59 protein-coding genes (2 of these 59 running past the window's edge) are annotated in these 57,671 nt (G+C 36.1%); 49 read left to right on the plus strand and 10 right to left on the minus strand.

Going from position 1 to position 57,671, the window contains the following annotated elements:
* Positions 1-20 carry the 3' end of a 5'-methylthioadenosine/S-adenosylhomocysteine nucleosidase gene (mtnN, locus tag ACY9Z2_RS04290; RefSeq protein ID WP_463608383.1) on the plus strand. The gene continues 673 nt to the left of window position 1, outside the view, so 20 of the gene's 693 nt are visible here — the last part of the coding sequence; the start codon falls outside the window, past its left edge; the stop codon is at positions 18-20.
* A 38-nt stretch (positions 21-58) separates the two neighbouring features.
* Here mtnN and sigK read toward each other — a convergent pair whose 3' ends face one another.
* From sigK to ACY9Z2_RS04330, 8 genes are all read right to left on the minus strand, one after another.
* Positions 59-775 carry an RNA polymerase sporulation sigma factor SigK gene (sigK, locus tag ACY9Z2_RS04295; protein ID WP_463608384.1) on the minus strand — a complete coding sequence of 239 codons (717 nt, stop codon included), beginning with the start codon at positions 773-775 and terminating at the stop codon, positions 59-61.
* A 979-nt stretch (positions 776-1,754) separates the two neighbouring features.
* Positions 1,755-2,141, minus strand: coding sequence for a monovalent cation/H(+) antiporter subunit G (mnhG, locus tag ACY9Z2_RS04300; protein WP_463608385.1), 387 nt, complete (start codon positions 2,139-2,141; stop codon positions 1,755-1,757).
* Positions 2,122-2,433, minus strand: a complete 312-nt coding sequence (locus ACY9Z2_RS04305) for a monovalent cation/H+ antiporter complex subunit F (protein WP_463608386.1) — start codon at positions 2,431-2,433, stop codon at positions 2,122-2,124. The genes mnhG and ACY9Z2_RS04305 overlap by 20 nt, the downstream gene beginning before the upstream one ends.
* Positions 2,430-2,906, minus strand: a complete 477-nt coding sequence (locus tag ACY9Z2_RS04310) for a Na+/H+ antiporter subunit E (RefSeq protein WP_463608387.1) — start codon at positions 2,904-2,906, stop codon at positions 2,430-2,432. Before ACY9Z2_RS04310 ends, ACY9Z2_RS04305 begins: the two co-directional genes overlap by 4 nt.
* A gap of 7 nt (positions 2,907-2,913) precedes the next feature.
* Positions 2,914-4,395: a Na+/H+ antiporter subunit D gene (locus tag ACY9Z2_RS04315; protein WP_463608388.1), complete on the minus strand. Its 1,482-nt coding sequence runs from the start codon at positions 4,393-4,395 to the stop codon at positions 2,914-2,916.
* The gene (locus tag ACY9Z2_RS04320) at positions 4,388-4,726 is read right to left on the minus strand and encodes a Na(+)/H(+) antiporter subunit C (protein WP_463608389.1); all 339 of its coding nucleotides are present in this window, start codon (positions 4,724-4,726) and stop codon (positions 4,388-4,390) included. Before ACY9Z2_RS04320 ends, ACY9Z2_RS04315 begins: the two co-directional genes overlap by 8 nt.
* Positions 4,727-7,063: a Na+/H+ antiporter subunit A gene (locus tag ACY9Z2_RS04325; protein ID WP_463608390.1), complete on the minus strand. Its 2,337-nt coding sequence runs from the start codon at positions 7,061-7,063 to the stop codon at positions 4,727-4,729.
* A gap of 202 nt (positions 7,064-7,265) precedes the next feature.
* Positions 7,266-7,406, minus strand: a complete 141-nt coding sequence (locus tag ACY9Z2_RS04330) for a sporulation histidine kinase inhibitor Sda (RefSeq protein WP_463608391.1) — start codon at positions 7,404-7,406, stop codon at positions 7,266-7,268.
* Positions 7,407-7,918: 512 nt separating this feature from the next.
* Between ACY9Z2_RS04330 and ACY9Z2_RS04335 the strand changes: the two genes are divergently transcribed.
* From ACY9Z2_RS04335 to ACY9Z2_RS04385, 11 genes are all read left to right on the plus strand, one after another.
* The gene (locus tag ACY9Z2_RS04335) at positions 7,919-8,437 is read left to right on the plus strand and encodes a YqeG family HAD IIIA-type phosphatase (RefSeq protein WP_463608392.1); all 519 of its coding nucleotides are present in this window, start codon (positions 7,919-7,921) and stop codon (positions 8,435-8,437) included.
* Positions 8,437-9,537, plus strand: a complete 1,101-nt coding sequence (gene yqeH / locus ACY9Z2_RS04340; RefSeq protein WP_463608393.1) for a ribosome biogenesis GTPase YqeH — start codon at positions 8,437-8,439, stop codon at positions 9,535-9,537. Before ACY9Z2_RS04335 ends, yqeH begins: the two co-directional genes overlap by 1 nt.
* A gap of 11 nt (positions 9,538-9,548) precedes the next feature.
* Positions 9,549-10,385, plus strand: coding sequence for a shikimate dehydrogenase (aroE, locus tag ACY9Z2_RS04345; protein WP_463608394.1), 837 nt, complete (start codon positions 9,549-9,551; stop codon positions 10,383-10,385).
* A gap of 6 nt (positions 10,386-10,391) precedes the next feature.
* Positions 10,392-10,682, plus strand: a complete 291-nt coding sequence (yhbY, locus tag ACY9Z2_RS04350; protein WP_463608395.1) for a ribosome assembly RNA-binding protein YhbY — start codon at positions 10,392-10,394, stop codon at positions 10,680-10,682.
* 11 nt (positions 10,683-10,693) lie between these two features.
* Entirely contained in the window at positions 10,694-11,272 is a 579-nt protein-coding gene (locus tag ACY9Z2_RS04355) for a nicotinate-nucleotide adenylyltransferase (RefSeq protein WP_463608396.1), read from the plus strand.
* The gene (yqeK, locus tag ACY9Z2_RS04360; protein WP_463608397.1) at positions 11,250-11,825 is read left to right on the plus strand and encodes a bis(5'-nucleosyl)-tetraphosphatase (symmetrical) YqeK; all 576 of its coding nucleotides are present in this window, start codon (positions 11,250-11,252) and stop codon (positions 11,823-11,825) included. Before ACY9Z2_RS04355 ends, yqeK begins: the two co-directional genes overlap by 23 nt.
* On the plus strand, positions 11,826-12,182 hold the full coding sequence (gene rsfS, locus ACY9Z2_RS04365) for a ribosome silencing factor (RefSeq protein ID WP_463608398.1): 357 nt from the start codon (positions 11,826-11,828) through the stop codon (positions 12,180-12,182).
* Positions 12,183-12,185: 3 nt separating this feature from the next.
* The gene (locus tag ACY9Z2_RS04370) at positions 12,186-12,941 is read left to right on the plus strand and encodes a class I SAM-dependent DNA methyltransferase (protein WP_463608399.1); all 756 of its coding nucleotides are present in this window, start codon (positions 12,186-12,188) and stop codon (positions 12,939-12,941) included.
* A gap of 123 nt (positions 12,942-13,064) precedes the next feature.
* A complete protein-coding gene (locus ACY9Z2_RS04375; protein ID WP_463608400.1) occupies positions 13,065-13,658 on the plus strand; it encodes a helix-hairpin-helix domain-containing protein in 594 nt (197 codons plus the stop codon).
* 1,002 nt (positions 13,659-14,660) lie between these two features.
* On the plus strand, positions 14,661-15,221 hold the full coding sequence (locus ACY9Z2_RS04380; protein WP_463608401.1) for a ComE operon protein 2: 561 nt from the start codon (positions 14,661-14,663) through the stop codon (positions 15,219-15,221).
* Positions 15,222-15,242: 21 nt separating this feature from the next.
* Positions 15,243-17,525 carry a DNA internalization-related competence protein ComEC/Rec2 gene (locus tag ACY9Z2_RS04385; protein ID WP_463608402.1) on the plus strand — a complete coding sequence of 761 codons (2,283 nt, stop codon included), beginning with the start codon at positions 15,243-15,245 and terminating at the stop codon, positions 17,523-17,525.
* A 209-nt stretch (positions 17,526-17,734) separates the two neighbouring features.
* Here the strand turns inward: ACY9Z2_RS04385 and ACY9Z2_RS04390 are convergent, their stop codons facing one another.
* Positions 17,735-17,869, minus strand: coding sequence for a YqzM family protein (locus ACY9Z2_RS04390; RefSeq protein WP_463608403.1), 135 nt, complete (start codon positions 17,867-17,869; stop codon positions 17,735-17,737).
* Between the two features lie 277 nt (positions 17,870-18,146).
* On the opposite strand from ACY9Z2_RS04390, the gene holA reads away from it, so the two are divergent.
* Entirely contained in the window at positions 18,147-19,169 is a 1,023-nt protein-coding gene (holA, locus tag ACY9Z2_RS04395) for a DNA polymerase III subunit delta (RefSeq protein ID WP_463608404.1), read from the plus strand.
* Between the two features lie 131 nt (positions 19,170-19,300).
* Here holA and rpsT read toward each other — a convergent pair whose 3' ends face one another.
* Positions 19,301-19,567 carry a 30S ribosomal protein S20 gene (gene rpsT, locus ACY9Z2_RS04400; protein WP_463608405.1) on the minus strand — a complete coding sequence of 89 codons (267 nt, stop codon included), beginning with the start codon at positions 19,565-19,567 and terminating at the stop codon, positions 19,301-19,303.
* Between the two features lie 172 nt (positions 19,568-19,739).
* Here rpsT and gpr point away from each other — a divergent pair, with 172 nt between their 5' ends.
* From gpr to ACY9Z2_RS04580, 36 genes are all read left to right on the plus strand, one after another.
* Positions 19,740-20,837, plus strand: coding sequence for a GPR endopeptidase (gpr, locus tag ACY9Z2_RS04405; RefSeq protein WP_463608406.1), 1,098 nt, complete (start codon positions 19,740-19,742; stop codon positions 20,835-20,837).
* Positions 20,838-20,934: 97 nt separating this feature from the next.
* Positions 20,935-22,116, plus strand: coding sequence for a stage II sporulation protein P (spoIIP, locus tag ACY9Z2_RS04410; RefSeq protein ID WP_463608407.1), 1,182 nt, complete (start codon positions 20,935-20,937; stop codon positions 22,114-22,116).
* Between the two features lie 3 nt (positions 22,117-22,119).
* Entirely contained in the window at positions 22,120-22,434 is a 315-nt protein-coding gene (locus tag ACY9Z2_RS04415; RefSeq protein ID WP_463608408.1) for a hypothetical protein, read from the plus strand.
* A 350-nt stretch (positions 22,435-22,784) separates the two neighbouring features.
* Positions 22,785-24,593 carry a translation elongation factor 4 gene (lepA, locus tag ACY9Z2_RS04420; RefSeq protein ID WP_463608409.1) on the plus strand — a complete coding sequence of 603 codons (1,809 nt, stop codon included), beginning with the start codon at positions 22,785-22,787 and terminating at the stop codon, positions 24,591-24,593.
* 606 nt (positions 24,594-25,199) lie between these two features.
* Positions 25,200-26,357 (plus strand): radical SAM family heme chaperone HemW, encoded by a 1,158-nt coding sequence (gene hemW, locus ACY9Z2_RS04425; protein ID WP_463608518.1) that lies wholly within the window; start codon positions 25,200-25,202, stop codon positions 26,355-26,357.
* A gap of 76 nt (positions 26,358-26,433) precedes the next feature.
* Positions 26,434-27,465, plus strand: coding sequence for a heat-inducible transcriptional repressor HrcA (gene hrcA / locus ACY9Z2_RS04430; protein ID WP_463608410.1), 1,032 nt, complete (start codon positions 26,434-26,436; stop codon positions 27,463-27,465).
* Positions 27,466-27,679: 214 nt separating this feature from the next.
* Positions 27,680-28,252 carry a nucleotide exchange factor GrpE gene (grpE, locus tag ACY9Z2_RS04435; protein WP_463608411.1) on the plus strand — a complete coding sequence of 191 codons (573 nt, stop codon included), beginning with the start codon at positions 27,680-27,682 and terminating at the stop codon, positions 28,250-28,252.
* A gap of 34 nt (positions 28,253-28,286) precedes the next feature.
* Positions 28,287-30,128, plus strand: coding sequence for a molecular chaperone DnaK (gene dnaK / locus ACY9Z2_RS04440; RefSeq protein ID WP_463608412.1), 1,842 nt, complete (start codon positions 28,287-28,289; stop codon positions 30,126-30,128).
* Between the two features lie 113 nt (positions 30,129-30,241).
* A complete protein-coding gene (gene dnaJ / locus ACY9Z2_RS04445) occupies positions 30,242-31,369 on the plus strand; it encodes a molecular chaperone DnaJ (RefSeq protein WP_463608413.1) in 1,128 nt (375 codons plus the stop codon).
* Positions 31,370-31,503: 134 nt separating this feature from the next.
* Complete coding sequence (gene prmA, locus ACY9Z2_RS04450; protein ID WP_463608414.1) at positions 31,504-32,439, plus strand: 50S ribosomal protein L11 methyltransferase; 936 nt, start codon at positions 31,504-31,506, stop codon at positions 32,437-32,439.
* A 17-nt stretch (positions 32,440-32,456) separates the two neighbouring features.
* Positions 32,457-33,212: a 16S rRNA (uracil(1498)-N(3))-methyltransferase gene (locus tag ACY9Z2_RS04455; RefSeq protein WP_463608415.1), complete on the plus strand. Its 756-nt coding sequence runs from the start codon at positions 32,457-32,459 to the stop codon at positions 33,210-33,212.
* Positions 33,213-33,214: 2 nt separating this feature from the next.
* Positions 33,215-34,570: a tRNA (N(6)-L-threonylcarbamoyladenosine(37)-C(2))-methylthiotransferase MtaB gene (gene mtaB, locus ACY9Z2_RS04460; RefSeq protein ID WP_463608416.1), complete on the plus strand. Its 1,356-nt coding sequence runs from the start codon at positions 33,215-33,217 to the stop codon at positions 34,568-34,570.
* A 540-nt stretch (positions 34,571-35,110) separates the two neighbouring features.
* Positions 35,111-35,782 (plus strand): deoxyribose-phosphate aldolase, encoded by a 672-nt coding sequence (deoC, locus tag ACY9Z2_RS04465; RefSeq protein WP_463608417.1) that lies wholly within the window; start codon positions 35,111-35,113, stop codon positions 35,780-35,782.
* 210 nt (positions 35,783-35,992) lie between these two features.
* Positions 35,993-36,169, plus strand: a complete 177-nt coding sequence (gene rpsU / locus ACY9Z2_RS04470; protein WP_463608418.1) for a 30S ribosomal protein S21 — start codon at positions 35,993-35,995, stop codon at positions 36,167-36,169.
* 15 nt (positions 36,170-36,184) lie between these two features.
* A complete protein-coding gene (locus ACY9Z2_RS04475) occupies positions 36,185-36,634 on the plus strand; it encodes a GatB/YqeY domain-containing protein (protein ID WP_463608419.1) in 450 nt (149 codons plus the stop codon).
* Between the two features lie 202 nt (positions 36,635-36,836).
* Positions 36,837-38,180, plus strand: coding sequence for an NfeD family protein (locus tag ACY9Z2_RS04480; RefSeq protein WP_463608420.1), 1,344 nt, complete (start codon positions 36,837-36,839; stop codon positions 38,178-38,180).
* Positions 38,181-38,195: 15 nt separating this feature from the next.
* Complete coding sequence (gene floA, locus ACY9Z2_RS04485; protein WP_463608421.1) at positions 38,196-39,188, plus strand: flotillin-like protein FloA; 993 nt, start codon at positions 38,196-38,198, stop codon at positions 39,186-39,188.
* Positions 39,189-39,217: 29 nt separating this feature from the next.
* Positions 39,218-39,634, plus strand: coding sequence for a YqfB family membrane protein (locus ACY9Z2_RS04490; RefSeq protein ID WP_463608422.1), 417 nt, complete (start codon positions 39,218-39,220; stop codon positions 39,632-39,634).
* Between the two features lie 126 nt (positions 39,635-39,760).
* Positions 39,761-40,042 carry a sporulation protein YqfC gene (gene yqfC, locus ACY9Z2_RS04495; RefSeq protein WP_463608423.1) on the plus strand — a complete coding sequence of 94 codons (282 nt, stop codon included), beginning with the start codon at positions 39,761-39,763 and terminating at the stop codon, positions 40,040-40,042.
* Positions 40,043-40,056: 14 nt separating this feature from the next.
* Positions 40,057-41,253 (plus strand): sporulation protein YqfD, encoded by a 1,197-nt coding sequence (gene yqfD / locus ACY9Z2_RS04500; RefSeq protein ID WP_463608424.1) that lies wholly within the window; start codon positions 40,057-40,059, stop codon positions 41,251-41,253.
* A 2-nt stretch (positions 41,254-41,255) separates the two neighbouring features.
* A complete protein-coding gene (locus ACY9Z2_RS04505) occupies positions 41,256-42,233 on the plus strand; it encodes a PhoH family protein (RefSeq protein WP_463608425.1) in 978 nt (325 codons plus the stop codon).
* 35 nt (positions 42,234-42,268) lie between these two features.
* Positions 42,269-44,407 carry an HD family phosphohydrolase gene (locus tag ACY9Z2_RS04510; RefSeq protein WP_463608426.1) on the plus strand — a complete coding sequence of 713 codons (2,139 nt, stop codon included), beginning with the start codon at positions 42,269-42,271 and terminating at the stop codon, positions 44,405-44,407.
* Positions 44,408-44,409: 2 nt separating this feature from the next.
* Positions 44,410-44,874 (plus strand): rRNA maturation RNase YbeY, encoded by a 465-nt coding sequence (gene ybeY, locus ACY9Z2_RS04515; protein ID WP_463608427.1) that lies wholly within the window; start codon positions 44,410-44,412, stop codon positions 44,872-44,874.
* Entirely contained in the window at positions 44,852-45,235 is a 384-nt protein-coding gene (locus tag ACY9Z2_RS04520; RefSeq protein ID WP_463608428.1) for a diacylglycerol kinase family protein, read from the plus strand. The genes ybeY and ACY9Z2_RS04520 overlap by 23 nt, the downstream gene beginning before the upstream one ends.
* An 845-nt stretch (positions 45,236-46,080) precedes the next feature.
* On the plus strand, positions 46,081-46,983 hold the full coding sequence (era, locus tag ACY9Z2_RS04525; protein ID WP_463608429.1) for a GTPase Era: 903 nt from the start codon (positions 46,081-46,083) through the stop codon (positions 46,981-46,983).
* Between the two features lie 95 nt (positions 46,984-47,078).
* Positions 47,079-47,231, plus strand: coding sequence for a YqzL family protein (locus tag ACY9Z2_RS04530; RefSeq protein ID WP_463608430.1), 153 nt, complete (start codon positions 47,079-47,081; stop codon positions 47,229-47,231).
* A gap of 32 nt (positions 47,232-47,263) precedes the next feature.
* Complete coding sequence (recO, locus tag ACY9Z2_RS04535; protein ID WP_463608431.1) at positions 47,264-48,007, plus strand: DNA repair protein RecO; 744 nt, start codon at positions 47,264-47,266, stop codon at positions 48,005-48,007.
* A 284-nt stretch (positions 48,008-48,291) separates the two neighbouring features.
* Positions 48,292-49,170 (plus strand): glycine--tRNA ligase subunit alpha, encoded by an 879-nt coding sequence (gene glyQ, locus ACY9Z2_RS04540; RefSeq protein WP_463608432.1) that lies wholly within the window; start codon positions 48,292-48,294, stop codon positions 49,168-49,170.
* The gene (gene glyS / locus ACY9Z2_RS04545) at positions 49,170-51,257 is read left to right on the plus strand and encodes a glycine--tRNA ligase subunit beta (RefSeq protein ID WP_463608433.1); all 2,088 of its coding nucleotides are present in this window, start codon (positions 49,170-49,172) and stop codon (positions 51,255-51,257) included. Before glyQ ends, glyS begins: the two co-directional genes overlap by 1 nt.
* 79 nt (positions 51,258-51,336) lie before the next feature.
* Positions 51,337-51,966 (plus strand): transcriptional regulator CcpN, encoded by a 630-nt coding sequence (gene ccpN / locus ACY9Z2_RS04550; protein WP_463608434.1) that lies wholly within the window; start codon positions 51,337-51,339, stop codon positions 51,964-51,966.
* Positions 51,967-51,982: 16 nt separating this feature from the next.
* Positions 51,983-52,786, plus strand: coding sequence for a pyruvate, water dikinase regulatory protein (locus ACY9Z2_RS04555; RefSeq protein ID WP_463608435.1), 804 nt, complete (start codon positions 51,983-51,985; stop codon positions 52,784-52,786).
* A gap of 459 nt (positions 52,787-53,245) precedes the next feature.
* Positions 53,246-55,057: a DNA primase gene (dnaG, locus tag ACY9Z2_RS04560; protein WP_463608436.1), complete on the plus strand. Its 1,812-nt coding sequence runs from the start codon at positions 53,246-53,248 to the stop codon at positions 55,055-55,057.
* Positions 55,058-55,087: 30 nt separating this feature from the next.
* The gene (rpoD, locus tag ACY9Z2_RS04565; protein WP_463608437.1) at positions 55,088-56,209 is read left to right on the plus strand and encodes an RNA polymerase sigma factor RpoD; all 1,122 of its coding nucleotides are present in this window, start codon (positions 55,088-55,090) and stop codon (positions 56,207-56,209) included.
* Positions 56,210-56,305: 96 nt separating this feature from the next.
* Positions 56,306-56,857, plus strand: coding sequence for a hypothetical protein (locus ACY9Z2_RS04570; protein WP_463608438.1), 552 nt, complete (start codon positions 56,306-56,308; stop codon positions 56,855-56,857).
* 101 nt (positions 56,858-56,958) lie between these two features.
* On the plus strand, positions 56,959-57,333 hold the full coding sequence (cccA, locus tag ACY9Z2_RS04575) for a cytochrome c550 (RefSeq protein ID WP_463608439.1): 375 nt from the start codon (positions 56,959-56,961) through the stop codon (positions 57,331-57,333).
* Positions 57,334-57,518: 185 nt separating this feature from the next.
* Positions 57,519-57,671, plus strand: the beginning of a protein-coding gene (locus ACY9Z2_RS04580) for a tRNA (adenine(22)-N(1))-methyltransferase (RefSeq protein WP_463608440.1). Its footprint extends 561 nt past the window's final position; 153 of the gene's 714 nt are visible here — the first part of the coding sequence; it begins with the start codon at positions 57,519-57,521; the stop codon falls past the right edge of the window.

Below are 57,671 nucleotides of genomic sequence, written 5' to 3' on the forward strand. Positions count from 1 at the left end.
TGGTTAAAGAATTATCATAACTATAAAACCCCCTCCAAAAGAGGGGGTTTTATCCATATTAGCTACGTTTTCTATTTGGGCGTTCTTGCTTATAGTACTCATGGAATACCTTCATTAGAGCACGCTTTTCGATACGTGAAACATAGCTCCTTGATATATTTAATTTTTTTGCAATTTCGCGTTGTGTCATTTCTTGACTATTATTGAGACCATATCGAAGAATAATTACTTCTCTTTCCCTTTCATCTAAAATAGTGAAGTATTTCTTCATTTTACTTAGTTCCATATGTAATTGAATGTACTCAATTACATCCTCTGATTCTGCTTCTAGAATGTCAATTAAGCTAATCTCATTGCCTTCTTTATCTTGGCCGATCGGATCATGTAACGAAACATCCTTTTTAACTTTTTTTAATGCACGTAAATGCATTAATATTTCGTTTTCGATACAACGAGCAGCATACGTTGCTAGTTTTGTACCCTTATCTGGTGAAAAACTTTCAATTCCTTTTATCAAACCAATCGTACCAATGGAAATTAGGTCTTCCATGTCTTCCCCGGTATTTTCGAATTTTTTTACGATATGAGCAACCAGTCTTAAATTATGCTCAATTAACTTATTCCTAGCATGTTCGTCACCATCTTGCATTTGCTTGATAAATTTCGCTTCGTCTTCTGGGGGGAGAGGTTGAGGAAATGCGTGATTTTTTACATAGGACACAAAGAAAAGCGTTTCTTTAATCAGTAAAGCAAGAACGCTTAAGATACTTGACAAATTATACACCTCCTGACGTTTCCGCTAGGCATCGGCCCATAATTCATCTATATGACAGAAGAGGTGCTTTTGTGTATGTCCTACCTAACTTGGATAAAATAAATAGCCTCTTTACTTATTTTTGTTTATTCCGTAGCATCGAATATGAAGTGAATTGCGAACTAGTGAAAATTTGTAACAACAATGTTGATTTCCGCTACGGACAAGTCTAGTGAAGTAACAGTTTGGAGGGTACTGGAAAGATTGCATGGAGGATGTTAGCTTGCGGACACACGATCCCTTATTTGGGTAAAATAAGGGTAAATGCGGTTGTTATCGGACTCAGGATTCCTTATTTGGGTAAAAACAGTTGAAAATCATGTTAGCTGAATAAGGCATCGTGTGTCCGTTAACCCTCAAAATAAGGGTAAAAAAGGTAAATAGGGCATCCTCAGTCCGATACCAGGCAGTGTCCTTGGCGTACTATTCATTCAGAATGTTTAGTTTACAGTTGAAGTAAACTGTAAACTAGTGAAAATTCATAATTATGGTATCAGCAACGTTTATTTCCGCTACGGACAGTCGCGCACCTTAGGGCAACGCTTCAGCCTCCTCGGAAGAAAACCACTTCCTTGAAAAAGAAGAACACTTTTTTGCGTGCAATGTTTCTCAAGGGAGCATTCCTTGTCCTGCGGGAAAGCGAAGTGGTGTTGCCCACAGGATGTGGGTAGTTCGACGTTGCCACAGGACGTGGCGATCTTAGTCGAACTTCCTCTATGTCTCTTGCGTTAGATGATGATGGCCGACTAAAACCGTCCTATGCGGACAACGTCGGCATACACCTTGCCGGGGCAAGGAGGCTCAGCGCAAGCCCGCGGAAAGCGTAGTGTATTTCTGGAGTGATTATTATGCACCAAAATGAAATTAGTTCACAGCTTACCTAAAATGTGGCAAAAAACTTTAAAAAACAGTTAAAATAAAAAAGCGACTTTTAGTAAAGTCACTTTTCTTCAGCATTTCTTTCTTTATACTTTTTAATCGCTTTTTCGTAGTCGTCATCTTTGTTAAACATTACTGGTTTAACACCATTACGATGGGCGGCTCTAGATATCATGTGCCCAGAAACAGGGGCGGTTAGTAAAGTGAACAAGATGGCCAATAACAGTTTTCCACTTAATATAGAATGATCAGCATATAAATAGATAAATCCACCAATTAAAATTCCAGCTATTCCAAGAGTGGAAGCCTTTGTTGCTGCATGTAATCTTGTGTAGATGTCCGGAAAACGCACAACACCAATTGCACTAGAAAGGAGAAAAAATGCCCCCGCTAAGATAAAAAAGCTTATTGCGATGTTTGGAATAAATTCAGTCCAAATTTCGATCAATGATAACACCCTTTTCTAAGAATTTGGCAATTGCTAGCGTTCCTAAAAATAATAAAATTCCGATCAACAGTATTACATCATTAAAATAGATAGAATTTAATTTAATAGCAAGCAGAGCGGCTAGACCCATGATGCACATACCAATTGCGTCAAGCGCAACAGCACGATCTGCATTAGAGGGACCAACTACCGTTCGATATAAAAGCAATACTAGGGCAATGGAAATACCAATGATCGAAATAACAATTGAAATCTCCAATATACTTTTTGAAAGAACTATAAGATCATTCATCTTGTAACCTCCATTATTGCCTTTTCAAATGAATTTTTGATTTCTGCTATTGATTCTTCGATATCATCCACATCCATTGCATGAATGTAAAGAAGTGTATTATCCTCAGAAACTGCAACAGTAAGTGTTCCAGGAGTTAATGTAATAAGGTTAGCAAGCATGGTAAGTTCCCAATTACTTTTTAACTGTGTCGGCATTGCAAAAATAGCTGGTTCAAACTCCAATTTTGGCTTGTAAACTAGTTTAACAATATCCAAATTTGCAGTAATTAATTCTTTGATAAACAACAATATAAGCTTTACTGCTTTAAACACACGATTTAAATAAAAAGAATCGGGTATGAATCGGTTTAACAATAATAGCAGCAGTATTCCAATAATATATCCGCCAAAAAAGCTTGCGAACGTATAGGACTCCTGCAAAAACATCCACATTATAGCGATGATTAAATTAATTACAATTTGAAATGTCATTCGTTCATTACTCCTTTAAAACCGAATCGATATATAATTCTGGGTTTAATAAATAGGACGAAATACTTTCTATAGTAGGATAAATAAATTCTGCTCCTACACCTAGAATAACAGAAAAGGCTAATAAAAAGACAATTGGACCAATTCTTCCTTTGATTGATTTTCGCTCCACTTCAAATGCAGGATTTTTTTCTCCCCAGAAACCTTTAATAAATATTTTCATAACTGAGTAAAGAATTAATAGACTAGATGCCAGTGCGATAATGACAATTGCAATTTCATCATCTGCTAATGCACCTTTCAATAACAAGAGTTTACCAATAAATCCACTAAATGGAGGGATACCGGCCAAAATAAACGCTGAAACAAATAATAGCCATCCTAAGATAGGGTAATAGTGAATCAGCCCTCCCATTTTCCGTAAGTCAGATGTACCAGCAACATACACAATTGCCCCAACAATTAAAAATAAAGCACATTTAATGAGCATGTCATGGATTAAATAATAGACAGAACCACTCATTGCATCTTGATTAAAAACGCCAATGCCCATAATGATAAACCCAATTGCAGGAATAATATTGTACGCGATAATTAATTTTACATTATTTGTCGAGAGAGCGCCTATAACACCAAATATCATGGATATACCTGCTACCCAGATAAACATTTGATGCGTCAAGTCTAGCTTGTAAATAAAGATAAGCGAAAAGACGCGTAGGATCGAATAAATACCTACTTTTGTAAGTAATGCACCAAACAATGCTGATATTACAGGATTTGGTACTATATATGACTTTGGCATCCAGTAATACAGTGGAAATAAAGCTGCTTTTGTAGCAAAAACGAAAAAGAACAATATTCCAATAGCAGTCAGAATACCTTTTTGATCAACCTCTTGGACACGTTCTGCAATATGTGCCATGTTTACCGTTCCCACTACAGCATATAAAAAGGAAACGGTCGTAACAAAAAGAATGGATGAAAAGAGATTTATTAAAACATATTTAATCGATTCTCGCAGTTGAACCTTTCCACCCCCTAAAACAATTAGTGCATAGGAGGCCATTAAAAATACTTCAAAGAAAACGAATAAGTTGAAAATATCTCCAGTCAAAAAGGCACCAGATATACCCGTTACCATCAAGAACATAAACGTGTAAAAATAGTGTTGTTCTTGTTTTAACGACATAGAATGTGCAGCGTAAAAAGCACATGCAGTCGTAATAATATTCGTTGTTAATACAAGAATAATCGCTAACGGGTCTGCAACAAGAATAATGCCGTATGGTGCCGGCCAATTACCTGTTTCAAGTATAATTGTTCCATTAGTAATTACTTGCCATGCAATGTAAGTCACTACTAGAAGATTAGTAACAGCAAATAATTTTGTCAGTGTGCGGGTTAACTTTACCTTCTTAGGAAAGAAGGCAAGGATAATCCCCGCAAGTAGTGGCATGATTATAGGCAGTACTGCTAAATTACTCATTTTCGTTACCCCTTAATTGTTCCATGTTATCTGTTTTGTTTTCATTTGCTGTCCGATAAGCCAAAGCTAGTAATAGACTTGTAACTCCAAAACTTATAACAATCGAAGTTAGTATTAACGCTTGTGGCAACGGATCAGTGTAATCGCTAACTCCTTCTGATAGGATAGGAGGTTTTCCGGTCTTTAACTTACCCATTGTTAAAATAAATAGATGCGCACCATGCGATAAAAGTGCAGTCCCAATAATGATTCGTAATAATTGTTTTTGAAGGAGGTTGTAAATGCCGGTTGCAAATAATAATCCTGCTAAAATACAAATAATAATCTCCATTTATTCTGCCTCCTTTTTCACCTTGATTTTAATAAGGCTGAAAATGGCAAGAGCTGCTATCCCAAGTACTGTAATTTCAAATAATGTATCAAGTCCACGCATATCAACCAAGATTACGTTAACGACATTATGTCCGCCACCTAAAGAGTAAGATGTTTTTAGGAAGTAATCAGCTATTGTATCAAACCAATGGCTACTGTGAGCTGAAATTCCAATAAGCGTCATCATTGCGCCAAATCCCACCGATATTACGATATTAACAAACTTGGTCGAAACTGGTTCCTTCCTTGTTTCTAACTTTGGTAGATGGTAGAAGCAGAGTAAGAATAATGCTACTGTTACAGTTTCAATAACAAGTTGAGTTAATGCTAAGTCAGGTGCACGATAAATAACAAATAGTAACGATACACCATATCCAACTACACCAAGAATAAGAATTGCGGCAACATTGTGTTTGGCAAAAATAGTTCCAAATGCGGCAAGAACCATTACCACAACAACAGAAACTTCAATGATCGTAATATCTGCTGAATTGTCTGGTTGGATTGTAAGACCATCAGTTATACCCATGAAAATAAAGGTAACAACGAAAGTAGTCCCCAAAATAATGGCTACATATAGTCTTAATGATCCAGTCATATAAAAATTTGTAACATAATGTGAGTAGTTATCAATACGTTCAACAAGCCCGTCATAAGCTTTGTTTAAGCTTAATTTTCCAGGAATAGCGCGATACACATTGTCCCATTTTTTACGAGTAAGGAATAGGATTGTTCCAACAACAATAACTATTATAGACATAATTAGTGGAGTCTGAATTTCACCATGCCAAAAGGCAACATGATAATGTATTGCTTCACCACTAATCGCCTCCGCAGCATGAGCCAAAAACGTACCATTGAATAGGTTAGGAAATAGTCCAATGATAATGACTAATCCAACCAATACGATTGGTGAAAGTAACATTCCAATTGGTGCTTCATGTGGTTTCTTAGGCAATTGCTTTTCTTTTTTCTGTCCTGAAAATACCCCAAAAAAGAAGTACATGGAATAGACAAATGTAAAAATGCTACCTAAAACAGCTAATACTGGTACGATGTCAATTAAAAAGCTAGCAATTGCACCGACATCATCATTTAAATGTAAACTAGCATCAAAGAATAATTCTTTACTATAGAATCCATTTAAAAATGGCAATGGAACTCCCGCCATCGAAAATGTGCCAAATAAAGCAAGCGTAGCTGTGATCGGCATAAATGTAAGCAGACCACCTAATTTCCGAATATCTCGTGTGCCTGTTTCATGGTCGACAATGCCTGCCACCATAAAAAGGCTACCCTTAAATGTTGCATGATTTAAAATATGAAATACTGCTGCAAAAACAGCTATCTTAGTGCCGAAACCAAGCATAGCCATAATCATACCTAACTGGCTAATAGTTGAAAAAGCTAGTATTGCTTTTAAATCTGTTTGTCTAACCGCCATGTAAGATCCCCAACAAAGCGTTGCAATCCCGACCAATGTAACGATTATAAAGAACCATTCATAGCTAGATACGATTGGTGAAAATCTCGCTACTAGATAGAGGCCTGCTTTAACCATTGTTGCCGAATGAAGATAAGCACTCACAGGTGTAGGTGCTTCCATTGCATCTGGTAACCATATGTGGAAAGGGAACTGTGCAGATTTAGTAAATGCTCCAAGTAACAGAAACCCTAGAATTAAAGGTAGATACGGACTGTTTAAAATAATTTCCTTCTGGTCGATCATTGCTTGAATACTAGTAGTGTCTGTAATAACCGAGAGTAGAATAAATCCACCAAACATACTTAATCCGCCAAAAATGGTGATTAGCATTGATTTTAATGCACCATATCTAGAACGTTCATTAAAGTGCCAGTAACCAATTAAAAGAAATGATGAGATAGAAGTTAACTCCCAGAATGTATACAAAACAAAAACATTATCTGATAAGACAACGCCAAGCATTCCAGCCATGAATAGGATTAAATAGACATAAAAATGCCCCAGTCGTTCCGTTTTATCTAAATAGTAAATAGAATACAAAACAACTAGTGCTCCAATTCCACTTATCAGTAGAACGAATAAAAGACTTAAGCCATCAAGGTAAAAGTCAAAATTGATTGATAAGGAAGGTATCCACTGATAGGTCTGTCTAACTGGCGTAAAACCAGACCCTATAAATTGGATGAAATAAAGAAATATGATTAATGGAACAAATAAAACGAATACACCGGTATGTATTTTATGTTTCAATTTACCTAAAAGCGGAATGAAACAGGCAAATAGAAGTGGAAGTAGTACAGCAAAAATCATCTAATGGGATTCCTCCTTAAATAGAAATAACTATAATTTTCACATTAGTATAAAGGCATCATAGCAAATATGTAAAAGAAGATTATAGTGCTCAAAAATAGCTTATCACAAGTTTCTTCTGGGAAAAATAAAAAACCCTTATCATTCATAAAAATGACAAGAGTAGCATCGATTATCGGAAGTATGATTTAATTAATTTGTTCTAACCTGGCTGTTTCATACGATGAGCTAATCTTCTTTTGTGAATTTCCTTCTCTATTAAATAAATAAAGTCAGGGCTAAGCTTTAATTCATGTGCTTTATGGTAAGATTCTAATAACAATTCGTCAGATAAATGATTCATGAATAGAGCCCTCCTTAAAAGATTTCGGTCGTTCATCGTTAATGTAAATTAAATTTACCACGAAAACCCTATCAGGACAAGGTCTGAGTTATCTACATGAGCCTGTAGATAACTTGTGCATAAATCGAAAAAATATGTCGTAATGCCTGTTTTATAAGTGTTTATAATGTTAACAAAGTTATCCACAATGAGAAAATTAGGGGAAATTGTCGAACGGTTTTTGGCATATTTCGGAGCAATATTGCTTGGTACATAGGTTTACAGTAGATAGACAAATTTCGATACTACTTTATCTATATGGTAAATTGGTATACGATTATTATATAATAACTATCTTAGACATTAAGTCGAAATTGGCTTTATTAAAAATTGTCTAGCTACGGCCTTTAGTCTTTGCAATTAGTTAGTCATGATAAACATAGGGCAAGCCTCCAATTGTTCATCTGCCTAACTAGTTGTACGCTACTAAGCCGTCGCCTTTACTTTTCTATACTATTAATGAGGTGTGAACGTTGATAAAGAATTTTTTACCAAATGAACATGTTAAGAGTGTATTCGATATCGATCCAGCAACACTTAAGCAAAAAGGTATAAATGGAATTATTACAGATCTTGATAATACATTAGTTGCGTGGGATGTGAAAGATGCTACGCCTGAGGTCATCCAATGGTTTAAACAAATGAAAGATCACGATATAAAAATAATGATAATTTCAAATAATAAACAAGAGCGTGTAAAGATTTTTTCTGAACCACTTGACGCCCCTTTTGTGTTTAGTGCTAGAAAACCATTAAGTAGAGCTTTTAAAACTGCTGCTAAAAAAATGGGATTAAAAAAAGATGAAATTGTTGTAATTGGTGACCAACTCTTAACAGATGTGTTGGGTGGTAACTTTGCGGGATTTTACACGATTTTAGTTGTGCCCATTGTACAAACAGATGGAAGAATTACACAATTTAACCGTAAAATTGAACGACGAATACTAAACTACATGCGAAAAAAAGGTAAGATTACTTGGGAGGATCAATAATGGAACAATTATACTGTCAAGGCTGTGGTGCTGATATTCAAACAACAAACCCAAACGATGTAGGTTATACACCCAAATCCAGCCTCGGTAATGATAATTTGTTATGTAAACGTTGTTTTAGACTTAAGCATTATAATGAAATTCAGGATGTAGCTGTAACAGATGACGACTTTCTAAAGATGGTAAGTGAAATACGTAATGTGAACGGTTTGGTTGTCCATTTGATTGATATATTTGATGTCAGTGGTAGCATGATTCAAAGTCTTGCTCGTATAGTCGGGAATAAACCAATCATCTTAGTAGGGAATAAGGTGGACCTCTTACCTAAATCAACAAATAGAAAAAAACTTATTAATTGGCTAAAAAAATCCGCGAAAGATGCAGGGTTAAAAGTGAAGGATGTATTTCTTATCTCTTCCATTAAAGGCCATGGATTAAGTGAACTAACTGAAGCAATTGAAGGGTTCAGAAATAACGAAGACGTATATGTAGTTGGCACGACGAATGTTGGGAAATCAACGTTTATTAATCGTCTAATCCAGCAAACAACTGGTGACAAACATGTCATTACAACTTCCTATTTTCCAGGAACAACGCTTGGATTTATTGAAATTCCATTGGATGATCAATCTGTGTTAATTGACACACCTGGTATTGTCAATAAACAGCAGATGGCCCATTATGTTTCTAAAGACGATTTGAAGATTATAACGCCCTCAAAGGAAATTAAACCACGAGTGTTTCAGTTAAATAGTGGTCAAACGTTATTTTTTGGAGGACTAGCCCGGATTGATTTTGTTAAAGGTGAGAGACAACCATTTGTTTGTTATTTTTCCAATCAATTATCTATCCATCGAACCAAACTTGAAAATGCTGATAAGCTTTATGAAGATCATTTGGGTGAATTATTGTCACCGCCCGATGAAAAAACAATGGAAAAAATGCCAACTTTTGAGAAGAGTACTTTTCGAACAAAACAGGAAAAGGTGGATGTTGTGATTCCGGGGCTAGGATGGATTACAATTGCTTCACCAGATACAACAGTTGTGGTACATAGTCCTAAGTCAGTTGCAGTTTCCATTAGGAACTCATTGATTTAAGGGGGATATGTATGGAGTTCAATTTTGGATTAATTGGCTATCCTATCAGCCATTCACTGTCACCGTGGATTCACCAAACATTTTTAAAGCGTTCTAATTTGAAGGGAACTTATGGATTGTATGAGATTGATCCAGATAAATCATTTGAAGAACAGGTGGAGCAAGTAAGAAAGAAAAAGCTTATGGGATTTAATATTACTGCTCCATATAAAAAAAAGATAATTCCATATTTAGATGAGATGGATCAACAAGCAATTTCCATTGGTGCAGTTAATACAATCGTTTATAAAGAGGGAAAATGGATTGGCTATAATACAGACGGTGTTGGGTATTTACGTTCTTTGATACAGATGTATCCTGAATTAGAACAAGAAAAACAAAAAAGCATACTTGTAATAGGTGCTGGTGGAGCTGCAAGAGCAATTGTCTATACACTTTATCATTATGGTTACAATAATGTAGATATCGCAAACCGCACAAAAACAGCTGCACAATCGTTAAAAATGAAGTATGGACTAGACTACACAAACATTCTGTCGCTTGACGAAGCGGAAAAGAAATTAAATCATTACGATATTGTCATTCAAACTACATCTATTGGTATGAAATCAAATGAAAAAATTATTAATGTAAGGAATTGTTTTTCAAAAAACAATATTGTTAGTGACATTGTTTATCAGCCGGTGAGTACGGCGTTTTTGGATGATGCAAAAGAAGCTGGCGCAAGAATCCACTATGGACACTTGATGCTGCTTTATCAGGCACAATATGCATTTGAACTATGGACAGGTGAATTAGTTACGATTAATGCAATGGAACAAGAATTACTACAAAAATTGAAAGGGTGAAGATTTATGTTATCAGGCAAGCAAAAACGTTTTTTACGTTCAAAAGCTAATCAGATTAAACCAATATTCCAAGTAGGAAAAATAGGTGTGAATGACAATATGGTTGAACAAATCTCGGAAGCACTTGAGAAACGTGAACTTATTAAGGTTAGTATTTTACAGAACTGCATGGAAGATAAAGATGTAGTTGCAACAGAGCTAGTAGAAGGTACTAATTCCGAGTTGGTACAAATCATTGGAAATAATATTGTTTTATATAAAGAATCAACTGAGAATAAACAAATTCAATTGCCATAAAGGAGTAAATCATGAGACGTGTAGGCATATTGGGAGGAACATTTGACCCGCCACATATTGGCCATTTAATTATTGCTGAAGAAGTACGGATATCCTTGAACTTAGAAGAAATCTGGTTTATCCCTTCACAGGAGCCTCCGCATAAAAATAGAGCTTTCACTCATGCTAGTGATCGTGTTGAAATGGTTCAACGAGCAATTTCATGCAATCCTTACTTTAAATTGAATACAATAGAAGTAGATCGTTTAGGTAAATCCTATACCTTTGATACACTAAAGATATTAAAGAATGAATATCCTAACGATAGTTTCTATTTTATTATTGGAGCCGATATGGTTGAGTACCTTCCGAAGTGGTACAAGATTGATGAACTAGTTGATATGGTATCTTTTGTTGGTGTCAAACGAATAGGATCCAAATTAGATTCAATTTATCCAGTAAATTATGTAGATATTCCATACATTGAAATTTCGTCTACTTTATTGCGAGAAAGGTTGGTAGATGATAAATCCACAAAATACTTTATACCAGAAGCAGTTAGGGATTTTATAAAGGAGAAGAGGTTGTATGAAAAGAGAAGAAGCTATTGAAATAATAAAACCTGCTTTAACTGAAGCGCGATTTGAGCATACGATACGTGTTGCAGAAACGGCTGTTGTACTAGCAGATAAATATGACGTATCAAAGGAAAAAGTTGAGTTGGCTGCATTATTTCACGATTACGCTAAGTTTCGACCTCTTGAAGAAATGAAACAATTTATAATAAATAGCAATTTACCTAACGATTTATTAGATTATCATCATGAAGTATGGCACGGACCAGTTGCTTCTGTAGTTGTAGCTGAACAATTTGGGATAACGGACCAAGAAGTGTGTGAAGCAATTCGGTATCATACTACGGGTAAATCAGGTTTAGGAAAATTAGCAAAGGTACTTTTTTTAGCGGATTATATCGAACCGGGGAGAGCTTTTCCAGGTATTGAAAAAGTTCGGGATATGGCTCAGGAAAATTTAACTCATGCATGTTGGATGGTATCACGAAATACAATTGAATTTCTGATTTCACGAAACGCAACAATTTATCCAGATTCATTTCATGCGTATAATTATTTCTTAACACAATTAAATGGAGGTTTTAACTAAATGAATAGCAAAGACGTTGTGCAACTAGTAGCAGAAGCAAGTGATGATAAAAGAGCTGAAGATATTATAGCTTTAGATATGCGAGAAGTATCGCTTGTAGCTGACTACTTTTTAATTTGCCACGGAACAAACGAGCGTCAGGTTCAAGCAATCGCTCGATCTATAAAAGATTCGGCAGAGGAGAATGGACTTTCCGTGAAACGACTTGAAGGTTACGAGCAAGCAAGATGGATATTGGTCGATATTGGCGATGTTGTTTGCCATGTGTTTCATAAAGATGAACGTACGTATTACAATCTGGAACGCTTATGGGGAGATGCTACAAGAGTTCCACTGAGTGTAGAACAAGAAGGTTAATGTATGGCATATCAACAAATGGCAACGTTGTACGATAAGCTCATGAATGAAGCACCGTACGATCAATGGGCAAAATTAGCAAATGAAATTTTCCGAGATTCGACTATTCCAATCAATGAAGTTGTCGATCTTGGGTGTGGTACAGGTCAGATAACAACCAGACTAGCAAAGCTCGGATTCCAAATGACTGGTGTAGATTATTCAGTTGATATGTTAAGTTTTGCTGAACAACGAGCTAATGAAGAAAAAGTTAATGCCCATTGGATTCATCAAGATCTACGTTCGTTACATGGTTTGCGTAATATTGACGCAGTAGTTAGTTTCTGTGATGTTATAAACTATATTACAACAGAGAAAGAACTAAAAGCTGTGTTTACCAACATATCTACCATGTTAAAAGAGAATGGAATTTTTATATTTGATGTTCACTCTATGTATCACGTAGAACATAATCTAGTCAATCAAACTTTCGCAACTGTTGACGATGATCTATCTTCTATTTGGTTTTGCTCACCAGGTGAGGACTCAGGTGAAATGTATCATGACTTAACTTTTTTCGTTTCATCAGATACTGGTTATTCACGATTTGATGAGTATCATCACCAGCGAACCTTTCCATTAGAAACCTACCAGGGTCTATTGAAAGAAAATAATTTATACATTCGAAATGTATTTGGAGATTTTTCAAATAAAGAGTGCAGCTTAGAAGAAAATTCAGAACGTATTTTCTTTGTTGCAGAAAAAAGATCGGGGAAATAATTTTTTCCCGATCTTTATTTTTTTAGAAGGATTTCGTCAAAACGCGTCGAATATTTGTATAATAATTACTAACCATTTTTTCCCTCTCCAGAAACCACGATTTTACCTTCACAAACAAAGGAAGTGACCCCGTTGCTAAGTTTTATCAAAAATAATCTATTTTTTATCGTACTTGGAGTTGCAGTAGTTCTGTTTCTGTTTATTTTTAATGAAAAATCTGACCAAGCAAAAGGTATTGAGGTCAAACCTATTGAAACCCCAATTAAGGATAATAGCTCCCAAGCTGAAGAAACAACCATTGCATATGTTGATATTAAAGGTGAAGTAAACAATCCGGGTGTATACGAAGTTTCGAGTAAAGCTCGAGTAGAAGAAGTTATTCAGATTGCTGGCGGATTTACAAAACAAGCCGATCAAACCGTAATAAATATGGCTCAAAAAGTCCACGATGAAATGGTTGTGGTCGTACCTAAAATAGGCGAGTCACCAATAATTTCTGGTGTCGATACGGCAACAAACCCACAAAAGATCAATCTGAATCATGCCTCCCAAGAGGAAATTGAGCAATTGAATGGTATTGGACCAGCGAAAGCGCAAGCGATTATCCAGTACCGGGAAGAAAAGGGTTATTTTCAATCGATAGAAGATGTGTTAAATGTCCCAGGGATTGGTGAGAAAACTCTTGAGAATTTGAAAGACTTTATTCAAGTACCATAGTTCTTGAAGAGTGCCAAAACCAAGTTTTCCCCATTGACGTGTGTAATTTTTTGCATGTAAACTTAATGAAAGGTTGAGTTTATAAATTTATCGTTTTGACGCAATTTCCGTAAACTACGAACTGAGTAGAGGGCTAGCGACTATCGGACTGAGGATGCCCTATTTACCTTTTTTGCCTTTATTTTGAGGGTTAACGGACACACGATGCCTTATTCAGCTAAAAAACATGATTTTCAACTGTTTTTACCCAAATAAGGAATCCTGAGTCCGATAACAACCCCATTTACCCTAATTTTAGGCAAATAAGGCATCTAGTGTCCGCTTATTTAAATATTTTAGTAGTAATCTTAATTTTTTCTCAGTTATACGTAAACTGCGAACTAATTAAGTGCTAGGTTGATTCCCGCTCCGGACAGTCGCTTTCCGCGGGCAACGCTTCAGCCTCCTCGGAAGAAAACCACTTCCTTGAAAAAGAAGAACACTTTTTCTTCGTGCGATGCTTATTCGAGGAAGCTTTCCTTGTCCTGCGGGGTCTTCAGCCGTTGCTCGTCGTGTTACAAGGAGATTCATTGATGCTTCACTCCTCGCAGAAAAATATTGTTTTTCCCGCAGGAGTCAACTGTCCTACGCTCCAATCAACAACTATGTTAGCGAAGGAAAAACACGGAGACTCCTCGAAAAAGAAAAGCACTTTTTCTTCGTGCGATGCCTATTCGGGGCAGATTTCCTTGTCCTGTGGGAGCAGAAGCCTAGATGAGACCCCGCAGAGCGTAAGCTAAGGAAGGCCGACTAAAACCGTCCTTTGCGGACAACGTCGGCATACCCCTTGCCGGGGCAAGGAGGCTCATCAGCTACCCACGGAAAGCGCAGTGTTTTTCCGTAGCGTTCGACGCTAAATCTAAGTTTTCACTAGTTCGCAGTTTACTTCAATTTAGATTATCAAAAAGCATAATGTATAAAAAATTAAAATGTAATAATTCAAAGAATAGTAGGTGTATTAATATGGAACGAATTTCATGGGATCAGTATTTTATGGCACAAAGCCATTTATTAGCATTAAGAAGCACGTGTGAACGATTGACGGTTGGTGCAACAATTGTGCGGGATAAACGCATTATTGCTGGGGGCTACAACGGTAGTGTATCAGGTGACGATCATTGTATTGACCAAGGATGTTATGTTATCGATGGACATTGTGTTCGTACTGTACATGCCGAGGCAAATGCATTGTTACAATGTGCTAAGTTTGGTGTTCCAACAGAAGGTGCAGAAATGTACGTTACACATTTTCCTTGCTTACATTGTTGTAAAACAATTGTACAAAGTGGTATTAAGACGGTTTACTACGCTTCAGATTACAAAAATGATCCGTACGCAATTGAACTATTTAAAAATTCAGGTGTAACGACCAAAAAAGTGGAACTTGCATCGAAAGCTGTCGACGTAAATCCTACAGAAAAAGCAGCATACGTGGAATTATTATTAGCTAAACTTGCTGACACGTTGAATGATGAACAAACGATAGAGGAATATAGAAATGAAGCAAAACGACTATTTTCATAGCCTCCATGTTAAGGTGTTGATATGAAAGGTTATTGGCATTTTTTTGCACTTTCTACATTGTTAGCTGTTTTAACAGTTATATTTGATCATATAGTTTTTTTATTATTATTACTAAGTTGGCTTTTTTATCTATTTAAACAGGAAAAAATGGGGATAATACCAGTTATTTTATCGCTTTTCTGTTATCTTGGATTTTCTTTGTATATACCAACTGTGAATGATACTGATTCAATGGAGGATGAACAGGCTATAAAAGGGGGGATAATAGGTACCATTTATAGTCCTGTAAAGTACTCTGAGAAAAAGCTTGAGTTTATTCTGCAGGAACAAACCTCCAATAAAAAGATAATCGTATATGCATTTAAGGAAAAAAATGAAGATTGGGGAAAACAAGTAGGGTTCCTAAAACATGGAGCAAAATGCGAACTGGAAGGTTTACTTGAATTACCTGATCGCAGTCGAAACCCTGGTCAATTTGATTATCGGGCATATTTACTGTCAAAAGGAATTGGTAATCAACTTACTTTGGCCTCATTAGAAAACATCTCCTGTGAAGGTTCATCTTACCTCAATTATATCTTTCAATTGCGACATTCTCTCATTAATTATGTCATTTCAAAAACGGATTCCTATACGGCGAGCTGGCTAAATGCACTTGTTTTAGGAGACGATTCCACCTTAGACGAGGAAACGCTTGAACTATTTCAACGTTGGAATTTGTCTCACATTTTAGCAATTTCAGGTCTACATGTAGCATTAATTATTTCAATTATTTACTTTGTCCTAATTAAATTGAACATACTATCACGAGAAAAAGCGCAATGGTTAATGGTTATTATATTGCCATTTTATGCCTTTATTGCGGGGGGAGAGCCATCTGTATGGCGTTCTTGTTTAATGGTACTGATTTTTATTATCTTGCATAAGATTAAAGTTATTTATAGCTTGACCGATGTCTTGAGTATTATTTTTCTCTTATTAATTTTGTTTGATAAATATATTGTTTACCACGTAGGTTTTCAGTTATCTTTTTTAGTTACGCTCGGGTTACTGCTTTCCGGAAAATGGATTGGGTCAACGAAGTCCCCTTTATTCATCAGTTTACAAATTAGCTTTGTTTCACAAATGATGATTATTCCACTGCAATTAGCTTATTTCCATACGTTATTACCATTATCGATCATAGTTAATGTACTTGTTGTACCGTACTTTTCTTTCTTTGTGATTCCATTTATGTTCTTTATCCTGCTACTATGTCCACTACCTTCATCAATTCTAATGATATTCAATATAATTTTTGAAACAATCAATCGGTTTTTTATTAATTTGATCCACTTTATTGATGACATTGCGTATTTTCCTTACATATTAGGAGCGATGCCTTTTTATAGTGTGATTATTTATTATGTATTGTTTTTATTGTTAATGAATTCGATTCAACTTGGTAAAAATAAACGGTCTTTAAAATTGGGTTGTCTTATTGTTGGTTTGATTACACTCGTTGCGATTCGACCATACCTTTCACCTTATGGAACTGTAACAATGTTAGACATTGGCCAAGGTGACAGCTTTGTGATTGAACTTCCGTATCGAAAAGGGGTTTATTTGATTGATGCGGGCGCGAAAATGTCGTTTGAAGATAAACAAGCAACCGACATAATGTATGAACAAGTAATAAAGCCGTATTTATATTCAAATGGTATTTCAAAAATAGATGCAATATTTCTTTCGCATGAGGATGCGGATCACGTTGGTAGTGTACCCTATTTAGTTAATGAAATAAAAGTAGATCGTATTTATATAAGCGAGTTTTATCAATTTCCTGAAGATACAAGAAAGCGATTTGAGAAGAAGCATATCAAGGTTCAACGACTAATAGCTGGTACTGAATTCAATTTACATCAGTATCCTATTCAGATAATCTCTCCGCATACAAACAGGAATGAAACCAATGCGAATTCATTAGTTCTCCATATGAAAATGGGAGGAGAAAATTGGTTGTTTACAGGGGATATCGATAAACAAACGGAGGAAGAAATTATAAGAAATTATCCCAATTTACCAATTGATGTATTAAAAGTAGCCCATCATGGGAGTGACACATCCACAGAGGATAGATTTATCCAACAGTATCAGCCTAAATTTGCCTTAATATCAGTGGGTAAAAATAATAGTTATGGTCATCCTACAAAGGCTGTACTTCATACATTGAACGAAGCAATGATTCTCCGAACGGATCAAGATGGTGCAGTACAGTTCAAATTTACAAAAAATGAAGGAACCTTTTCAAAATTTTTACCATAAAGTACATTAGATTGAAAAAAGAGACTGTCCGCGTTCAGTCTCTTTTTTTACCCCTATTATTATCTTCATTAATGGTCAGTATCCCCCGGAATTGGGGTAAACGATAATATTTTTAGGTGGAGGAGAACCTGAACAAACCATTTGGTATAAATGTTCATTAGGTACAAAAACCTCCAACAAGAAGTTTCGCTTTATGTAGCATACATCAATTACTGAGCTAAAAAGTTTACAAGTACTCCAATAAAGAAAATTACGACAAAGAAAACAAATGAGTAGACGAATCCTAGGCCAGAATCGACAACATCGTTATTTTTCGACTGAACGTCTTTTTCAAATTCATTCACAGCTATCCCTCCTATATCATTTATAGTATAAAATAAATGCTTAAAAAAATCCATATTAATTTCATTACTCCATTTTTAGAAAGAGTTAACAACTATACTTTTTACTTTACTGGTTAATCTAAAATTAAGCAAATATCGTTTGGTGTTTAGATTCCCGGGGCTAATTACCAAACGTTTATATAAATGAGGGAATCTAGATTAGATTCCCTCTAAAATTCCTTGCTATTCCATCTTTTTCACTTTAGGATTATGTATATACATAATTGGAGTGAGAAACATGTCGTTAATAACTATGAAACAAAACATTAAGAAAGGTATCCTTTCGCCAATATATTTTTTATATGGAACAGAACCTTATTTTATTCAAGACATAAAAAAACAGATAATCGATTCTGTATTGCCTAGTAACGATATGGATAATTTATCAACTTTTGATTTAGATGAAACGCCAATACAAGAGGTTATTGCTGATGCAGAGACTTATCCATTGTTTGGAGAAAATAAAGTCGTTATCGCTAGTAATCCTTCATTTCTAAAAGCGAAACCAAATAAAGTCCCGTTTGACCATAATTTAGAAGTGTTCCAGTCGTACATAGAGAATCCAGTTGATTATTCGACTATTATTATAATTGCGGAATACGAGAAGGTTGATGAACGGAAAAAGATAACGAAATTACTCAAAAAACATGCTACTGTTGCTCAGTGTGAACCAATCAAAGAGCACGAACTGCATAAGTGGATAAAAACTATTGCTGATGAATTACGGATCAGCATCGAGCCTGATGCCTATGAAGTCATTGAAGGGGAACTTGAGGCAAATCTTCATTTGTTACAAAACGAGATGACGAAATTTGCTTTATATGTAGGTGAAGGAGGACGACTTACAAAAGCAGACGCGGAATTACTGACCTCTCATTCACTGAATAATTCATCATTAAGATTAGTGGATGCAGTTATTGAAAGGGATTTGAAAAAGGCAATTGCCATCTACCGTGATCTTTTAAAAATGAAAGAAGAACCTATTGCAATGGTAGCACTGCTCGCATACCAATTTCGCACTATTTTCCGGGTAAAGCTTTTAAAACAAAAAGGTTACAGTCAGGGCCAAATGCAAAAGCAACTGGGGATACATCCATATGTCATAAAAATAGCGTTATCAAGAGAAAGTAAATTTACGACTGGTCAATTATCTTCATACATCAATAAATTAACAGAAGCTGACACAAATATGAAACAAGGGAAGATGGAAAAGGAACTTGCCTTTGACTTACTTCTATATGATTTAACAAAAATAAAATAGTTTAGAAAATCTCGGCATTCGCCTTATAGCGAGTGCCGAGATTTCTTATAAGGTCTATGTATGCTTTTTGACCTCATAAACTAAAAAACGATCCTGAAATGGGATCGTTTTGTGTTGGTCATATAAGAAATTTAGGCGCTTAGTTGGTTAACTTTCTTAGCTAAGCGTGCTTTTTGGCGATTCCCATTATTTTGATGGACAATCCCTTTTTGAACTGCTTTGTCGATTTTCTTAGTAGCCTGTTGAAGTGCAGTTTTTGCATTTTCTGCATCGTTTGCTTCAACTAATTTTTCAACGCGTTTGATTTGGGAACGCATATCAGATTTATAAGCTTGATTCATAGCGTGTTTCTTTTGGTTGACACCTACACGTTTAATTGCAGATTTAATATTAGCCATTATTTCACCTCCTAATAACAACGATTCATATAGAACCATTGATATTTTATCAGAGCTAGCCCCCGTTTTCAATAGCTATCTTCGCTCAGCGCATAATTTGTATGATTTTTACTATTCATGTGAAGTCTATAAATAAGGAACTATTACAACATAAATATGGAGGTAACTAGTTATGACCAAATCAAATGAAAAATTCCAAGTGCGAACCGATTTAGCAATTGAAGCAAAAGATATGTATGTGGAACAAGAAAATACACAAGTCGATGAGATGAAAGGAATCAAAATAACCGAACGAACGGAAAACGATATTAAAATTTCTTATGTGGAAATAGATGAAACTGGAGCAAAGATAATTGATAAGAGACCAGGCACATATGTCACATTATATGCTGATGGTGTGAAAAGACAAGATACGACTAGACAGGAAAACGCAGCAACATTGCTTGCAAAAGAATTAGAACAACTCCTAGAGAAAAACAATCTTTCACCAAATGCAAGAGGCTTAATTGTTGGATTAGGTAACTGGAATGTAACACCAGATGCTCTTGGACCAATGACAGTAGAAAAAGTACTTGTTACGAGTCATTTGTTTAATCTAGAACATGAATCTGTTTCAGAAGGATATCGTTCTGTAGCAGCAGTTACACCAGGGGTCATGGGGATAACAGGTATGGAAACGAGTGATATTATATTTGGTATTGTGGAAAAATTTAAGCCGGATTTTGTAATAGCCATTGATGCGCTTGCTTCTAGGTCAATTGAGCGTGTGAATGAGACAATACAGCTTTCGGATGCTGGTATTAATCCTGGATCAGGTGTAGGAAACAAACGAAAAGAAATTAGCCAGGATACATTGGGCGTTCCGGTGTTTGCTATCGGTGTTCCAACAGTGGTAGATGCTGCAACAATAACTAGTGATACGATTGATTTCTTATTAAAGCATTTTGGGAGAGAATGGCATGAAAAGGATAACCCGTCGAAATCATTAGCTCCTGCCAGTATGACATTTGGTGAAAAAAAATTTACCGAAGAAGACTTACCGGATGATGAAAAAAGAAAGACCTTTTTAGGAATAGTCGGAAATCTATCAGAAGAGGAAAAACGATCGCTAATAAAAGAGGTTTTAACACCAATTGGGCATAACTTAATGGTTACACCGAAAGAAGTAGATGGATTCATGAAGGATATGGCTACGTTGGTTGCAACTGGTATCAACGCTGCCCTCCACGAGACTGTTGATGTAACGAACTTTTCTGCTTATACACGTTAAAACTGTTACTTTGTAAGAATTAAGAGATTAAGGTTCTACTTTCTGAAGACAAGTCATAGATTTACTATATGTCACTGTCTTCAGAAAGGATGGAACAATGAAACTCTCTGATAACTCAAACAACTCAAGAAAACGTTTATTCGTTCCTTTTTATAAAAAAGGCGGAGTATACATTCTCTGTATTTTATTATTATTTGTTTCAATAGGGGTTTTAACATCCATTGCCCCAGCATATCGCTTTTCGTCACAGACACTTACGGAATGGACTAGCAAGGTGGATGACACAACATTCTTATATTTACTAGGAATGGAAAATAGAGCATTTAAGGGAGCCTTTCCAAACGATAAATCAATGCCAAATCTATCAAGTACTCTATTTGAGTTAACGACCAGTGTAAAACCACATGATGTGAGAAGTTTATTAGGTCAAGAAGTACCAGGCTTTTCAGCATATAATAATCGTATTTTAGTGGCTGGAGAGGGCACAAATTATACCAATCTCCCGATTGAGTCACCTCCTCCACTTGATGATATTTTAAAAGAGAGAGAAGCGGAAGTGCAAGAACCTGCGCCTTCCGAAGATAAATCGACTGATAATCAACAGCCTGAACAGATTGAAGAAAATGTTGTTTTTATTTATAACACACATAATAGAGAATCTTTTCTACCACATCTACCGAAAGTAGATAATCCAGACTTTTCTTTCCATGATGAGGTTAATGTAACAAAGGTAAGCGATCGACTTGCACAATCATTAGAGGAAAATGGTATTGGAGCAAGAGTTAGCCAAACTGATTTTACGAAATTATTACAAAAGAGGGAAATGGAAAGATGGCAGGCATACGATGTATCAAGAGATTTTGTACAGGAGGCATTTGCTTCTTATGAAAATTTAAAATACGTGTTTGATATACACCGGGATGCTCAACCGAGAGAGGTCACAACTACTGAAATTAACGGGAAATCTTATGCTAGAATCGCGATTGTTATAGGTGGAGAAAACGAGAATGCTCAAGAAAATATGAATTTTGCTGTTAAACTAGAAAAAATGATTGAAGAACAATACCCAGGTTTAAGTAGAGGAATAATTATAAATGAAGGACCAGGCTACAATGGAGTGTATAATCAAGATTTATCTGCTAATTCATTAATATTTGAGTTTGGTGGATACGGTAATAATTTAGAAGAATTATACCGATCTGCAGATGCTCTAGCTGATGTGTTCAGTGACTTTTATTTCGATGCTGAAAAAGTTTCGACAGAGGTAAAGGAGGAATAATTCATGAAATCGATTATCGTGCTGTTACTGTTAGTTTTGTTTTTTATGTCAGGTATGTTGTTCGGTGTCGAACGTGAACAGGCGGATTATTCTCCTCCGAAAGTTGAAACATTAAATGTGAACGAATCAGAACAAAAAGAAGTTGAAGTAGTTACAGTTCCGGTAGAAGGTGAAACGATCAGTCCCGATAATAGCGAATACAAGCAGGCTCCAATTCATTTCACACAGAAAATGGCTTCATTCATTGAAGGTATAGTAAAAGGATTTTATGAGATAATCGTTCAAATACTTTATCAAATTGTTCAATTGTTCTACTAGGCCCATTTTATAAAATTTGTTGCTTTAGCGATAAGCGATATCAATGCAACGTTGATTTCCGATCCGAAAAGCGAAGTATATTCGGGCTGTGATGGTAGAAAGTCTACTTAATGCGTTAATCAGTCTTACTGAATTCTATGGATTATGTGTCAAATTAACCACTTAAGTAAACAGTCTATTTAAAAATAGGATGTACGAAATAAATCCTCTTCTTTTCGACCAAAAGGAAGAGGGTTTATTTAATGATTGAATGTCTTACTATCAATTGCTATAATCAATCCTAGTATATGACGTAAAAAAGAACACTTTAACTTTATGAGTGGTACTAAATGTAGGAGTGAACATCATTAATGGTGAAAAAACAACGTAACGTTCGAAACTTTTCGATCATTGCCCATATTGACCATGGTAAATCAACATTGGCAGATCGAATTTTAGAAAATACAAAAGCATTAACCCAGCGAGAAATGAAAGAGCAGTTTCTAGATGCAATGGATCTAGAACGTGAACGTGGTATTACAATAAAACTTAATGCAGTTCAATTGAGTTATACAAGTAATGCTGGAGAAGAATTTATTTTTCATTTAATTGATACACCAGGGCATGTAGATTTTACATATGAGGTTTCACGAAGTCTAGCAGCTTGTGAAGGTGCTATATTAGTTGTAGATGCAGCACAAGGTATTGAAGCACAAACACTAGCAAATGTATATTTAGCACTAGATAACGAACTAGAAATTATACCTGTTATAAATAAAATCGATTTACCAAACGCAGACACGGATCGCGTAACCCAGGAGTTAGTAGATGTGATTGGTATTGATCCTGACGATGTTATATTAGCGTCGGCAAAAGAAGGTGTTGGAATCGATGAAATTTTGGAAAGAATCGTTGAAGCTATACCTGCCCCTGCGGGTGACGCTGAAAATCCGCTAAAGGCATTGATTTTTGATTCATTGTATGATGCGTACCGCGGAGTAGTTGCCTATGTATGTGTGAAAGAAGGTTCTGTCAAAGTCGGGGATAAGATAAAGATGATGGCGACTGGTAAGGAATTTGAAGTAAATGAGGTAGGTGTTTTTTCTCCTAAGCCATTACAAAAAGATGAGTTAACTGTTGGAGATGTAGGATATTTAACTGCCTCTATTAAAAATGTAGGGGACACGCGCGTAGGGGATACCATTACACTTGCAAAAAACCAAGCAGATAGTCCGTTGCCTGGTTATCGGAAATTAAATCCGATGGTATTCTGCGGTCTATATCCTATCGATTCAAATCAGTACAACGATTTACGTGAGGCATTAGAAAGATTAGAATTAAATGATTCCTCTTTACAGTACGATGCTGAAACATCCCAAGCATTAGGATTTGGTTTCCGCTGCGGATTTCTTGGACTATTGCATATGGAAATTATCCAAGAGCGGATTGAACGAGAATTTAATATCGGGTTAATCACTACTGCTCCTAGTGTTATCTATGAGGTTGAAAAAACAGATGGAGAGCTAGTCGAAGTGGATAACCCATCAGAGCTTCCAGATCCGCAATCAATTCAAGAAGTTCGTGAGCCGTATGTGAAGGCGACAATTATGGTTCCGAATGATTATGTTGGGACGGTAATGGAACTTTCGCAGAAAAAACGTGGCCAATTTGTTGATATGGAGTATCTGGATGATGTACGGGTTAATGTTGTCTATCATATCCCATTATCGGAGATAGTTTATGATTTCTTTGATCAATTAAAATCGCAAACAAAAGGGTATGCATCCTTTGACTACGAATTGATCGGTTATCGAACATCAAAGCTTGTAAAAATGGATATTCTGTTAAATGGCGAAACGATAGATGCACTGTCGTTTATTGTTCATAAAGATTTTTCTTACGATCGTGGAAAACAAATTGTAGATACATTAAAAGATCTAATTCCGAGACAACAATTTGAAGTTCCGGTACAAGCAGCAATTGGAAATAAAATTGTAGCTCGATCGACGATTAAAGCAATGCGGAAAAATGTACTTTCCAAATGTTACGGTGGAGATATTTCACGTAAACGTAAATTGTTAGAAAAACAAAAAGAAGGTAAGAAACGGATGAAAATGGTAGGGTCAGTCGAAGTGCCACAAGAAGCATTTATGGCAGTATTAAAAATTAACGATGATTGATTTTTTACTAATAAAGGGTAAACTTTCTCGGGTAAATTACAACGAAAAAGTTTGTCCCTTTTCTTTTTACAGTAAGCAGAGTGTATTTACGGAACTGCTATTGAACACTAGTTATTTCACTAATTCCTTTTTACACCAACTGCAAACTAAACATTCTGGTAAGGGCATTGCTTGGTATCGGACACAGAATTCCTTATTTCCCTTTTTTAGCTTTATTTTGAGGATTAACGGACACATGATGCCTTATTTAGCTAAAAAACGTGATTTTCAACTGTTTTTACCTAAATAAGGCATCCTGAGTCCGATAACAACCGCTTTTACCCTTATTTTTCACAAATAAGGAATCGTGTGTCCGCTAGCTAATATCCTGCAGGTATTCATGCCTGTATACTCGAAAATGTTACTTCACCGGCCATGTCGGAGCGGAAAATCAACAATGTAGTTATTATTAACATGAATTTTCACTAGTTCGCAATAAACATCAAATAATGAGCGACAATATTTGTAAAAGTAGCTTTTCAGCATGACTATGGTATACCGTATATGAAATACTTCGTTACCCGTGAGAAGACGTTTTTCATAAATAAACCGATTGAGGTGAAGAAATTGGTACAATCAGTATACATTCACATCCCTTTTTGTCAGCAAATCTGTCATTATTGTGATTTTACAAAGTTCTTTTATAACGAAAAATTAGCTGATGAGTATATGGATGCCTTAGCTAATGAAATAAAGACAAATGTTACCGGGAGTAAGAATAAAGTCAATACTATTTTTATCGGAGGCGGAACACCCACTGCACTAAACTTACACCAACTTGAATTTCTGTTACAGGTTATTGATGAAAAGTTTGACATATCTGACTGTAACGAATACACGATTGAAGCAAACCCAGGTGACTTTGATGAGGATAAGGCAAAGCTTTTAGCAAGTTATGGTGTTAATCGAGTATCGCTAGGGGTCCAAACTTTTGATAACAAGCTTTTAGAAGAAATTGGTAGACTTCATAGAGTAGCGGATGTTTACGATACAGTAAATTTACTCCAAAAACATGGTATAACAAATATTAGTATCGATCTAATCTATGCATTACCAAATCAGACGGTGGAAGGTTTTACGAATTCACTTAATGAGGCGGTGAGTTTTGGATTGCCGCATTATTCTACGTATGCATTACAAATCGAACCGAAAACCGTTTTTTACCAACGTCATAAAAAAGGTAAGCTACACCGTCCTCCTCAAGAAGAGGAAGTGAGAATGTATAGTATTTTAAGAGATAAAATGGAGAAAGATGGAATTAAGCAGTATGAAATCAGTAATTTTGCAAAACCAGGATACGAAAGCAAGCATAATTTAACGTATTGGAATAATGATTATTACTATGGATTTGGTGCTGGAGCTCATGGATATCTACCTGGAAAGCGAACAGGAAATATCCGTCCACTCCCCGCTTATGTTAAACAAGCATTAAAAGATGGTCATCCTATTTTAACTTCCGAAAATATTGGTTTGAAAGAAAATATGGAAGAAGAAATGTTTTTAGGTTTGCGGAAGCTTTCAGGTGTAAGCAAGGATAGGTTTGAGACAAAATTTTCTGTTCCTATGAATGATATATATGGTACACAAATAACGGAGTTAGTTAATAAAGGCTGGATACAAGAAACTAAAGATAGTATTTCCTTAACACCAGAAGGAATCTTATTTGGAAATGTAGTCTTTGAACAATTTTTACTTGAAGATGAAATAATGAGCCCTCTCCGTTGACAAAAAAATAAGGATTTGATAATTTATTAATAGAATTAGCACTCACCTGTTAAGAGTGCTAACAGAGGTGATCATCATGTTAACAGAAAGACAATTATTGATTTTACAAGTCATTATTGATGATTTCATCCAGACTGCGCAGCCCGTCGGGTCGCGTGCCTTATCCAAAAAGGAAAGCATCTCATTTAGTTCTGCCACTATTCGAAATGTAATGGCTGATTTAGAGGAGATGGGGTATTTAGAAAAGACGCACTCGTCGTCTGGACGAATTCCATCAGAGAAGGGCTATCGTTTTTATGTGGATCATTTAGTATCCGCTGAAAGGGTACCAGACGAAGTAAAAGTCATGAAACATGTGATCCGCGATGGGATATATGAGTTTGAACAAATTGTTCAAAAATCGGCTCAAGTATTATCCGATCTAACAAACTATACTTCGATAATATTAGGTCCAGAGGTTTTTGAGACAAAGCTAAAACAATTGCAAATCGTAACTTTGTCTGATCATACAGCAGTTGCAATATTAATCACAAATACAGGCCATGTCGAACACCGTTCATTTACTATTCCAGAAGAGGTCAATGCATCAGATCTAGAAAAAATGGTTAATATCTTGAACGATCGTTTACACGGTGTCCCAATTATTCGTCTACATGAGACATTGAATAATGAAGTGGTATCATTGATGAAAATGTATGTAAATGATTTCGAACGATCCTATGATTATTTGAAATCAGCGTTTTTTAATGAACAACCAGTTAAGCTATATTTTGGTGGAAAAACGAACATGCTTATGCAACCCGAGTTTAAAGATATAGAAAAAATTCGTTCTTTCTACTCAATGATGGAAAAAGAAGATGAAATTGCTGATCTACTAAAAACCTCTACAGAAGGCCTTAACGTTTCAATTGGTCACGAAAACAAAGTGGAAGCAATTAGGGATTGTAGTTTAATAACGGCTACGTACCATTTGGGACAGGATCAACTTGGAACGATTGCTTTATTGGGTCCAACACGTATGGAGTATAGAAAAGTCATTACATTATTGCATGCACTATCGAATGAGATGACGGAAGCGTTATACATGTGGTACAAAAATAATGATTAAACATCAATTGATGGGAGTTTTCGCCCATCGCTTCTTTATGTATGACTACAGCGCGAAGCGGTTGAATCGTAAACAATAGACACTTCTAAGTTATACTAGGCTGCTTGTTTATGTATTTTACCACTTATCCAGGCGTTTGCACTGTAATAGTTTATTTTGAAAGTTTTTAGTGATATAGTCTTTAGTGGCGAATTTTTCATAGGAGGTGTCTATTGTGGAAGAAAAAGAAAAAAATGATACAGCAACGAAGGACGTTACAGAGAATATTGAAGCCGAAGATGTGGAAATTCAAGATTCAAATGAACAACTGGGTTCAGATGAAAGCGAATTGGAAACACTGAAGGAAGAAATGGAACAATTAAAACAGGAAAAAGATGAAACCTTTCAAAAGATGCTTCGAATTCAAGCTGAATTTGATAACTATAAAAAACGTACATTGCGTGAAAAAGAACAAGATCGCAAATACAAATCGCAGGATTTAGCCAATGAACTACTCCCTGCTATAGACAACTTTGAACGTGCGCTTCAGGTTGATGTTTCAGAGGCTCAAGATAGTTTTGTTGAGGGAATCACTATGGTGTATCGAATGTTAAAAGATGCACTTAAGGCGCAGAACATTGAAGAAATCGAAACGGTTGGAAAAGAATTCGATCCGAATTTACATCATGCAGTAATGCAAATCGAGGACGAAGAAAAGAAATCCAATACTGTAGTAGAAGAGCTACAAAAAGGTTACATTCTTAAAGATCGTGTGATTCGACCAGCTATGGTCAAAGTAAATAAATAAAAATTGATTTTTGTAAAGTAGGAGGAAATTTGCAATGGGAAAAATAATTGGAATTGACTTAGGGACAACAAACTCATGTGTTTCAGTAATGGAAGGCGGAGAAGCCGTTGTTATCCCGAACCCTGAGGGGAATCGTACAACACCATCTGTAGTAGCATTTAAAAATGGTGAGCGCCAAGTAGGTGAAGTTGCTAAAAGACAGGCAATTACAAATCCAAACACCATTCAATCTATTAAGCGTCATATGGGAACTGACTATAAAGTGAAAATTGACGACAAAGAATATACACCGCAAGAAGTTTCTGCAATTATTTTACAGTACATTAAGTCATACGCAGAAGATTACTTAGGTGAAAAAGTAGAAAAAGCTGTTATCACAGTACCAGCATATTTCAATGATGCAGAGCGTCAAGCTACTAAAGATGCTGGTAAAATTGCAGGGCTTGAAGTGGAACGTATTATTAATGAACCAACTGCTGCAGCACTAGCATATGGTATTGATAAGGATGATCAAGATCAAACTATTCTTGTTTATGACCTAGGTGGCGGAACGTTCGACGTATCTATTCTTGATATTGGTGAAGGTACATTTGAAGTTGTATCAACTGCTGGTGATAACCGTCTAGGTGGGGATGACTTTGATGAAGTGATCATCAACCATATGGTAGCAGAGTTTAAAAAAGAAAATGGTATTGATCTTTCCAAAGATAAAATGGCGACACAACGGTTGAAAGATGCTGCTGAAAAAGCGAAAAAAGATCTTTCAGGTGTTGCTCAAACACAAATTTCATTACCATTCATTACTGCTGGGGAAGCTGGTCCATTACATCTTGAAATGAACCTAACCCGAGCTAAATTTGAAGAATTATCTTCTGATCTAGTTGAACGTACAATGGTTCCAACGCGTAAAGCATTGAAAGATGCAGGATTATCATCAAGTGAGATTCATAAAGTTATTTTAGTTGGTGGTTCAACTCGTATTCCTGCCGTACAAGAAGCAATCAAGCGTGAAACTGGTAAAGAACCTTCTAAAGGAGTTAATCCAGATGAAGTTGTTGCGCTTGGTGCCGCAATCCAGGGTGGTGTATTACAAGGTGACGTAAAAGACGTAGTACTACTTGATGTTACACCATTATCACTTGGAATTGAGACAATGGGAAGTGTGTTTACAAAGTTAATTGAACGTAATACGACTATTCCAACAAGTCATTCACAAGTCTTTTCAACTGCTGCAGATAATCAAACTGCTGTTGATATCCATGTACTTCAAGGTGAACGTGAGATGGCTGCAGATAACAAAACGCTTGGACGTTTCCAGCTAACAGATATCCCACCAGCACCACGTGGAGTGCCACAAATTGAAGTATCGTTTGATATTGATGCAAACGGTATTGTAAATGTGCGTGCAAAAGACATGGGTACTAATAAAGAACAATCTATTACAATTAAATCTTCTTCAGGTTTATCTGATGAAGAAGTAGAAAAAATGGTTCAAGAAGCTGAAGAAAATGCGGAGAGTGATAAAAAGCGCCGCGAAGAAGTTGAATTGCGTAACGAAGCTGATCAACTTATCTTCACAACCGACAAGACGATTAAAGACCTAGGTGACAAAGTTTCTGAAGAAGAAAAAGAAAAAGCAGAGGCTGCTAAAGAAGAATTAAAATCAGCCATCGAATCTGATGACCTAGACGAAATTAAAGCTAAGAAGGAAGCACTTCAAGAGCAAGTACAGCAACTGTCTGTTAAGCTTTATGAGCAAATGCAACAAGATGCTGAAGCACAGCAAGGTCAAGAAGGCCAAGATAATTCAGGCGATGACGATGTTGTAGATGCTGATTATGAAGAAGTAAACGACGACGATAAAGAGAAAAAATAATAGAGCTACCAATCGAAGTCAAAGTCAGGAGTTCCTTGGCTTTGGCTTTTTTTCTGTCAGTAGAAGTGATATGATTAAATTTAGTGCAATAGTGTCGGGAGAGTGATTTACAAGTGAGTAAGCGTGATTATTATGATGTACTAGGCGTTAGTAAGGACGCATCCAAAGAAGAAATTAAAAAAGCTTACAGAAAGTTAGCTAGAAAATATCATCCAGATGTTAACAAAGAGGCGGATTCCGCTGATAAATTTAAGGAAGCAAAAGAAGCTTACGAAGTATTGGGTGACGAACAAAAACGTGGTCAATACGACCAATTCGGTCATGCAGGTCCTCAAAGTCAAGGATTTGGTGGTTTTGGAGGAGGAGCACAAGACTTCTCTGGATTCGGAGATATTTTTGACATGTTTTTTGGTGGTGGCGGACGTCGTCGTGATCCAAATGCTCCACAACAAGGTGCCGATTTGCAATATGCAATGACATTAACATTCGAGGAAGCAATATTTGGTAAAGAAACGGATATTACCATTCCGAAAGAAGAAACGTGTGATACATGTTCTGGTTCTGGAGCAAAACCCGGAACAAAAGCGAAGACGTGTTCACATTGTAATGGGTCCGGTCAATTGAATACGGAGCAGAATACTCCATTCGGGCGTGTAGTGAATAAACGAGTATGCCATCACTGTAACGGAACTGGTAAAATTATCCCTGAAAAATGCTCTACTTGTGGCGGATTAGGAAAAGTTAAGAAAAACAAACAAATTCATATTTCTATTCCAGCAGGTATTGACGAAGGTCAACAAATCCGTGTTGCAGGCAAAGGGGAAGCCGGAGTTAACGGCGGACCAGCAGGAGATTTATACGTAGTCATTCAAATCAGACCTCATGACTTTTTTGAACGGGAAGGGGACCATATCTTCTGCGAACTACCAGTAACATTTGCACAAGCTGCACTGGGTGACGAAATGGAAGTCCCAACTGTACATGGAAAAGTGATGCTAAAAATACCTGCAGGAACGCAAACAGGAAAAACCTTCCGTTTAAAAGGAAAAGGTGCTCCTAACGTTCGTGGTTATGGCCAAGGTGATCAGCATATTAAGGTTCGAGTAATTACTCCAACCAAGCTTTCAGATCGACAAAAAGAGTTGATAAGAGAGTTTAATGAGATTGAAGGCAATAAATCGATAGAAGAACAAGACCAATCTTTTTTTCAACGATTTAAAAAAGCGTTTAAGGGTGAATAAGAGGGTCTAAAAACAAAAGGTCAAGCCCCTCGACTGCAACCGAGGTAACAAAATTACAACGTGTTGTAGTTGATTTAGGGAACAGACCTTTTGATACTCCCTCTATACATATTCCAAGAAATGAGTGGATCTAAATGAAATGGTCAGAGATTTGCGTACATACGACAAATGAAGCAATTGAACCAATTTCAAACATTCTTCATGAAACGGGAGCTAGTGGAGTCGTAATTGAGGATCCGTTAGACTTAATTGCAGATCGGGAAGATAACTATGGCGAAATTTATGAGCTTAATAAAGATGAATATCCTGAAGAGGGAGTATATATAAAAGCTTATTTGCCAATTAACAGTTTTCTTGGAGAAACTGTTGATGAGATAAAACAGGCCATCAATAATTTGCTACTCTACGATATTGATCTTGGTCGTAATACGATAACATTAAGTGAAGTGAACGAGGAAGAGTGGGCAACTGCTTGGAAGAAATACTATAAACCAGTTAAGATATCTAGTAAAATTACCATTACTCCTACTTGGGAAGATTACACACCAAAATCCGCTGATGAAGTAATTCTTGAACTGGATCCTGGTATGGCATTTGGAACAGGAACACACCCTACAACTGTTTTATGTATTCAAGGTATTGAACGATACTTAAAGAAAAATGACGAGGTAATTGATGTCGGGTGTGGATCAGGTGTCCTTAGTATTGCTGCCATGTTACTTGGTGCCAAGGAAGTACATGCATACGACCTAGACGATATAGCGGTAAAAAGTACAAAGTTAAATGCCAAATTAAATAAAGTAGATAAAAAAATATATACGAAGCAAAACAATTTACTAGACAATGTTAATAAGCAAGCTGACTTGATTGTATCAAATATTTTAGCCGAAATTATTGTTCGGTTTATACAAGAAGCATGGAATAACCTGAAAAAAGATGGGTTGTTTATTACCTCTGGAATTATCCAAGCAAAGAAAGACCTGGTTAAAAACGAATTAAAGCAACATGGTTTTACGATTGTAGAAGTTAATGAAATGGAAGACTGGGTTTCCATCGTAGCGAAAAAGTAATAAAGAAGGTGTTGCAGATGCAACGATATTTTGTACCTGAAACAAATTGGCAGGAAAATGAGCTTGTTATAACTGAAGAAGATGCTTACCACATAACACGTGTTATGCGTGGAAACGTTGGAGATAATGTTATATGTAATCACCCAACTGGATTTGCTGTCCTCGGAGAAATTATTTCAACTGAAGCCCAACAAGTGCATGTTAGGATAATAAAGGAATTAAACGAGTCTGTAGAGCTTCCAATTCAGGTAACGATCGCCCAAGGGTTGCCAAAGGGTGATAAATTCGAATACGTTCTACAAAAAGGAACTGAATTGGGTGCAACACGTTTTATTCCGTTCGCTGCCGAACGTTCTGTTGTTAAATGGGATGCGAAAAAGTCCTCGAAAAAACTTACTCGTTTTGCTAAAATTGTTAAAGAAGCAAGTGAACAAAGCCACCGAAATCTTATTCCAGAGGTTACTTCAATTATGAATATCCATTCTTTAATTGAAGAAACAAAGGAATACGACGTCAAAATATTTGCATATGAGGAAGAAGCAAGAACAGAACATCATCAATCTTTTGCTTCAATTGTTTCCAAGGTTGAGCCGAATCAACGAATAATAGTTTGTATAGGACCAGAGGGTGGGTTTTCAGAGAATGAAGTCAATTTATTAAAAGAAAACGACTTCCAATCTGTCCGTCTCGGACCAAGAATTTTACGTACAGAGACTGCACCATTATATGTTTTGGTGAGTATCTCGTATCAATTTGAAGAATTGGGGTGCTAGATATGCCTACAGTAGCCTTTCATACATTAGGATGTAAAGTAAATCATTATGAAACTGAAGGAATATGGAACATGTTCAAGGCGCAAAATTATGAGCGTGTTGACTTTGATCGTCAGGCAGATGTGTATGTTATAAACACCTGTACTGTCACCAATACAGGTGATAAGAAAAGTCGACAAACCATCCGTCGTGCTGTTAGAAAGAATCCAGAAGCGGTTGTCTGCGTTACTGGATGTTACGCTCAAACATCTCCTGGTGAAATAATGGAAATTCCAGGTGTTGATGTCGTTGTTGGTACACAAAACCGTAAAAATATGATTGGATATATCGAAGAACACTTAGAAACGCGTGAGCCTGTTAATGGTGTGACAAATATCATGAAAAACCGTGTCTTTGAAGAAATGGATGTGCCAGAATTTACAGATCGAACACGTGCATCTCTGAAGATACAGGAGGGCTGTAATAACTTCTGTACGTTTTGCATTATCCCATGGTCTAGAGGTCTTTTACGTTCTCGAGATCCGAAAGATGTCGTAGTACAGGCGCAACGATTAGTTGATGCTGGCTATAAAGAAATTGTATTAACTGGCATCCATACTGCTGGGTATGGTGAAGATATGCAAGAATACAATTTTGCCAAGCTATTACGTACACTAGAATCCGATGTAAATGGATTAAAACGCATCCGCATTTCATCAATAGAAGCAAGTCAAATTACAGACGAAGTAATTGAAGTTCTTGATCAATCAGAAAAAATTGTTCGTCATTTGCATGTGCCGTTACAATCTGGTTCTGACACAGTTCTTGAACGTATGCGTCGAAAATATTCAAGTGCATATTATTATGAAAAAGTAGAAAAGATTAAAAAAGCACTGCCGGGATTAGCAATCACATCTGATGTAATTGTTGGATTTCCTGGTGAAACGGAAGAAGAGTTTATGGAAACATATAACTTTATTCAAAAAGTTGGCTATTCTGAGCTCCATGTTTTTCCATATTCGCAACGGACAGGAACTCCAGCTGCAAAAATGAAAGATCAAGTTGATGATGAAACGAAAAATGAACGCGTACATCAATTGATTGCCTTATCCGAAAAACAAGCCAAAGAATACGCTTTTGACTATGAGAATGAGGTAGTTGAAATAATTCCTGAGGAACGATCAAAGGATGATGATAATCCGAACATGCTTGTAGGTTATTCGGATAATTATCTTAAAGTTCGATTCGAGGGTACTGAAGATATGATTGGTAAGATAGTACGTGTCAAAATTACTAAATCAGGCTATCCATATAATGACGCTACATTTGTTCGTGTAATGGATGAAGATATTGTGGATGCTGTATCTAAAATAGGTTAACATCTAATATACCCGGCGATACTGCCGGGTATATTTAATGAAAGTTGATTGCTTCTATATTAAATTCGCAGTTGAAGTATAGGGCGAACTAGTGAAAATTCATGCTTATGTAACAGCTACGTTGATTTCCGCTGCGGGCAAGGCTAGTGAAGGAACATTTTCGAGCGTACTGGAAAGATTGCATGAAGGTTGTCAGTTAGCGGACACACGATCCCTTATTTGTGAAAAATAAGGGTAAATGGGCTTGTTATCGGACTCAGGATTCCTTATTTGGTTAAAAACAGTTGAAAATCATGTTTTTTAGCTGAATAAGACATCGTGTGTCCGTTAATTCTCAAAATAAAGGTAAAAAAGGTAAATAGGGCATCCTCAGTCCGATACCAAGCAGTGGCTAGCTCCCTACTTAGTTTGCAGTTTACATATTCTATGTCAGAACAACAATCTTTTATCGAGCAGTCAGAATTAAAATAGATTTTTATTTTATATAATGCTATGATAACGAAAGAGGTACGAACAACTTAAAATGAGAGGACGTTATACATGACAAAGGATCTTGCAAAATACATCGACCACACACAATTAAAACCAGACACTACCGAAGAAAAAATAAACAGTATTATTCAAGAAGCAAAAGAATACAATTTTGCATCAGTTTGTGTAAACCCCTATTGGGTGAAACACTGTTACAACGAACTGAAAAATACGGAAGTAAAGGTTTGTACAGTGATTGGTTTTCCACTTGGCGCAACAACTACCGACACAAAGGTTTTTGAAACGAAAAATGCAATTGAAAATGGCGCAACGGAAATCGATATGGTAATCAACGTAGGAGCGTTAAAATCAGCAAATGACGCTTTCGTTGAGCAAGATATTAAAGAAGTTGTAGAAGCGGCTAAAGGAAAGGCATTAACAAAGGTAATTATCGAAACATCATTATTGTCAGAAGATGAAAAAGTGCGAGCATGTAAGCTAGCAAAATCAGCTGGTGCAGATTATGTTAAGACATCAACTGGGTTTTCTGGCGGAGGAGCAACAGTAGAAGATGTAAAATTAATGCGCGAAACGGTTGGTTCTGATTTGGGAGTAAAGGCTTCTGGCGGAGTTCGCGATTTAGAAAGCACGCAAGCAATGATCGACGCTGGTGCAACCAGAATTGGAGCAAGTGCAGGGATTGAAATACTGCAAGGTAAGCAAGCTACAACAGATTATTAAACTATTATCATTGCCAAGCCTTAATGAATGAAACCCTTTGTTAACCTTATACTGACAGCCTACAAACTTATCCTTACCGATCAGTGTAAAAAAAGCATTGGAAAATCTGTTGACCAGTTTGTGACAATATATTATAATTACAAAAGGCATGTGATATGAATAGTGTGCCTGTATAATCCTGTTTTATGCTTCGGAGGGAGGGAAATTAGTATGTCAAATACAACTCGCGTTCGTAAAAACGAGTCAATAGAGGATGCTCTTCGTCGCTTTAAACGTAGTGTATCAAAAAATGGTACATTACAAGAATATCGTAAGCGTGAACATTATGAAAAACCAAGCGTTCGTCGCAAGAAAAAGTCGGAGGCTGCTAGAAAGCGTAAGTACTAAAGAGGGAGCATTAACATGACATTACTAGAACAGTTAAATGCAGATATGAAGCAAGCAATGAAGGATAAAGACAAAGAAAAGCTTAGCGTTATTCGAATGGTAAAGGCATCTTTACAGAATGAAGCGATCAAACAAGGTAAAGATTCGTTATCACAGGATGATGAATTAACTGTACTGTCTAGAGAATTAAAGCAAAGAAAAGATTCCCTCCAAGAATTTAAGGCTGCAGGCCGTGATGACCTTGTTGCGAAACTTGATGTAGAAATCAATGTTTTACAAGCATACATGCCAGAACAGTTGTCTGAACAAGAAGTTGATGAAATTGTTCAGCGTACAATTCAAGAAGTTAATGCAACATCAAAACAAGAGATGGGTAAAGTAATGAGTGCAATCATGCCTAAAGTTAAAGGTAAGGCAGATGGTTCAATTGTTAATAAACTTGTACTAAAGCACCTAAATAATTAGCCTGTCATCGTTAATGAAAAATGAACAACCCTTGTCAGTCTTTCTCTGGCAGGGGTTTTTAATATGCATTTTTATTCTTATTCATCACCAATTCTGCTCTTAATTGTGATACTATCAAATTAGGCAAATATATATAGGTTTATTGAAACCAAATAGCATATTGAAACGTATAACTTAGTAAGCAAAAAGGGGGTGATTTTTGTTGTTAAACGGAAAGTACATTACATATTTTTTTGTCGTACTTTTAACAGTAAGTGGTTTTTTCATTGTCACAACGCCTCAGACGTTCGCTGATACCTCAAATGAAGATGAGGCTGTCTATGTTATTCCAATAGAAAATGCAGTAGAACAAGGTTTGCATGCATTTCTTTCAAGGGCTACTGAAAAAGCCGTAAACGACGGTGCGGATTATATCATATTTGAAATTGATACACCTGGTGGTCGTGTTGACGCTGCTGATCAAATAGCAGAATTAATACAGAACCTCGAGATTCCAACTGTATCGTTTATTGTTAATAAAGCTCTATCAGCCGGTTCCTATATCGCATTAAATACCGACACAATTTATATGAAACCGAATTCGACTATGGGTGCAAGCGGTGTAATAAATCAGGATGGAACCGCAGCGAACAAAAAGGCACAATCCGCATGGTTAGCTGCAATGAAAGCTGCTGCTGAATCGCATGGTAGAGATCCTATCTACGCTGCAGCGATGGCGGATCCAGAAATCGACTTACCAGAACTTGGAGCACCTAAAGGTGAATATTTAACGCTTGGACCAAAGAATGCTGTTAGCGTGGGTTATGCAGCTGGTATCGTAAAGGATAGAAACGAGTTATTAAATGAACTAGGTATACAGAATGCAACAATCGTAGAAATGGAACCAACGTGGTCTGAGAAATTGGCTAGATTTTTGACAAACCCAATTGTGATACCAGTTTTGCTAACCATTGCTAGCTTAGGTTTAATTGTGGAAATTTTTTCACCTGGATTCGGAATACCGGGTATCATCGGGATTTTGTCATTAGTTTTATTCTTTTACGGTCATGTTGTGGCTGGGTTAGCTGGAATGGAAGCAATAATTTTATTAATACTAGGTATTGTTTTAATAATAGCTGAATTTTTTGTTCCTGGTGGAATTGTCGGAGTCTTAGGTATTGGTTGTGTAGTAGCGTCTTTGTTTATATCAGGTCAAGATATTGGTCATATGACTATGAGCATAGGAATAGCCTTTATTATCTCCATTATTGCATCAGCTATTTTATTTCGTACCATTGGACTCGAAAAAGGTTTCTTCAGGCATTTAATTTTAAAAGATAAAACTTCTACTGAGCTTGGTTATGTATCATCAATTAACCGTCTGGAATTAATTGGACTTGAGGGTATTACTGTTACACCACTAAGACCGTCCGGAACAGCAAAGTTTGATGACGAACGTTTAGATGTAGTTTCTGAAGGCAGTTTTATTCAGAATGAGAAAGCAATAAAAATCGTTAAGGTTGAAGGATCTCGTATTGTAGTAAGAGAAATAAAATATAAAAATTAATTTGGAGGAATGAAAATGGAATTACAACAATTTATGCCGTTAATTATTATAGGTATTATCTTAATTGTTATTGCAGTGTTGTTTACTTTTATTCCAGTAATGCTTTGGATTAGTGCTTTGGCAGCTGGAGTAAAGGTAGGTATTTTTACATTAGTTGGTATGCGTTTACGTAGAGTAGTCCCATCAAGGGTAATTAATCCACTTATTAAGGCGTATAAGGCTGGCTTAGATTTAACTACGAATCAGCTAGAGAGTCACTATTTAGCCGGTGGTAATGTAGATAGGGTGGTTGATGCATTGATTGCTGCACACCGAGCAAATATCGAATTACAGTTCGAACGTGGTGCGGCCATTGACCTTGCAGGAAGAGACGTATTAGAAGCTGTTCAAATGAGTGTTAACCCGAAAGTAATTGATACTCCTTTCATTGCTGGTATTGCGATGGACGGTATTGAAGTGAAAGCAAAAGCACGTATTACAGTTAGAGCCAATATTGACCGCCTAGTTGGTGGTGCTGGTGAAGATACAGTAATTGCTCGTGTTGGTGAAGGTATCGTAAGTACGATTGGTAGCTCAGATACACATGCTAAAGTTTTGGAAAATCCGGACAGCATTTCCCGTACTGTTTTAGACCGAGGACTTGATGCTGGTACTGCATTCGAAATCTTGTCTATTGATATTGAAGATATTAACATTGGTAAAAATATTGGTGCTATACTACAAACCGATCAAGCGGAAGCTGATAAAAGTATTGCTCAAGCTAAAGCAGAGGAAAGACGTGCAATGGCAGTTGCGCAAGAGCAAGAGATGGTCGCACGTGTACAAGAAATGCGTGCATCGGTTGTGGAAGCAGAAGCAGATGTTCCAAGAGCACTTGCAGAAGCATTGCGTTCTGGAAATCTAGGTGTAATGGATTATATGAATTATAAAAACATTGACGCAGATACAGATATGCGCGAAACAATTGGAAAGCTTTCAGAAGAAAATCAAGATGATAGCGGTAAGTAAAAATTGCGTAACACGTTAGGAGGGGTATAATGGAAGTGCTTTTTGATACGATTTTTGGGAATATACTTGTTATATTGGCTATTATTGGTGGTATTGCAGGATTTATAAAAGATCGTAACAATAAAGATGCCGACTCAAGTAGGCCCTATTCAACCCCAACCCCAACTCCTACACCATCTGGTGGTTACAATCAGGCTAACTATGAGGAAGTAGCAGAAATTGGAACGGGATCGTTGAACACCAACCACTCAGACATCAGTCATCGTGCAATAGAAGGTGGAGAACATGACGCAATTGTAAAGCGTTCACGACTTGAAGCAACCAGTAGTGTAAAAAAGAAAAATAAGATGAAAAGACAAATGAAGCAAAGCTTATCAAAACAAGGGCTTGTGAATGGTATAATTATGTCAGAAGTGTTAGGGCCACCTCGTGCAAAGAAGCCATAAAAAAAGTACTAAATGAACGAAAAAAATAACGGATTTTTTGCCTCCCAAATTATTATTGGGAGGCTTTTTCATGTTCTTATTTAGCAAAGTGATTCATAAATATGAATGGGAGAGGAGGTTGCACCTTTGACAAAAAAACATCAACGAATCCTACCTTGGATTATGAATCAATTTGCACTTCCTTCTGATATAGCCTCAGATCTACCGAGAGTAACCATACTGGGTCAGCTTCATGTGTATATCGAAAACCATAAAGGGTTAGTTGTTTATTCAGATACTGAACTAACTTTAAAAACTAATTCAGGACTCATTAAAATTTCAGGCACAGGCTTTGTACTTAAAATGATGCTACCACAGGAGCTATTACTGGAAGGAAAAATTAATGACGTAACCTATATAAACCATTAATAAAGGAGGTAGCAATGAAACAAATACAAGGAGCTTTTTTTACAGGCTATGTGACAATTTTAGTAGAAGGTTCAAGACCAGAATTATTTTTACAATATTGTGCTGAACAGGAAATACAGGTATGGAATATCAAAAAGGAATCACGAGCAGTATGCAAAGCAAATGTTCGACGAAGTGATCTTTCTAAAGTGGATGAATTCCAACAAAATGAAGCCTATACTATTACAGTTGTACATGATTTTGGGTTGCCTTATCTTGTGAAAAAATTAATAGGCAGAAAGGAGCTTCTTATTAGTATAGGAGTTTGTTTCCTGCTGATTTTGTATTTATCAAATATTGTTTGGGATATTAAGATTAATGGTGTGCCAAAAGAAATTGAAAAAAAAATCACGAAACAATTAAACAATTACGGAGTACATAGGGGTGCCTTACGATTTTCTATAGAATCCCCTAGCGTCATTCAACAAAAACTATTACACGATATACCTGAGCTTCTATGGGTTGGCGTGGAAAAAAAAGGGACAACCTTTCAATTGGAAGTAGTTGAAAAAACAATAGTAGAGAAAAAAGAAGTGAATGGACCGAGCAATCTTGTTGCCACTAAAGAAGGTGTGATTAGCTATATCTACATCTCAAAAGGTAAACCTAAGGTTGAAGTAAATGATTACGTCAAGCCTGGTAAAATACTAGTGTCTGGTAATCTTCGAGAAGGTGAAAAAGACGCGGAACCTGAATTAGTGGAAGCTGAAGGACAAGTAGTTGCAAAAACATGGTATGAAGCAACAGTAACAGTGCCATTAGAAGTAGAATATCAAGAATTGACTGGTGAAAATGATAAAAAACTATACCTATCGTTAGGCAACGTACAAGTTCCATTCTGGGGATTCGGATCAAGCGACTTTGAACATACGCAAACGGATATAAATCGTACACCTATTCATTTCCTTAAGTGGGAGCTACCGATAAAAATAATTGAATCTATTCGACATGAAAAAACGTATATAAAAGAGAAGCGAACAAAAGATGAAGCAATTGCAATAGGTAAAGAACAGGCAAAGAATGAATTGTTATTACGTCTTGATGAAGATGCAAAAGTTATTTCCCAAAAAGTTTTGCATGAAAGTACTGGTAATGGTAAAGTTAAATTAATCTTATATATGACGGTTGAAGAAAATATTGCCAAATCCGTACCTATAAATCAAGGAGATTGAATATGTCAACAAACTTAAACACGATTGATTTACAGCTAGAAAACCCAAACGAGGCACTAGCATTATTTGGGACAAATGATAAAAATTTAAAGCAAATAGAAGATAAACTGAATGTATCAATTGTATCACGCGGAGAACATGTGAGTGTTTCCGGTTCGCCTGAGGCTAATTCCATTGCCCAAGATATCCTATTAGCGTTACTTTCGGTTATCCGTAAAGGTTTAACGATTGCTGAACGTGATGTGGTCTATGCAATAGAGCTTGCTAAAGAAGGAAAAATAAATCAATTTGAAACATTATTTGAAGATGAAATTACAAAAAATACGAAAGGAAAACCAATTCGAGTAAAAACGTTGGGACAAAAAAACTACATTGCTGCTATTAAAGCAAATGACTTAGTATTTGGTATTGGACCAGCAGGTACAGGTAAGACATATTTAGCTGTGGTAATGGCAGTACACGCTTTGAAGAATGGACTTGTTAAACGAATAATATTAACTCGTCCAGCAGTGGAGGCAGGTGAGAGCCTAGGATTTCTGCCTGGTGATTTAAAAGAAAAAGTAGACCCATATTTACGACCATTGTACGATGCTTTGCATGACGTTTTAGGTGCTGAACACACATTACGCCTAATAGAACGCGAAACGATTGAAATTGCTCCACTTGCATATATGCGTGGACGAACACTCGATGATGCATTTGTAATACTTGATGAGGCACAAAATACAACACCTGAGCAAATGAAAATGTTTCTCACGCGTCTTGGGTTTGGGTCGAAAATGGTTGTCACTGGTGATGTAACGCAGGTAGACTTACCAAAAGGTGTAAATTCAGGTCTACGTATTGCAGATCAATTGCTAGCAAAGGTTAAAGGAATTTCATTCATTCACTTAACACAGACAGATGTTGTGCGCCATCCGCTAGTGCAGCGGATTATTGCAGCATATGATAATTTAAATACTACTAATAAGCCCCAATAATTGGGGCCTTATTTCTACACTTGGGGTGATAGAAGATGAAACTAAATACCTTAATAAAATCATTAGTAGCACTAAAGTCCAAATGGGTTTACATCGTTTTACCTATGTTATTATTAGGGATTCTATTTTTCCTCATGACCGTAAATAACGTACATACTGAAACATATGATATTGAACGATTTACTAGTGCGAAAGAAACAATTCGTTCACCGATAACAATCGAAAATGAGCAGGAAACAAAACAAAAAACGAGAGAAACCGTTCAGTCAGTCGATGATCGGTATAACATATCAAAAGAAATTAACGAAGAACAAATTAATTACATAAACGAAATTTTTGATGCAATTGCTAAAATAGAAGAGAAAAAATCAAAAGCATTACCTGGATCAGGAGAAAGTGAAGGGGCGATAATTTTAACGAGCAAAGATAAAGTCCAACATCTTCAGCAAATTCTTTCTCCGGAAATTATCGAAGCTATCGATGATGGTGTATTAATGCGATTGGTTGAGGCAACACCCGAGGAACGCCAAAAAGGCAAAGAAGTTTTTGTTGAGGCAGTAAAAGAAGTACTCGTTAACGGTGTACGAATGGAAAATGTTAATAGTGCAACAAATGAAGTTAAACAATCATTAACCTATGCTAAACTAGACACGGACGTAAGACAGGCCTTAATTACACTTAGTGACTTTGCAATCGTTGAAAATTCCTTTTATGACGTTGAAAAAACCTTAAATGCCCGAAAAGAAGCAGCAAATAACGTTGATCCAGTGATCATTCGTGCAGGTGAAATAATTGTTCGTGAAGGGCAAACAATTACAAATGAATTGTACGAAGAGCTAAAGCTAGTTGGTCTTTTGAATAATGAGCGAAATGTCTATCCGATAATTGGACTTGCTTTACTTATCTTATTAATTATTAGTGTCATCACTTACGAAATGTACCTACTAGATAAACAAAATAAATTAGATAGTGGAAAAATTGCGTCGATAGTACTCATTAGCTTTATTGTTGTCTCGATGATGAAAGTCGTAAGTCTATTTACCACACAAGTAAATCAATTATTTTTTGTTGTTCCAGTAGCAACAGGAGTATTGTTAATAAAACAACTTATCCAAGAGCGGTTAGCAATTGTTTTAGCCGGGTTATATGCTGTATTAGGAAGTATAATTTTTAATAGCCAGATACCTGGCTCTTTGAATATTGAAGCAGGTATTTATTTCTTCTTTTCACAACTTGCCGGAATCATTTTTTTGATGAATGTAAAAGATCGATTGGCCATCTTAAAAGCAGGAATTGGTATGAGTGTAGTAAACGTGATTGCTGTACTAATATTTTTATTTCTATCCTTTGAGAAATATACCTGGAGTGACTTAATTATTCAGTCTGGATTAGGACTTAGTGCCGCGATTCTGTCAGTTGTATTTACCATTGGATTGCTTCCATTCTTTGAAACTGGATTAGGTATTTTATCAGATAGCAAATTATTATCATTAGCTAGTCCAAATCAGCCTTTATTACGAAAAATATTAACAGAATCCCCAGGTACATATCATCATTCAGTGATGGTAGCAAACTTGAGTGAAACAGCTTGTGACGCAATAGGTGCAAATGGATTGTTGGCGAGAGTTGGTGCTTATTATCATGATCTTGGAAAAACAAAGCAAGCCCATTTTTTTATTGAAAATCAATTATCGATAAAAAATCCTCATGATCATATGAACCCTAAAGACAGCGCTGATATTATCATTAGTCATCCTTACGATGGAGCTGAAATGTTAAAAAAGCACCGATTTCCAAAAGAAATTATCAATATAGCAAAAGAGCATCATGGTACGACTTTGTTAAAGTATTTTTATTACAAAGAGAAGGAAAAAAATAAAAATGTAAGTGAGGATATGTTCCGATATCCTGGGCCAAGACCAAGAACCAAAGAGGCTGCAATCGTCTGCATTTGTGATTCAGTAGAAGCAGCGGTCCGTTCATTAAAAGAGCCAACCGAATCAAAAATAGAAGAGATCGTATCATCGATTATTAATGATCGATTGATGGATGGTCAGTTAGACGAATCTCCATTAACACTGCATGAACTTAAGAAAATTAATCGTACTGTATGTGAAGCACTTAAAGGCATTTTTCATTCAAGAATTCAATACCCAACAAAGGAGGCAAAGTAGTTATGTATATCGACTTTCATGATAAAACGAACAAAGTAACGAGTGATTATATTGATATGCTACAACGGCTGTTAACGTTTGCAGCAGATAGTGAAGGAATCACACAAGAAGCTGAAGTTTCTGTCAGCTTTGTAACAAATCAAGAAATACAAGAGTTAAACCGTAATTACAGAGGAATCGATAAACCGACTGATGTCATCTCATTTGCATTGCAAGAAACGATGGAGGATGAATTGAACATTGTTGGCGAAGATATGCCGCTAGTTTTAGGAGATATCGTTATTTCCATTGAACGTACGATTGAACAAGCAGAAGAGTATAACCACTCATTTGAACGTGAACTGGGCTTTCTGACGATACATGGATTTCTTCATTTGTTAGGCTATGATCATTTGAAACCAGACGATGAAAAAGTAATGTTTAAAAAACAAGAGGATATTTTACATGCCTTCGAACTTGACCGATAAATCAAGAAAAAAATCAATTGGTTTTTCTTATGCTTGGAATGGTATAGTGGAAATGGCGAAGAGCGAACGAAATTTTCGACTACATTTAGTGGCAACGTTTTTCATACTAATAGTAGGCTTCATCGTTAGTCTTACAAAATCGGAATGGTTAATTGTTATTCTTGTAATCGGAATTGTTCTCGTTGCAGAAACTACAAATACTGCCATCGAAAAACTAATTGATTATCTACGGCCAGAAATACATCCTTCAGCAAAAATAATTAAAGACATAGCAGCTGGTGCTGTATTAATTGCTGCTATAATGGCATTTATTATTGGATGTATGATTTTTGTTCCAAAATTGTATCGTTTATTTATGTAAAAAAACTTGTTCAAAAAGAACAAGTTTTTTTAGCTGCGATTTTTTCTAATACGTTATTGAAGTAAATTGTAAACTAGTGAAAACTTAGATTTAGCGTCGAACGCTACGGAAAAACACTGCGCTTTCCGTGGGTAGCTGATGAGCCTCCTTGCCCCGGCAAAGGGTATGCCGACGTTGTCCGCAAAGGACGGTTTTAGTCGGCCTTCCTTAGACGCTCTGCGGGGTCTCATCTAGGCTTCTGCTCCCACGGAAGTCTCCGTGTTTTTCCTTCGCTAACATAGATGTTGATTGGAGCGTAGGACAGTCGACTCCTGCGGGAAAAGCAACGGCTGAAGCGTTGCCCGCGGAAAGCGACTGTCCGGAGCGGAAATCAACCTAGCACTTAATTAGTTTCCAGTTTACGGATACTGTGTAAAAAGTTGATATATTAATGAGTGTAAAACTACCATTAGCGAATTAAAATTAACGGACACCAGAGCCCTTATTTGAGCAAATTTAGTGCAAATGTGCATGTTAGCGGACCCAGGATTCCTTATTGAGGTAAAAACAAGTTGAAATCAGTCTTTTTTTACTAAATAAGGAATCCTCTGTCCGCTTGATCTAGAAAACATGACCAAAAAGTAAAAATAAGGGCTTCTGTGTCCGCTACCAAGAGACCACACCACACCAGATCAAGTGAATTAATTTGCAGTTTATACGAAAAAGAGTTTTAAACTTCTCGGAAGTTATGTCAAAAAATGTTGGTAACGATTTTCTTTTCATTTGTTTTGTCGAAAGCGTGAAAGTAGATAGTTTTTATAGTATTATAATTGTAATACAAACAAAACAAGCATCGGAGGTCAGTCATGAACGATTCATTTAAATCAGGATTTATTGCGATTATTGGTCGTCCAAACGTTGGAAAATCAACCTTTATGAACCGGGTTATTGGACAAAAAATCGCAATTATGAGTGATAAACCACAGACAACTAGAAACAAAATACAAGGTGTACTAACAGATAAAGATGCACAACTTGTGTTTATTGACACACCAGGAATTCATAAACCGAAACATCGACTGGGCGATTTTATGGTAAAAATCGCAGAAAACACGTTAAATGAAGTGGATGCCGTTTTGTTTATGATTAATGCGAAAGAGGGATATGGAAAAGGGGATCAATATATATTAGACCGGTTGCAGGAAGTGAAGCGTCCTGTGTATTTAATTATCAATAAGATTGATTTAATTCATCCAGATGAATTATTTCCTTTGATTGAAAACTATAAAGATAAATATCAGTTTGAAGAAGTTATCCCTATTTCTGCATTACAAGGAAACAATGTAAATCATTTGCTAGATGTGTTAAAGCAAAAACTACCGGAAGGTCCACAGTACTATCCGGAAGATCAAGTAACAGATCATCCTGAACGATTTATTATTAGTGAACTGATCCGAGAAAAGGTTTTACAATTAACACACGAAGAAATTCCACATTCTATTGCTGTAGTTATTGAAAATATTGAAAAGAGAGATTCTAACGCTATATTTATTCAAGCTACAGTCGTTACCGAGCGAAAAACCCAAAAAGGAATTCTGATTGGTAAGCAAGGAAATATGTTGAAAAACATTGGAAAAAATGCCCGAAAAGATATTGAAGCACTTTTAGGAACGAAAGTCTATTTAGAGCTTTGGGTCAAGGTTCAGAAAGACTGGCGTAACAAACAGACACAGCTACGAGAATACGGATTCCGTAGTGATGAATATTAAACATGGAAATATTTTTATCTCATGCTTTAGTAATGTGTGGTCAAAATAATAGCAAGTACTTAAATCAATCATAAAAAAGAAAGGTGGGGTTTCTTGTGATCGACTTAACCTGGAAACTTTTTAGTCATACAGGAAACATTGAAACCTATTTATTATGGAAAGAGTTAGAAAATGATTCAAGTATTCAGGATCCCGCGCAAAGTGAGAACAAAGTAGATAAAGATATAAATGCAATAGATAGGTTATAATGCACGTTGAAAGAAAGTAAAGGTGAAACTGTGTGCTTGAAAAATTGGAAGGAATTGTTATCAAAACACAGGATTATGGGGAAACGCACAAAATTATAACAGTTTTTAGTAGAAAAGCTGGTAAGATTACTGCTCTTGCTAGAGGAGCCAAAAAAACAAAAAGTCGAATGGCTGCCGTAACGCAGCCATTCATTCATGGGGAATATTTATTGTATTTGAATAAAGGGTTAAGCACCATCCAACAAGGAGATGTCATTAACTCTAATCGAGCTATACGAGAAGATATAATGAAAACGGCGTATACCGCATATATTGTTGAACTTACTGACAAATTGGTTGACGCTAATGAACCTGATCACTTATTATTTGACCAATTGATGCGTACAATCGAGTACATCGCAACTAATGAGGACGCTGAAATACCGATAATAATGTATGAACTTAAACTGTTTAAAAAGGGTGGCTTTGCACCAACAGTTGATACGTGTGCCAACTGCGGAAGCTTTAATGATCTGGTAAGTTTTTCGATTGCTGAGGGCGGATTATTGTGTAATAGATGTATGTCAATTGATCCGAACGCTATTACTTTACCGCAACCTTTACCTAAACTTCTTCGCATATTTTCGGAGGTAGGACTAGAACAGGTAGGTTCAATTGCAGTAAAGGAAGCAAATAAGCAGTTGCTACGTAAGCTATTAGATACTTACTATGATCAATACGGCGGTTACTTTCTTAAGTCAAAAAAATTTTTGAAACAAATAGATAAACTAAAGTAAAAGGTCTGTTTGACAAACATCGACCGATGGATTATTATTTGTACATATTAAAATGAATTGTGCAATGAGGGAGAAAAGTACCGGTTATATCCTATGAAAAGCGAACCTAGGATAGTGGAAGCTAGGTGATAGAGTAGCCAAGAAAGGAACTCCTGAGCATACGGAATAAAGTGGCTCGAATACGAGCAAGTAGGGTGGAACCGCGGATAAAAAAATCCGTCCCTATGTCTAGCAAAACTAGGCATAGGGACGGATTTTTTATTTTATTGAAGAGGAGAATTTAGATGAGTATTCAACAAATGATATTAACCTTACAATCCTATTGGTCAAACCAAAATTGCATTTTAATGCAAGCGTACGATGTTGAAAAAGGTGCTGGAACAATGTCCCCAATGACGTTATTACGCAGTTTAGGACCCGAACCTTGGAATGTAGCATACGTAGAACCGTCAAGAAGACCAGCAGATGGCAGATATGGTAAAAACCCGAACCGCCTTTACCAACATCACCAATTTCAAGTAATCATGAAGCCTTCACCTGATAATATCCAAGAGCTATATCTGGATTCGTTGAAAGCTTTAGGAGTAGACCCTTTGAAACATGATATTCGCTTTGTAGAAGATAATTGGGAAAACCCAACTCTCGGTGCAGCTGGTTTGGGCTGGGAAGTATGGTTAGATGGGATGGAAATTACACAATTTACGTATTTTCAACAAATTGGTGGTTTAGAGGCGAATCCAGTTACTGTCGAACTTACATATGGACTGGAGCGTTTAGCGTCATATATACAGGACAAAGAAAATGTTTTTGATCTAGAGTGGACAGATGGCGTTACAGTCAGAGATATCTTTTTACAGCCTGAATATGAGCATTCCACGTATACGTTTGAGGAGTCAAATACTGATATGCTTTTCGATCTGTTTTCAAAGTATGAGCAGGAAGCAAAAGCAATTATGGAAAAGGGGTTAGTATTCCCTGCTTATGATTACGTGTTGAAATGTTCTCATACGTTTAACTTGTTAGATGCGAAAGGTGTTATCTCAGTTACGGAACGAACCGGTTATATTGGACGAATAAGAAATTTGGCTAGAACGATTGCGAAAACGTATGTTGCGGAACGGGAAAAACTCGGTTTTCCAATGCTCAAAAAGGAGGAGCAATAATGACAAAGGATGCCTTATTTGAAGTAGGACTAGAGGAATTACCTGCACGATTTATTGATGACGCAGAAAATCAATTAAAGGGAAAAACCGAAAAGTGGTTAGACGAACTACGTCTTTCCTATGAAAAAATAGAGTCATTTTCTACACCTAGACGATTAGCGGTATTAATTAGAGGGATTGCCGAATCTCAAGAGACAGTTGAGGAGGAAGCAAAGGGACCTGCTCTAAAAATTGCCAAAGACAAAGAGGGTAATTGGACAAAAGCGGCTATCGGATTCACAAAAGGCCAAGGAAAAAATGTCGATGATATCTATACAAAGGAAATTAATGGCACGGAATATATTTTTGTACAAAAACGTATTGAAGGAGAATCTACAAAAAATCTCCTGATGAATTTCCATACCATTATCGAATCAGTACAATTTCCTAAAAATATGCGTTGGGCCGAACAAACAATGCGTTACGCTAGACCAATTCGATGGATTGTAGCACTTTATGGTGATGAAGTAGTTCCATTTGAAGTAGCAGGAGTAGCTACTGGAAACAAGACATACGGACACCGATTTTTAGGAAGTGCCATTACACTATCATCGGCTGGAAGCTATGAAGCAGATCTAAAGCGTGATTTTGTGATTGCTAACGCGAAAGAAAGAGAAAAAATTATTGTTGGTCAGCTAAATGAGCTAGAAAAAGAGCATCAATTTAATGTCGTTGTGGAAGCTGATTTATTGCAGGAGGTAAGAAACCTTGTTGAATACCCTACTGCATTTGTTGGCACATTCGATCAGGAATTCTTAAACCTTCCAAACGAAGTCTTAATAACGTCAATGAAGGAGCACCAAAGATATTTTCCAGTAAAATCTACTGACGGGAAGTTATTATCTTCTTTCATTGGTGTTCGAAACGGAAACCAAGAATATATGGATATGGTAACAAAAGGAAATGAAAAAGTTATCCGAGCACGTCTTTCAGATGCCGACTTTTTCTACGAAGAGGATAAAAAGCATAACATTGATTTCTATCTAGAAAAATTAGAGCGCGTTGTATTTCAAGAGAAGTTAGGGACTATTACTGAAAAAGTAAATCGAGTTGTGAAAATTACCGAAAATATCGCAAAGGCTTTACACGTTGAAAAAACAACCTCAGATCTAGCTATGCGTGCGGCCGAAATCTGTAAATTTGACCTTGCAACTAATATGGTGAACGAGTTTACCAATTTACAGGGTGTAATTGGTGAAAAATATGCTCTTCATAACAATGAAAACCCAAGTGTTGCGCAAGCGGTAAGAGAACATTATTTGCCCCTCCAGTCAGATGATCCACTTCCTACGTCATTAGTGGGGTCAATTGTTAGCGTCGCTGATAAATTAGATACAATTGTTGGGTGTATATCAATTGGATTAACACCAACTGGTTCTCAGGATCCATATGGATTACGTCGACAAGCCGTCGGGATATTGCGAATATTAATGGAATCAAAATGGCCACTAGCTTTGGAAAAATTAATCTCTATTACCCGTAATATTTATCAAAAAGAAGAGATCGAACAAGATGATAGCGAAACAGTAACGAAGAACGTAACAGAGTTTTTCCGGTTAAGAGCAAATCATGTCATGAAACTGAACAATATAGAATCCGATATTATCGATGCAGTTACGCATAACGAGATTGGCGTTTTTCATTATGCTGTGGAAAAAGCAACAGTTCTTGCTGATAAACGTGTAAAAGAAGCGTTTAAACCAGTAAGTGAATCACTTATGCGAGTTCTGAATCTGTCAAATAAAAGTGCTGAAAATACGGAACTTAACCAATCATTATTTGAGACAGACTCTGAAAAAAAATTATTTACTCACTATAAGGAAGTCAAACCCAAATTTATCGAAGCGAATGAACAAAAGTTAGCTGTGGAAACATTAGACTATCTAGCCATGTTAAGTGACCCTATCCATGATTTTTTTGAAAATAATATGGTTATGGCCGATGACGAACAATTAAAACGTAATCGATTAGCATTACTTAAGAATATTGCAGTTTTAATCAATGACTATGCAGACTTAACAAAAATTGAATGGAAGCAACAATTTTAATCATTCTATCTTTTCCATCCGAAATAGTCTATAATATTTAGAAATAGTATGACATAATAGGTGTGTAGGTGGTGGGAAAGTGGACTTATCGAATAGACAAGAGAAAATTATTGATATCGTAAAAGAAAATGGTCCAATTACTGGTGAGAATATAGCACAACAACTAGACTTAACAAGAGCAACATTACGACCTGATCTCGCAATATTAACAATGGCAGGTTTTCTGGACGCACGTCCGCGTGTTGGTTATTTTTTCACCGGTAAAACAGGCTCAGAACTATTAACGGAAAAAGTAAAAAAATATAAGGTCGGGGATTTTCAATCAATACCGATTGTGGTGAATGAAAGTGCTTCCGTATATGATGCAATTTCAACTATGTTTTTAGAAGATGTCGGGACATTATTTGTAGTTGATAAAAAGACACGCTTAACAGGAGTACTGTCACGAAAAGATCTATTACGAGCAAGTATAGGGAATCAGGATTTAACCAATGTACCTGTACATATTATTATGACGCGAATGCCGAATATTACCTTCTGTAAAAAAGATGACTTGTTATTAGATGCTGCAAATAAATTGATCAATAAACAAATTGATGGACTACCGGTAGTCAGAGAAACGGATGCAGGAAATGAAATTGTTGGTCGAATTACGAAAACCACTATTACAAAAGCTTTTGTTGAATTAATTATGGATGATCAATTATAGAGGAGGAGCATAATTTATGGGAAAGAAACCACTTGTTTATGTTCTATCAGATTCTGTTGGAGAAACTGCAGAATTAGTTATAAAAGCAGGTTTAAGTCAATTTAACGGTGGAGAATATAAAATTCATCGTATTCCATATGTGGAAGATAAAGAAATTATCGATGAAACACTACAACTTGCTAAAGAAAAAGGAGCAATTATAGGATTCACATTAGTAGATCCTGATTTACGCAAATATTTAAACAGTGAAGCAGAAAAATTAGAAGTAGAAGCAATCGATATTATGGGTCCGATGATGCAATCAATGGAACGCGTTTTTAATACATCTCCTAGGCTTGAAGCAGGGTTGGTACACCAACTTGACGAAGATTATTTTAAACGTGTGGAAGCAATAGAATTCGCCGTAAAGTATGATGATGGTCGTGATCCGCGAGGTATATCTCGTGCAGACATTATATTAATTGGCGTATCAAGAACATCTAAAACTCCATTATCACAGTATTTAGCACATAAACGATTGAAAGTAGCCAACGTACCGTTAGTGCCAGAAGTTGATCCACCCGATGAGTTATTTATGGTAGATCCAGAAAAATGTATTGGGTTAAAAATAACACCTGATAAGTTAAATGAAATAAGAAAAGAACGATTGAAGGCACTTGGACTTGGAGATAAAGCCACCTATGCTAACTTAAATCGTATTCATGAGGAACTTGCCTTCTTTGATAAAGTTGTTAATAAAATTGGATGTAAGACGGTTGATGTTTCGAACAAGGCTGTAGAAGAAACAGCAAATAGTATCTTACAAATGATCAAAAAGTAACCAGAATCTAGTAAAGCATTCTACGTACTGACACGTAGAGTGCTTTACTGATTGGCTTTGAAATCATGTATCAGTATTTAATACTAGTAATTTAGTAAAATATCATATATAATTAGTTTTTGTGTCAACAAGATGCATGTATTCTGTCTATATATAGTGAAAAAATATCCACAATAAAGAAGGATTCTTTTTCTATTATGTAGAATAAATAGTACATGCAGTATCTTTCATTTTAAATCTATATGATCAAAGGAGGTTTACGTATTAACTCCATGAGCAATAATAGTAAAAATGATTGGTATAAAATAAGTTAGCAGTTAATAGAAAATCTAAATTAGAAATTCCTTCTAAAGTTACTTACAGGATAGAAGGACATTTTTTTCGGCTTTTGAAAAAATATTGTCGAATCATGCAGGTTTTTACTCAAACTATCTAGAATAATAAAATATGGTGGTATATATGCCAAATCAAATTCCAGAAGAAATTATAGAAGAAGTACGGAAAGCGAATGACATTGTTGATGTAATTGGTGAATATGTACAACTTAAAAAACAAGGAAGAAACTATTTTGGTTTATGCCCTTTCCATGGGGAAAAAACCCCGTCCTTTTCTGTCACACAGGAAAAACAAATTTTTCACTGCTTCGGTTGTGGAAAAGGTGGAAATGTTGTGACATTTTTAATGGAAATGGAAAAATTTTCGTTTTATGAAGCATTACAGTTTTTGGCTGAAAGAAGTGGTATATCCTTACCAGAAACGCGTACGAATGAAAATAGTTCTTTTTCAGAGGAAAATCAACGCGTACTTTCAGCATATGAATGGTTAACCAAGTTATATCATCATCTTTTACGATTTACAAAGGATGGAAAAGAGGGATATTCCTATTTCCGAAATCGGGGAATAAGTGATGAAACTGCTGATTTATTCCAACTTGGATTTGCACCAAACAATCATGACTTTACAGCAGAATTTCTCAAAAAAAAGGGATTTCATCAACAGGTACTTGTTAAAGCAGGTTTAGTATCGTTGCAGTCGGATAATAAAGTAACAGATCGATTTCGTGGAAGAGTTATTTTTCCCATACGAAATCATCTAGGAAAAACGATTGCATTCGGTGGAAGAACCCTTTCAAATGAGGAACCCAAGTATTTAAACAGCTCAGAAAGTGAATTGTTCCAAAAAGGAAGATTATTATATAACTTCGATTTGGCTAAAAAACATATCCGAAAAGAGCGTGAAGCTGTTTTACTTGAGGGGTATATGGATGTAATTTCTGCATACCAAGCTGGCGTAAAAAACGCCATTGCAACGCTTGGTACGTCTTTAACGACAAATCAAGCAAGATTATTAAAACGTTATGTAGATACAGTAATCATTTGTTATGACGCAGATGAAGCTGGGATAGAGGCTACTTACAAAGCTGCAAACATTCTACGAAATGAAGGCTGTCGAGTAAAGATAGCTCGTCTAAAAACCGGAATGGATCCGGATGATTATATAAACGCATACGGTGACATTGCATTTCAAAATGAAGTGATAAAAGCAAGTGAAACGTATATATCTTTTTATATGCGTTATATTAAAAAAAGCTATAATTTAAGCCTAGAGGATGAACGATTTCAGTATATAAATAACGTCCTCAAGGAACTTGCGATGATTGATAATTCCATTGAACGGGAATATTACTTAAAAGAGTTAAGTAATGAATATACTATTTCAATGGATACTTTACAACAAGAATTGGCTACTCATCGTAAAGAAGTAGGAAGAATCAAGGATAAGAGCGACAAGAACAGATATACTAATAAAGCAGATAGAAGTCGTACCAAAAAGATATTACCTGCTTTTCAAAATGCTGAAAAACACCTAATTGCATATATGTTGAAAGATATAGCCATAACTGATAGAGTGCAGGAGGAAATAGGTATAGCTTTCAATATGGATGCACATAAAATAATAGCAACGCATTTATATGCATATTATGAAGAAGGTAACCAAGCAGATGTTAGTAATTTTATTGAAAAAATTACGGATCAGGATATTAAAAATATCGTTATCGAAATCGCAATGATTAATACGGATGAGAATATTAGTGATAAACAGATTAATGATTACATCCGATTTATCCGTGCTGAAACGAACGATGTCGCTACTATTAAGGTTTTAAAAGAAGAACAACGATTAGCCGAACAACAACAGGATGATAAAAAAGCATTGGAAATCGGATTACAAATCCTTACTATCCAAAAGCAGCTAAAAAATTCAAATTGATATATATGAAGTATGGAAGGAGGGGGACTCATGGCCGAAAACATGCCTTCACAAACAAAGGATAATGAAAACGAATTAACCCTTGAACAAACAAAAGAACAACTAGTAGAAATGGGTAAAAAAAGAGGTACGTTGGCGTATGAAGAAGTTGCTGATCGCTTATCACATTTTGAGATAGAATCAGACCAAATGGATGAATTCTATGAGTACCTAGGTGAACAAGGTGTGGAAGTAATAGGTGAATCGGAAGACGATCCCAATATGCAACAAATATCAAAAGAGGAGACATTTGATCTAAATGATTTAAGTGTCCCACTTGGAATAAAGATAAACGACCCAGTCCGCATGTATTTAAAAGAAATAGGACGTGTTGATTTATTGTCAGCTTCAGATGAAATTGACCTTGCTACCCGAATCGAAAAAGGTGATGAAGAAGCGAAACGTCGGCTAGCTGAAGCAAATTTACGTTTGGTAGTAAGTATCGCGAAACGTTATGTTGGACGAGGTATGTTATTTTTAGATTTAATTCAAGAAGGTAACATGGGTCTAATTAAAGCTGTAGAAAAATTTGATTATCGTAAAGGGTTCAAGTTCAGTACGTATGCAACATGGTGGATTCGCCAGGCAATAACACGTGCTATTGCTGACCAAGCGAGAACAATTAGAATTCCGGTCCATATGGTGGAAACGATAAACAAACTAATTAGAGTACAGCGTCAATTATTACAAGACTTAGGTAGAGAGCCAACACCTGAAGAAATTGGAAAAGAAATGGAGTTAACTCCAGATAAAGTTCGGGATATTCTTAAAATTGCCCAAGAACCAGTTTCTTTAGAAACACCGATAGGAGAAGAAGACGACTCTCATTTAGGTGATTTTATTGAGGACCAAGAAGCAGTTTCTCCATCTGATCACGCAGCATATGAATTGCTTAAAGAACAACTTGAAGATGTGTTAGACACATTAACTGATCGAGAAGAAAACGTATTACGATTACGTTTTGGTCTAGATGATGGCCGAACTAGAACCCTAGAAGAAGTTGGTAAAGTCTTCGGTGTTACCAGAGAGCGTATTCGACAAATTGAAGCAAAAGCATTACGAAAGCTTCGCCACCCAAGTAGAAGCAAGCGATTAAAAGATTTCCTCGAGTAAGAGTTCCTCAGTCATTGACACGGTATGTGTTCAATGACTGTTTATCTTGTTTTTAACAAATATAGTTATAATTAACTATATTAGAGGTGATCATGTATGTCAGAGGATCGAATTACAACGATAATTAATGAGTTGCATTATTGGAAGAAAAATAAAATGTTGCCTGCTGTGTACTGTGATTATCTTCTAGCGTTATATACAAACGGCGAGGAAATTAGTGAGGGAATCGAGAACAAGGAACAACAACAAGCAAATTATATACGTTCATTATTTAGTATAGTTCAATTAATTTTATTAGTTCTGTTGTTACCTATTGCACTCATCATTAATTATAATTCCTTTATTCCAAGCCACATACAGCTTGGTGTACTACTTATTTTTATTCTTTTTTCTTATGGTCAATATAGAAGGTTAAAAAATACACAAAATTTGTTTTATCATCTATCGTTTGCTATTTTCTTGCTGTTAATTTTTTTAACATCTATTTATTTAAGTAATACATATATAGACAATGAGTGGATTACAAAAGGATTCTTATTCATAAATTTTCTATTTTGGTTTATGATAGGAAGGAAAAAGAATATAAAATATCTTCCGGTTGCTAGTATTTTTGGTATACTATTGATGGCATTATTTTTTGTTCTATAATTAGTCACATATTTTCTCTTTAAACTAGGTGAAATATAAAGTAAACTAATTATAGTTAGCGTATTCATTACATTTAAGAGATTACATAAGGAGGAACCACAATGAAGAAAAATCCAGTTATCCCATATGCTATTATTGCAATTATAGGATTATTATTGGTGATTGTTGTATCATTTGTCGGTTTAGATCAGCAAAAAGCTATCGAAGAAGCTGAAAAAGGCGGCGGAGAAAAACAAGAAGAAAGTGCAGGAGGAACTACTGATCCGGAAGCAATTTTTCAACAGAATTGTGCTTCATGTCACGGTGCAGACTTGACTGGTGGAGTAGGACCTAACTTAACTAAAGTTGGAAGTAGATATAGTCAAGAAGAAATTAAAAACATTATTCTTAATGGTAAAGGCACTGGAATGCCAGCAGGATTAGTTCCACAAGCACAAGCAGAAGCACTAGCTAAATGGTTAGCTGAAAAGAAATAAAATAAAGTAAATAATGGAAAAGCTTTCTGGGTTTATACAGAAAGCTTTTTTCCGCTTTATAACGTCAGAAAGTATAAGTTATGGTAGACCTTATAAGAAAAACTTCGGCACTTGCTATTAAGGACTAGGCGAATGCCGAGTTTTTCTAAAAGATATATACTATATTACCTAGGATGGGGAGAACAATGAATCAACAGTTACCAATATCTAAACGTTTACAGAGGATCGCTTCCTATATACCTAAAGATGCTTGTTTCGCTGATATCGGATCGGACCATGCTTATCTACCATGTTTCGTTTGTTTACAGGATAACAAGGCAAGAGCTATTGCTGGAGAA

This window comes from Virgibacillus sp. GM2-2, assembly GCF_055329585.1.

Excerpts from the sequence above, each read along its gene's own strand:
- ACY9Z2_RS04370 (WP_463608399.1), top strand. The coding sequence starts at position 12,186 with ATGGCATATCAACAAATGGCAACGTTGTACGATAAGCTCATGAATGAA.
- ACY9Z2_RS04475 (WP_463608419.1), top strand. The coding sequence starts at position 36,185 with ATGACATTACTAGAACAGTTAAATGCAGATATGAAGCAAGCAATGAAG.
- ACY9Z2_RS04355 (WP_463608396.1), top strand. The coding sequence starts at position 10,694 with ATGAGACGTGTAGGCATATTGGGAGGAACATTTGACCCGCCACATATT.
- ACY9Z2_RS04320 (WP_463608389.1), bottom strand. The coding sequence starts at position 4,726 with ATGGAGATTATTATTTGTATTTTAGCAGGATTATTATTTGCAACCGGC.
- ACY9Z2_RS04455 (WP_463608415.1), top strand. The coding sequence starts at position 32,457 with ATGCAACGATATTTTGTACCTGAAACAAATTGGCAGGAAAATGAGCTT.
- ACY9Z2_RS04380 (WP_463608401.1), top strand. The coding sequence starts at position 14,661 with ATGGAACGAATTTCATGGGATCAGTATTTTATGGCACAAAGCCATTTA.
- hrcA (WP_463608410.1), top strand. The coding sequence starts at position 26,434 with ATGTTAACAGAAAGACAATTATTGATTTTACAAGTCATTATTGATGAT.
- ACY9Z2_RS04570 (WP_463608438.1), top strand. The coding sequence starts at position 56,306 with ATGTCAGAGGATCGAATTACAACGATAATTAATGAGTTGCATTATTGG.
- mtaB (WP_463608416.1), top strand. The coding sequence starts at position 33,215 with ATGCCTACAGTAGCCTTTCATACATTAGGATGTAAAGTAAATCATTAT.
- yqfD (WP_463608424.1), top strand. The coding sequence starts at position 40,057 with ATGAAACAAATACAAGGAGCTTTTTTTACAGGCTATGTGACAATTTTA.
- ACY9Z2_RS04490 (WP_463608422.1), top strand. The coding sequence starts at position 39,218 with ATGGAAGTGCTTTTTGATACGATTTTTGGGAATATACTTGTTATATTG.
- aroE (WP_463608394.1), top strand. The coding sequence starts at position 9,549 with ATGGAGTTCAATTTTGGATTAATTGGCTATCCTATCAGCCATTCACTG.
- ybeY (WP_463608427.1), top strand. The coding sequence starts at position 44,410 with ATGTATATCGACTTTCATGATAAAACGAACAAAGTAACGAGTGATTAT.
- glyS (WP_463608433.1), top strand. The coding sequence starts at position 49,170 with ATGACAAAGGATGCCTTATTTGAAGTAGGACTAGAGGAATTACCTGCA.
- ACY9Z2_RS04555 (WP_463608435.1), top strand. The coding sequence starts at position 51,983 with ATGGGAAAGAAACCACTTGTTTATGTTCTATCAGATTCTGTTGGAGAA.
- ACY9Z2_RS04505 (WP_463608425.1), top strand. The coding sequence starts at position 41,256 with ATGTCAACAAACTTAAACACGATTGATTTACAGCTAGAAAACCCAAAC.
- ACY9Z2_RS04310 (WP_463608387.1), bottom strand. The coding sequence starts at position 2,906 with ATGACATTTCAAATTGTAATTAATTTAATCATCGCTATAATGTGGATG.
- ACY9Z2_RS04520 (WP_463608428.1), top strand. The coding sequence starts at position 44,852 with ATGCCTTCGAACTTGACCGATAAATCAAGAAAAAAATCAATTGGTTTT.
- prmA (WP_463608414.1), top strand. The coding sequence starts at position 31,504 with ATGAAATGGTCAGAGATTTGCGTACATACGACAAATGAAGCAATTGAA.
- floA (WP_463608421.1), top strand. The coding sequence starts at position 38,196 with ATGGAATTACAACAATTTATGCCGTTAATTATTATAGGTATTATCTTA.
- rsfS (WP_463608398.1), top strand. The coding sequence starts at position 11,826 with ATGAATAGCAAAGACGTTGTGCAACTAGTAGCAGAAGCAAGTGATGAT.
- dnaG (WP_463608436.1), top strand. The coding sequence starts at position 53,246 with ATGCCAAATCAAATTCCAGAAGAAATTATAGAAGAAGTACGGAAAGCG.
- ACY9Z2_RS04325 (WP_463608390.1), bottom strand. The coding sequence starts at position 7,063 with ATGATTTTTGCTGTACTACTTCCACTTCTATTTGCCTGTTTCATTCCG.
- yhbY (WP_463608395.1), top strand. The coding sequence starts at position 10,392 with ATGTTATCAGGCAAGCAAAAACGTTTTTTACGTTCAAAAGCTAATCAG.
- lepA (WP_463608409.1), top strand. The coding sequence starts at position 22,785 with ATGGTGAAAAAACAACGTAACGTTCGAAACTTTTCGATCATTGCCCAT.
- glyQ (WP_463608432.1), top strand. The coding sequence starts at position 48,292 with ATGAGTATTCAACAAATGATATTAACCTTACAATCCTATTGGTCAAAC.
- ACY9Z2_RS04305 (WP_463608386.1), bottom strand. The coding sequence starts at position 2,433 with ATGAATGATCTTATAGTTCTTTCAAAAAGTATATTGGAGATTTCAATT.
- rpoD (WP_463608437.1), top strand. The coding sequence starts at position 55,088 with ATGGCCGAAAACATGCCTTCACAAACAAAGGATAATGAAAACGAATTA.
- yqeH (WP_463608393.1), top strand. The coding sequence starts at position 8,437 with ATGGAACAATTATACTGTCAAGGCTGTGGTGCTGATATTCAAACAACA.
- deoC (WP_463608417.1), top strand. The coding sequence starts at position 35,111 with ATGACAAAGGATCTTGCAAAATACATCGACCACACACAATTAAAACCA.
- dnaK (WP_463608412.1), top strand. The coding sequence starts at position 28,287 with ATGGGAAAAATAATTGGAATTGACTTAGGGACAACAAACTCATGTGTT.
- ACY9Z2_RS04330 (WP_463608391.1), bottom strand. The coding sequence starts at position 7,406 with ATGAATCATTTATCTGACGAATTGTTATTAGAATCTTACCATAAAGCA.
- ACY9Z2_RS04415 (WP_463608408.1), top strand. The coding sequence starts at position 22,120 with ATGAAATCGATTATCGTGCTGTTACTGTTAGTTTTGTTTTTTATGTCA.
- spoIIP (WP_463608407.1), top strand. The coding sequence starts at position 20,935 with ATGAAACTCTCTGATAACTCAAACAACTCAAGAAAACGTTTATTCGTT.
- holA (WP_463608404.1), top strand. The coding sequence starts at position 18,147 with ATGTCGTTAATAACTATGAAACAAAACATTAAGAAAGGTATCCTTTCG.
- ACY9Z2_RS04510 (WP_463608426.1), top strand. The coding sequence starts at position 42,269 with ATGAAACTAAATACCTTAATAAAATCATTAGTAGCACTAAAGTCCAAA.
- era (WP_463608429.1), top strand. The coding sequence starts at position 46,081 with ATGAACGATTCATTTAAATCAGGATTTATTGCGATTATTGGTCGTCCA.
- gpr (WP_463608406.1), top strand. The coding sequence starts at position 19,740 with ATGACCAAATCAAATGAAAAATTCCAAGTGCGAACCGATTTAGCAATT.
- ACY9Z2_RS04385 (WP_463608402.1), top strand. The coding sequence starts at position 15,243 with ATGAAAGGTTATTGGCATTTTTTTGCACTTTCTACATTGTTAGCTGTT.
- rpsT (WP_463608405.1), bottom strand. The coding sequence starts at position 19,567 with ATGGCTAATATTAAATCTGCAATTAAACGTGTAGGTGTCAACCAAAAG.
- yqeK (WP_463608397.1), top strand. The coding sequence starts at position 11,250 with ATGAAAAGAGAAGAAGCTATTGAAATAATAAAACCTGCTTTAACTGAA.
- cccA (WP_463608439.1), top strand. The coding sequence starts at position 56,959 with ATGAAGAAAAATCCAGTTATCCCATATGCTATTATTGCAATTATAGGA.
- ACY9Z2_RS04315 (WP_463608388.1), bottom strand. The coding sequence starts at position 4,395 with ATGAGTAATTTAGCAGTACTGCCTATAATCATGCCACTACTTGCGGGG.
- rpsU (WP_463608418.1), top strand. The coding sequence starts at position 35,993 with ATGTCAAATACAACTCGCGTTCGTAAAAACGAGTCAATAGAGGATGCT.